Below are 52,791 nucleotides of genomic sequence, written 5' to 3'. Positions count from 1 at the left end.
GTCCAGCGCCTGGATGACGTCCTTATCCTGAACACCGGCGGCGGCTTTTAACAGAATGCGAGCTCGCGTTTGGCTGCGAGCGGCGCTTTTACCTTGATGAACAAAGGCTTCCAACTGAAGTTTTTCTTCGTCGGTCAAATTGACTTTATATTTAATGGCTGGCATGACTAAACCTCACTACACCAAAGTCAATAGCTATATCATAAATTATCGCTTCACTTCAATATGACTGACTACTAGGCATCCTTTTAGGAAATATAAAATACATAGTACTGGGGTTGAAGGATTTTGATTTAAGTTATGCCGGAAGCTTTGCTAAAAAAAATCCCATTCATCAAGCTTTAGCCAGTCTTAACACAGGTGAAAATGTTACGCTAAATCAGTGGGACGGTAAAATTGTGGTACAGCATAACGATTTAATTATCGCTATATTATCAAAGAGTGCTCAGGAACAATGGCAGAGTATGCTCAACAAAGTACAAGCGGTTAGCGTTATCGCTATGATTACTCGCTATAAAACGGATAGTGAAGAGCAATACCAATCGCGCTGTAAAGTAGAGCAATGGGAAGTGCCTATGCTTGAAGTCATGTTAGCGATATAGTTACTAAGAATCTGTTTGGAAATTACCGCTTCAAGCCAAACGATTCACCATGATGCGAGTCATGGCGATGTAAATCCAAGCTTCATCGGTGCGAATCAGTCGTTCATAGGTTTTACTGAGACGACGCGAATGGTTTAACCAACCCAATGTTCGTTCGACGACCCGGCGCCTGGGCAGCAAAGTAAAACCGCGCGTTTCTTTTGGACGCAAGACTACCGTCAGGCAAAATTTAAAACATTCAGCGGTCCATTGAACCAAACGACCACTATAGCCGCCATCCACCCAAATCTTACGTAACTTTTTGCAACTGCCGGGTAGATGCCGTAGCAACAGGCGAGCGCCATCGCGGTCCTGCACACTGGCAACTGTCACCCATGCCACTAACAGCAGGCCCAGCGTATCGACCAATAGGTGGCGCTTGCGTCCATTGACGCTTTTCGCCGCATCGTAGCCCCGTACTCCGGGTGTTGCCGTGCCTTTAACGCTCTGGCTATCCAAGCAACCTGCGGTCGGATGTTTGTGGCGGCCCAGTTTTTGCCGCAATCTTGACCGCAGTAAGTCATGGAGACGTCTCCAGGTGCCATTACATGACCAGCGATAGAAATAATAATAGACTGCCGTCCAGTGGGGAAACTCTCGTGGTAGCTGACGCCACTGACAGCCTGTCTTCAACACATAAAGGATAGCGTTCAACACTTGGCGAAGACTCAATTGCCGTGGCCTGCCTACCAGTGACTCAGGTAAAGGCGGCTTTAAATAACGCCATGCTCCATCACTCAAATTGCTCGGATAACGTTTTTTTGGCTCATACTACGATTTCGTTGTAAAAATTTATAGCTTATGGGCGGAAAAACGAATTTCAAAACAGCTTCTAAGCCATTGCCACACTGGCCACAGGTGCAGGATTCAGGTTCGTGGCGATGGTCAATGCGTGGCAAATGATCGGGTAACGGTTGACGACCGGCGCGAGGGCGTTTGGGGCGAGCCAACGTCTCGCAAGGGCTCTTGTCTTGCAACTGTTCGACTTCGGCCTCAATGGCCAATAGATCGGTAGTCCAGGTTTCCTCAAACACATCCCGCTGCAGCGGGGTCAGGCTTTCGTTCTTGCGACTGAAGCGGATACGCTTGTAATAGGCCAGCTCAAAGGTCAGTGCCTCGATTTTGACGTCTTTGGTTTGGATGGCTTTGGCATCCTGGATCGCTTGATCGAGGAACGCCTGAAGCATCGCCGCCACTTCGGTTTTGGCAGCCGGTTCCAGGTTCAATTGCTCAAGTTTTGTCAGCGGATTCATGGCTGTTATTATACCTAAATCACCGGCTGAAAGCCTTGATATTAATGAGTTTCAGCAGGTTTTTACTGCCTCGTTTTGCCTCTCATTCAAACCCGCCATTCCGCTTGGGGCTGAGCTGATAACCGCTGCCAATTGACACCGGCAACCAACCATTGCCATTGGCTCGACGTCATCGCAAACACCGCATCGCCGACCTTGGGCCACACAAAAGTCCCTTGGTGCAAACTGCGCTGACACAACCAAACGCCATTGCCGTCCCACAACAACAACCGTAAACGGGTGCCAGTACGATTACGAAAGATAAAAGCCGATCCGGCACAGGGCGAATGCCCCAAGCTCTGCTGAACTATGGCCGACAAGCCATGCAAGCCCCGCCGCATATCCACCGGCGCCACCGCTAACCAAATCTGCGCCGGCGTGTCGATCAAGCCAGACATCGTAGCAACTCTGCCACCCAGCCAGCCGACACCGACGGCGAAAGCTCCAGCCGATGACCTTGGACATGGGTAAAGACGATGACCGCTGCCGCAGGTGTAGCCACAGAGACGGACTCAGTCGGCTCAATCTGCACCGGCACTAAAGCAATCGAATCTGCCGCAGGCAGTTTGCGATACTCGCTCAGTCTCGCTGTAAAAGTCCGGACATTGATGCGTTGCTGCACGCAATACTCGGCCTAAGATAAACCGCTGCTTTGCCACCTTTCAATGTACTGACGCCATTTCGATGTAACGGCCATAGCCACCTCCTGATCAAAAAAATCACAGGATGCCGGAGGTGAAAGCTATTTTGTAAATGGGATGGCTGGGCGCTTACGCTGCAGCAATAAATAGTGGCCTCAGTCACCCCTTCGGCATGTTTGCTCGCTACCTTTTTTATCAGGGTGAACTTGGAAAATCGATCCACTATCGTCACTAAGGCGCCTTGATGGTTCTTGCCGATCACGGTATCGATTTCCCAATCGCCGAGACGGGTCTTTTGCGCAACGATCTCAGGGCGTTCGTCGATACTGATACGGTTCCTGATCTGGCCGCGCTTATCCTTTGATCCGTATCGCTTTTTGCGTTTCTTGTTGCTGTGCCGAAGATGCTGATACAAAGTGCCGCCGCACTGCTTATCTGCCCAGATAGGCTGATAAATGCGCTCATGGCTGATTGTGATTTCCAGCTTCCCCGAGACTTGCTCCGGGCTCCAGTCCAAACGGACTTAAGCTTCAATTTCAACGATCACTTCTGCGGTCATTTTTAGTGCTTTTGCAGCTTGAGCCCGTCGCTTATCCGCTTTTATTTGCGCCTGCTGTGGGAAGTAGCCCTTTTTGCCTCGATTGCGTTTCAGCTCCCGGCACACGGTAGATCCCGATAGGCACAATAACTCTGCTATCTCTTTCTGGTTTTTCCCCTCTGTAATTAATATCTTAATCTGGTATCTTTGTGCCTGGCTTAGCTGTTTATAGTTTCTCATGCGCTTTCTCGTCTTTGGTCGGATTGAAAAAAGCGTAAAACTATATCAGCTAACCTTTTTCTTTTCCGATTAGTGCTGATTGCACTTATGAGCTGAATCTAAGTTCGATTTAACTTCCGTTGCCTCCTCCTACCCTAAAGCCAGTCGGTTTGCAGAACTCCAGGCGCTCATCATATGCAGCGGGTTTCTGTTTTTTACGATCCCGTGACGCACTCGCTGTTTTGTCATCGACGCTGATGAGTTCACCCTCAGTTTGTGTATACATACTCTTCGTCCAACTGATAAAGCAGTCTTGGAAGCCTTTGGGCGATAATCTTGAGATAACATACGCTATACAGTTATGGGATGGAACGCCATTCTTTAGCGGAATATAACGCCTGAGCCAATCTAATTGGTTGCGACCAAAATCGGCATATCTTCCCCACCTTCCGCACCACTGGTCACTGCACATATTGTAAGAATAATGATGTCCATTAACTTGCGGAGCTTATTACGCTCTATTCGGGGATCAGGTAATTTTGAAAAATGTTCTACAAAGCATGGATTCATCTGCTTTCTTTGCAAAAAAACAGCACTATAACCCTATAGCATGTTGTTTTTGAATATTTTTATATGCGTTTGCCTTGGGAGGTTTTCTACGTCAATAGACTAATCATCTTAATTTTTGATATAATTAAACAGTTTATCGGAAACCTTAAGGTTATCCGTTTTTGTAAGTTTTCATTTCATCACTCTGGAGAAAATCTATGCCAATTAAAGTTGCAATCAATGGTTATGGCCGTATTGGACGTAATATCGTTCGTGCATTATATGAAGCTGGTCGTACCAATGAAATTCAAATTGTTGCAATCAATGATTTAGGCGACGCTGCAACAAATGCACACCTGACTCAATATGATTCGGTGCATGGAAAATTTCCTTTCGAAGTAAGTGTTGATGGTGACTACATCGTTATCAACGGCGATAAGATTAAGGTTTTCTCGGAAAGAGACCCATCAAAACTGCCATGGGGAGAGTTAGGCATTGACGCCGTTCATGAATGCACCGGTTTATTTACCAGTAAAGCCAAGGCATCCGCGCATATTGCTGCTGGCGCAAAAAAAGTTATTATTTCAGCTCCCGGCGGCAACGATGTAGATGCAACTATAGTTTTCGGCGTAAATCATGATGTTCTCAAAGCATCAGATACCGTCATTTCTAATGCATCTTGTACAACCAACTGTTTATCGCCATTAGTTAAACCCCTGCTCGATACAGTTGGCGTGGTACATGGTTTAATGACTACTATTCATTCTTACACCAACGATCAGGTTCTGACTGACGTTTATCACAGTGATTTACACCGAGCTCGCTCAGCCACGCAATCGATGATTCCTACAAAAACCGGTGCAGCTGCCGCTGTTGGTTTAGTATTGCCTGAGCTGGTTGGGAAAATGGATGGTTTCGCAATGCGCGTACCAACTATTAATGTTTCTGTTGTTGATTTAACCTTTCAAGCGGCCAGAAATACCAGCAAAGAAGAAATCGACCAAATACTGAAAACAGCTTCCGAAGGCTCTTTAAAAGGCATTCTGGAATTCAACAGCTTACCACTGGTTTCAATCGACTTTAATCATAACCCGGCGTCGTCAATTTATGACTCAGCATTGACCAAAGTCATGAATGGTAACCTTGTAAAGGTTCTATCCTGGTATGACAACGAATGGGGCTTCTCAAACCGTATGCTGGATACGACAATTGCTTTAGTCAACGCAAAATAACGGATTTCCCACATAAAATGTTAAGAAGAACCAAAATTTTAGCAACACTGGGTCCTGCTACGGATAAGCCTGGTGTACTTGAAGGCATGTTTGCAGCAGGCCTTGACTTTGTTCGTATGAACTTTTCACATGGCTCTGCTCAAGACCACATCAACAGAGCCAACGCTGTTCGTGAACTTAGCTTAAAAACCGGCAGGCTGGTAGGTATTTTGGCTGATTTGCAAGGGCCTAAAATTCGCATTGCTCGCTTTAAAGATACCAAGGTGTTTTTAAATGAGGGGCAAAAATTTGCTCTGGACATCAATTTTGATCCGATGGCTGGCGACAATACTCAAGTTGGCATTACTTACGAACCATTAGCTTTAGAAGTCAAACCAGGCAGCAGACTGTTATTGGATGATGGACGTATCGTACTTGACGTGGTCAATGTTGAAAATATGCGCGTTAACTGTACCGTTATCGTTGGTGGTGACCTGTCTAATAACAAAGGTATCAACCTGTTAGGCGGTGGCCTTTCTGCGGCTGCATTAACCGACAAGGACAAGGAAGATATCAAAACAATTGCGATAATGAAATGCGATTATGTAGCCATTTCCTTTCCACGCACCGCTGAAGACCTTCATGAGGCGCGTCGTCTGTTGGTTGCTGAAGGTTGTCATGCCGGTATAGTGTCTAAAGTTGAGCGAGCAGAAGCCTTGGATGTTATTGACGAAATCATCCTGGCATCGGATGCCGTCATGGTTGCTCGTGGTGATCTTGGTGTCGAAATTGGTGACGCTAACTTGCCTGCTGTGCAGAAAATGCTGATCAAACGCACTAGAGAACTAAATCGTGTTGCAATTACCGCCACACAAATGATGGAGTCAATGATCGACAACCCGATTCCTACTCGTGCCGAAGTTTTTGATGTTGCCAATGCAGTTTATGACGGCACCGATGTCATTATGCTATCAGCAGAAACTGCGTCTGGTAAACACCCAATTAAAGCGATTGAAGCAATGCATCGCGTTTGTATTGAAGCAGAAAAGCAACCCAAGGTTCGTGTCTCCGGGCATCGTGTTGAGCTTCAATTTGAGCGTGTCGATGAAGCCATTGCAATGTCTGCCATGTATCTGGCTAACCATACCAAAATACATGGTATTGCTGCGTTAACCGAATCAGGCTCTACAACATTATGGATGTCCAGGATCAGTTCGGGTATTCCAATTTTTGCACTTAGCCCTCGACAAGAAACGCTTGGTAAAGTCACTTTGTATCGCGGCGTTTTTCCGGTACTTTTCATCCATGACCTTAGCGATCATGCTGAAGTAAACCGGGCTATCATTGCGGAACTAAAAAGACGTGGAGTTGCTGCGGATGGCGACACATTCATTATCACTCAAGGCGATCTGGAAGGGATACCGGGTGGCACCAATGCTTTAAAAGTTATCACTGTTGGACAAAACTAACTTCTTGAAACTTTAATTGATCACTTGATAGCTCTAGTCTCCAGTCCGAGAGTTATCGTGCAATAAAGATTACACCTTAATAGCCTGAAAGATTTTAATTTTTCAGGCTATTTTTGGGGAATACTTTCAACTGATATGGTTACATTGAGTCACTGTTGAATGCGGTTTATATGTAGTATGCCGGTCAACTGCATTGACTGCGGAGAGAAGAATGGTGCTGCTGGATTTGAGTCAATAACGAGAGTCAGTTACACTGCTGTTCCTCATCGCTAAAAACCGCTCACGGTGGGGCTGGGTATTTGCCAAGGTAAGTTGGAAATACGCATGGCATTCGTTCTCTGCTCAGCTTATTTCCACACTGCTATCTCATGATAGGGGCTCAGCGACTCCTAAAGAGCATTCTAAGTTAAGCCAAATGACAGTAGACGCGAGGCTGAACATAGTTTGATAATTTCTTGCTAATCGCTGATATCGCGTTGCAATTTGGCGGGAATTCAAAAAATCGTTCGACCAAATTCCGTTCTTTATAAACAATTCCGTCAAAGTTTCCCGGTATTTTTCGATTTTTTAGACGTAATCAATTTCTTATTGATTATCAGCCAAATTCGTGTCATCTGTGTGCCGCTTTTCAAGGATTCAAAGCACCGGCAGAAGGTTTGGAAGCGCTGGCTTCCTTTTCTTGAAAACCCAAAATTGTGAGTATATCAAGGCTATCTCATATGTTACCCGCTATTCCAGGCAGAAGACTTAATTCAAAAAACAAGCTGAAAGTGGCAGGTAAGATTAAATATTAAATTTATCTTCTATTTTTTGTTTGTAGTTTAAATAATGAATGGTTTGCAGTTTCTCCGGACTATCGATGCGGAATGCAGAAAGTGGCAGGTCTATGTCAGTAATATGAATCGGATAATTAATCTTACCGTTTCTAAATTGGAGTATATGTTGATAAGCGGCATAAAAGACTTGGTTGCCGTGGTCTAGCGAGGAAAATTCTTTTTCATTACAGTAGATTGAATAGACAATACCCTTGTGAGTATCTTCCCCTGTGATGCGTAAGCTTAATTCCTGGTTTGAGGATGTTGCCTTTAGCTGTACCGGATTATAAGAAAAGATACCGGTAGGGCTTTTCTTGATTTCGTAATACTCAATGGTCAAAAAAGTTTCAAAAAGATTGCGGTTGAGGAGCGATTCTAAAAAAATGGAGTATTGCTTTAGCAGGTGACCAGGGTTTGCCTTGTTGTGCTGCTGCGTATATAAGGCTCCTTTTTCATCAACAATATAGACGCTGATGTCCGCCTTGCTTTCGTAGTAAAAAAGCTGAATTACTTGCGGTCTATTCAGGGAGTAAATAAGATGGATAGGCGTGTTTTCGAGGACGGCTTGGTCAAAATGAATGGTGCTGAACTGTTCCTGAGGGCTGGCTAATTCGTTTAATAGTAGTTTTTTTGTTGTTAGTTCTTTGTAACTTAGGGTTTTATTGGCAGTCTGAAAGACATAAAACGACGTTCCTCCAGGTAAAATATAACGGGGTGAGCGATTATGGTGTTGTTTGGAAAAAAGTTTAACTAAGGTGCTAAATACCGTTTCAACGCGGAGGATAATACCTTTGGCCCGAGCCCGAGTATGGCAAATAAATTTCAGGTCGCTCAGAGACAGCGGTTTTTTGTTGTTATTAATGATGTCCGTTAAACAGTTAAATAGCCCGTCTACACCCTCATCCTGACTGGTTGTGATTTCGCCCCAGCTGGACAGTGAAATCCTGTTTATGGTTTGAATAAAGCATTGACGGCCCATCCCGTAACTTAACGCATCAGAACGCTCACTCATAACGCACAGGCCGTCGTCATCTGATATTCCCATGTTGATAATAATCAGTGAACTCAGCTGCACCTTGAGGGTTTGGTAGGTTTCCAGTGGGGGGTCGTAGTTAAAGTTCCGGGTTAAGAAAAGATTGATCTGAGTCAAGGTTGAATGCAGCTCTTCATTCGGCATTTTGAGTGAATGTGAACTGAACTGGAGCTGTAGCTGTTTGTGATAGAGGCCATTGATGATCAGCCAGCAAAGAATTTCGATTAAAGTCCGGCATTTTTGTATGGGTCCAAAATCTGCGGAGTTGGTCATCTGCACGTTTTTCAGGTACAAAGCCCAGCCATCGTCGCCACCGGGAAGGCGGTTTTCTACGATAGATAATGTATTTTCTTTTGAGTGGACTTCTGAACGCGTAGTAATGATTTCAATCTTACCCGGCTTTTTTTCCAAAAAGGAATGAAGCTTTCTGCCTATCAATCTCAGATCATTGCTGTTTTCCTGGTTTTGGGTTACATGGTCTCTGGCGAATCCCATAATCATACGGTAACAGTGGGTCAGTTGTTGCACAATAACGGCATGTTCCGATGTTGCTTTTTTTATATTCCAGAGTCGCTGATATTTAAAGTTATCAATAGTAGATATGGGCCAATTCCAGTTTGTAGCGATAGATTGCATATATTTTTCCCTGGTGGCTCTGGTCTGAGAGTCCATGGTATTGTCGGATGATCCCATCACTTTTAAATAAAAACATTGACGAGCTAGGGCTAATCTTCCATGGCTATGAGCTTTTTGCAGATATTTTTCGACTTTTTGATAAATGAGCAAATACGGGTCGAGATCGATCGTCATATAGTTGCCCTGATAAACGGATTTTTTTATGTCCTGACACAGCCATTCAGTCTGAGGGTATTCGCTGGCATAGCATTCCATTAATAGCAGTTTCAATAGTGATTTGTGCGGTGAATGCAGGGCTTTATAAAGATGCCAAAGGGTGGCGCTGGTAAACTCTTCAGCCGGAACCGCGTCGAAGCCGCCAAAGTCGATAAGCTCATGCTCGGGAATGAACAGGTTATCTATTAAATGCTTGATATAGCGTGTGTAGTTTCCCTCTTCATGAGGAGGAACCAGCCACCATGCAGGGCTTTTCCCCGCGATATAAATTGCTGTTCTGTAAAATTCTTCAAGCAGTAAATAATGCTGTGTCTGACCGCTACTTTCTGTGGAAATCGGAGTGTTTTGACCGAGCAGGAATTGTTTGCTGTCCATTAGGAAGAAATGCACTTCCAATCCTAGCGATGCAGCCCAATTCTCTATTGCAGTGGCTTTTTTTTGCAGCTCATCAATGGCGCTGGATAACAAATCGGATTGATGGCATAACCAGATATCCATATCGCTGGTTTTTGAAAAAGCGATACTGCCGACACTACCCATTAAGAACAGACCTTCAATAGGGTAAATATGCGAAGCTATACGGGTATAGTTGAAATTTTTTGCAAGTTGTTTGGCTGCATTTATAGTACGGATGCCTGGATTATATTCAGGCATCCCTGCGGGTGTCGTCGAGGAAATGAATCCAGGTAACATAGGAAAATTGCAATGAAAAAGCAACGGCAATAAATCTAAGAATGCTTGTTGACGTGGTTGTAGAAACTCCTGAATACGCTGTTCACGAAGCTGATTCAAACGCTTAAAACGGTGTTTGATTGTTTGGAGGTCTTGGATACTGATTTCTTCGCCGGGCGAACCTAAATGGATGGGGCGCTCTTGGTGTGATTTGATCATAGTGGAAGCGTTTTTTATACTGAAATTATGCTTTGTCGTGCTGTCTGGATGGCGAGCTTGACCGTGTCGGGAGCTGTGCCGCCAATGTGTTTACGAGCCGCGACCGAGCCTTCCAGCGTTAAATAATCAAAAACATCATCGGTAATCAAGTTTGAAAAATGCTGTAGCTCTGGCAGGGACAGCTCGGATAAGTCGCGTTGGCTTTCTAATCCTAAGCGTACGGCTAGGCCCACGACTTCATGGGCATCACGAAAGGCCATGCCTTTGCGTACCAGATAATCGGCAAGATCGGTGGCCGTAGCAAAGCCGCGTTTGGCTGAGCTATACATATTGGCTTTTTTGGCTTCGATGTGGGGGATCATATCGGCGTAAGCCCGCAAACAATTAATTAAAGTATCTGCGGTATCGAAAAGCGGTTCTTTATCTTCCTGATTGTCTTTGTTGTAAGCCAGCGGCTGGCTTTTCATCAGCATCAGCAGTGAAACCAAGTGGCCGGTTACCCTGCCTGACTTGCCACGCACCAGTTCCGGTACGTCGGGATTTTTCTTTTGCGGCATGATTGATGAGCCGGTGCAAAAGGCATCAGGCATCTCGATAAAGTCAAACTGGGCGCTGGACCACAAGATCAGTTCTTCGGAAAAACGCGATAAATGCATCATGATCAAGCTGCCGGCCGCCGTAAACTCAATCGCAAAATCACGGTCACTGACCGAGTCCAGCGAGTTGGCCGAAGGACGGCTAAAACCGAGTAAATCGGAAGTCATCTGGCGGTCTATCGGGTAACTGGTTCCAGCCAATGCCGCAGAGCCTAAAGGCATAATATTGACGCGCTTGCAGCAATCTTGCAGCCTTTCCCTGTCGCGGCTGAGCATTTCAAACCAGGCCATCAGGTGATGGCCGAAAGTAATTGGCTGGGCGACCTGTAAATGCGTAAAGCCCGGCATGATGGTATCGGCGTGTTGCTCCGCCAAATCCAGAATGGCTGTTTGCAAGCGCGTGAGTTGGCCTAAAATCTGGGTGATTTCACTGCGCAGGTAAAGGCGAATATCCGTCGCTACCTGATCATTACGGGAACGTCCGGTATGCAGTTTTTTTCCGGCAATGCCGATTAAATCGGTCAGGCGGGCTTCAATGTTCATGTGAACATCTTCCTGCTTGATCGACCAGACAAATTCGCCATTAATTATTTCCCGGCTGATTTGGGTCAGGCCGTCAATAATAGCGTCGCGTTCTTGTTCGATCAGAATACCGCAAGAGCAAAGCATTTTGGCATGGGCGATTGAGCCCTCAATGTCTTGTTGCGCCATACGTTGGTCAAAATCGACAGAGGCGGTAAATACCTCTACAAAGGCATCGGTTGCCTGGGCAAAACGGGCGCTGGAAAGTTTGTCGGAATTAACGTTGGTCATGGCGGTTTCATTGTAAGTTGACTATTGGGTCAAATTATACAGCGAAAGCTTACACTCCTGCTAACGCTCCTTACTTACATCCTTGTAGGCAAAGCTTCCGTTCTTTACCTGCATTCGTGCGGGTAAGTAATTAAAGTTCGATTAACCGTCATCAACTTACACGGGTTACAATAACGTAATTTATTGTTGAAAATGAATGGTGTTCTTTTGACTGAAAAAATTATTCGTATTGCGACGCGCCGGAGTCCTTTGGCGTTGTGGCAGGCAGAGCACGTTGCAGAGCGTTTGGAGCGGACATTTCCAGGATGCAGGACTGAATTGGTTAAAATGACCACGCAGGGCGACAAGATTCTTGATGCGCCTTTAGCCAAGATTGGCGGCAAGGGATTGTTTGTCAAAGAGTTGGAGCAGGGCATGTTGGAAGGTTTGGCCGATATTGCCGTGCATTCCATGAAAGATGTGCCGGTGGAGTTTCCGGAAGGCCTGCACTTGGCGGCCATTTTAATCCGCGAAGACCCGACCGATGCTTTTGTCTCCAATCATTATGCGACGTTACACGATTTACCGGCTAATGCCAGAATCGGTACGTCCAGCTTGCGCAGACAATGCCAGATTAAAGAGTTTTACCCTGAAGCTGAAATATTGTCGTTAAGAGGTAACGTCAACACCCGCCTGTCCAAGCTGGATAGCGGTGAATACGATGCCATTATTCTGGCTTCGGCCGGTTTGAAAAGACTGGGCATGGCTGAACGCATTACGCAATGCCTGGATACCTCCGTCAGCCTGCCGGCAATTGGCCAGGGCGCTATAGGCATAGAATGTCGGATTGACGATCCGGAAATCAATGAGATGTTGAGTACGTTGCATGATAGCGAAACCGGGCTGTGTGTGATGGCGGAAAGAGCAATGAACGCACGTTTAAATGGCGGCTGCCAGGTACCGATTGCCGGTTTTGCGCAATTGCAGGATGGGCAACTGTTTATGCGCGGCTTGGTCGGCAGTCCTGACGGCAACCTGATTTACCGGGCTGAACGGACAGGCGGCCTGGACAGGGCTGAAGCTATCGGCAAAATGATTGCTGAGGACTTATTAGCCCAAGGTGCAGATGAAATTTTGCAAGCGCTGTTTCATTGAATCCAGGGATGTGAGTAAGGAGCGGAAGCTTTGAATAAAGTGTTGAGCGGCGTACGTGTTTTAGTGACACGACCTGAGCATCAGGCAGAAAATCTGAGCCGTTTAATTGAAGAGCGGGGCGGGATAGCCATTCGGTTTCCCACCTTGGATATCGTTTCTCGGAATGACGACGAGATAAAATATAGCCTGACGAATATGGACAGCTTCCAATGGGTTATTTTTATCAGCGTCAATGCAGTAAATTTTGCTCTAAAGGCGAATAGTGGCAAAATAGGCCGCACGGAGTCTGTACGTTTTGCCGCAGTGGGACGGTCAACGGCGCAAGCCATGAAAGTGGCCGGGTTACCCGTTGATTTAATGCCTGCAGATGGTTATAACAGCGAAGCGTTGCTGGCGATGCCTCAACTACAGCAAGTCGAGGGGCAGAATTTTTTAATCGTTCGCGGTGAAGGCGGACGTGAACAGCTGGCAACTACGTTACGCAGCAGAGGCGCAGAAGTTAATTATCTGGAAGTATATAAAAGAATAATCCCTCGTATTGATAGCTCACCTGTTATCGAGTTGCTTGTGCAGCACCGCTTGGATGTCATTACCGTAACCAGCGCTGAAGCACTGCAAAACTTAAGTTTAATGCTGGGTGAAAATAATAATAAGCTATTGTCATTAATACCCCTGGTGGTAGTTAGCGATAGAATCAGGTGTATAGCTGCCGATATGGGGTTTAAGCGAGTTACTGTGACGGATAGTCCTATCGATACAGCAATTCTTGAGACAGTAATAACGTGTGTGACAGGGGAATAGAGTGACCGAGTTGAGTGAAAAACAAGAACAGCATGTGAGCGAAAATAGCAAAGCTTCCGCTCCTGCTAACGCCCCTCGCCTAAGTCCTGTAGGCGAAGCTCACAGGTCGCGTAGCGGACTCTGGTTTGGCATCATTATGCTGCTCATCATTATCAGTGTGGCGGGTGCTGGTTTTTATCTTTTTCAGCAATTACGCTCTCAACAGGATAATTTAGGCGGGGAAGTTAATAAGGGGGATATGCAGCTAATCGAGTTGTCAAAACAGATTAGCGGTTATCAGACACAACTTGCAGCCATCCAATCCCAACTGGCAACCGTAGAAGCTGATGTTGCCGGGAAAGAAGCCCATTTTGCTAAAACCTTGGCGGATTTTTCCCAGCTTCATACCGAAAAACTGAACAGCACACGAAACGAATTAAATACCGCAATTCAACAGGTACAACGTCAATTAGGCAAAACACGCGGCGATTGGTTAATTGCCGATGCGGAATATCTGTTAAGCATAGCCAATCAGCGTCTATATTTAATGGGCGATATCAATACCACCCGCGAAGCCTTGGAGGCGGCGGATCAGCGTCTCAGAGAAAGCGGTGATGCGGGGGCGTTTAAAATACGCGAACAAATAGCCAAGGATATTGCCGCCATCCGTAATGTGGCAGTGGCCGATATTGTGGGTATGTATGCCTCAATTGAATCGTTGCAAGATCAGGTCGATACCTTAACCTTGTTTTTGCCTTATACAGGAAAAACATTGACTCAGCCCAAACCAGCACAGGAGTTGAGCGATAAGGCCGGTCAAAATTTGCTTGATTCTGCATTGGGACAATTGGAAGGGATAGTGACTCTTAAACACACCGAACATCCCATCAAGGAAATATTAACACCGGAACAAGCCCAGTTTATTCGTGAGCAGTTAAGAGTCAAGCTGGAAATGGTTAAAATCGCCCTAGTTCAGCAGAACGAGGGACTTTATCAGTCCAGTCTAGCCGATGCAAAAAAATGGATCGAACAAAACTTTGCAAAAAATCCAGAGACGAGTAATTTTATTGCCGAGCTGGACAGGTTTAATGCCATTAAAATCCGCAGCCAGTTCCCTGACATCAGCCTATCATTGAAAATGCTTAGGGATATTACCAAACTGAGGCTGGAAGTCGACAAGGCCATGCCGCCTGCTGAAAAAGTCAAATCCGAGCAGGTCGAAAAACCTGTTGAGCCAGCAGAGGCAGTCAGTCCAGCCGAAGCAATAAAGCCAGCCGAGACAGCGCCCCCCGCTGAGCCACCAAAACCGGCTGAAGCAGCACCTGCCGCACAATAATCCAGAGAGTACATAATGAAAAATATAGTGTATTTTTTGGGTTCGCTTCTTATTGCCGTTGCCGCCGCTTTTTTTGCCAATAAATGGTTGGGCGGATTTGAGAGTCCCGGTTATGTTCTGATAGGTATTGGATATTGGTCCATGGAAACATCGTTAATCGTTTTTGCGGTTAGCTTGATCATGGGTTTTTTTGTATTTTACATCTTCTTCAGGTTTTTAGGCTGGCTGCTCAGATTGCCGGGTCAAATCAAAAATCGCGGCAAAAGCATCAAATTTAACCGTTCGCAGGAAGCCTTGATTGCAGGCTTGGTCGATTCTGCGGAAGGTAACTGGGAAAAAGCCGAAAAAGTATTAATCAAACATGCCTCGCACAGTGGCGCTCCGTTAATCCATTATTTGACCGCAGCAAGAGCCGCACAATCCCGTGGCGCGCTTGATAAAAGAGATGAATATTTAAAAAAGGCTGCCGACCAAGCACCGGGTTCCGATGTGGCGATAGGCCTGACTCAGGCAGAATTGCATTTATCAGAAAAACAATTCGAACAAGCCCTGGAAACATTGACACGCTTGCATTCCATCGATCCGACTCATGCCAGCGTTTTAAAATTATTACACCAAGCCTATCAACAAGCTGGTGATTGGGAAGGCGTGCGCAAACTGATCCCGTCATTGAACAACAATAAAGTGTTGATGGAAGCTGAAATAAAACTGCTGGAAACCGAAGCATTCAGCAAATTATTAAAGCAAGCGGCCGAGCGGGGCAGCACTGATGAAATTGAATCACTGTGGTCGGAAATTCCCGATTATATAAGGAACATGAAAGGCGTTTCGGCGATTTATTTTGCCGCAATGATTGATGCCGGAGCAGGCGCAAAAGTAGAAGGCGGATTAGCCAGAGCCTTGTCGACAACTTGGGATCAAACGCTGGTCGTACTGTATGGCAATGTTCAGTCGATTGACATCGCAAGACAGCTTGAAACCGCTGAGCAATGGTTGCCGATGCACCCGCGGGATGCCGTGTTCTTGACCGTTTTGGGCAAGTTGAGCATGAAATGCGGCGACAACCAAAAAGCGACAACATACCTGACCAAAAGCCTATCAATAGAACCCACCGTTTCGGCTTATCAAATACTCGGTGATTTGTTGTTTGCCCAAGGCGATAAAGACAGAGCCAGCGAATGTTATAAGCAAGGTTTGGAGTTGGCGTCCAGCGAGATTGTCAGTCGGATTGATTCAATATCCGGTTAATTGGCTGACGGCTACCAACTTTTAAGGCTGAGCACAGACCCAAAGCTAAACCGTCCACCTTTCGACAGGCTTAGGGCGAACGGTTTAGCCTTAAACTCCGTCTTAAGAGGTTAGCCTAATTTACGAAAGTTCATTTAACCCAAGCAAAGGCAATAATCTTTGCAGAACAGCAGTGAAACAATCTTGGTCAGCGGTCATAATGAATTTAACCTTACGCTCCCGCCATGAAAGCGTTTGCACAATGGATGACGCCACGACAGAGGGTTTATCCAATCCGGATACAGAAACTTCAGAAAGGGTGCCTCTAATACTGGAGCTGAGCGGACAACAAATAACCAGCCCAGTTTGTTTTGCATAGGCTTTAGATGACAGAATTAGTGCAGGCCGGTATTTCCCTGCCTCTTTACCTTTCTGTGGTTCAAAATCCAACCAAACAATATCTCTTCTATCAGGAATATATTGCTGCTCTTTAGCCATATTCAGCTTCTGAAAGGTTGGTAACCACTAGTTCGGCATGATCCGGATTTAGCCCTTTAATGATTTCATCTTCGCTAAAGGGCATGGCTTTTCTTGGTGGTTTAACCTTCCTAACCACAAAACCCTCTTCATTGACCTCGATTTGCACTTCATCACCCGATTGAAAATGCGGTACATCCCGTAATAATCCGGAAACCCGAAGCGCCAAACCATTACCCCATTTCTGAATTTTAGTATTAACAACCATATTGCCTCCTGAAGTAGATACTATGTAGATATAAACTATAGGCTTAAAATTTAAAAAGAGCAATAAGACTCCAGCTTGTTTGTTTAATACGGATGATCATTATGCGTTGTTTTTACAGCTTGATAGCGGGCTAATTTAGGCTAGCCGCCGTGTGTTTCTGGCTTGTCGCGCATTGTTTGAATTGGGACTTTCATTAAGAACACGGCAAATGATTAGCCTTAAATCGGATGGACTCAAGCCACAATCATCTTCAGCTATGTCAATGACAAAACACCTTAGCCCGCTGGGCGCATCTTCCCTAACAGTAATGTCAACTTCTTGCACATAACCATGACGTTTAGAGAATGTTGCCACTTTCTGCTCCATAAAAATATAGCCGGGTAGTCTTTACGGTGCCCTGACGGATATCCTGTGGAATGGAATACTCAATGAAGCTGAACCGATGCCGCTCAAGCGGACATCCGATATGACAGGTTAAGTTTATGCCACAGGCGATGCTCCGGAAATGAAAGGCGATCTAAAAACAACAACGCCCTAGAAAAGCCAAGTCCACTGACAACGGTTCTCAGTTGGAAGGATTTCTGGCGGAAAAATGACCATGTTAAATCGATAATAATGGGGGTTGACTTGCTTATGACAGGGTGGGCAAGCAACTTCATCGTTTGCCTACCCTTTGTCGATTAAAGCGGTGGGCAGAAAAAGCGTTGCCCACCCTACAGACTAAAACAATGTATCCCAGATCTCATCCACTTTCTTGACTACCTCCGGTGACATCACGATAGTTCTGCCCCATTCCCGGTTAGTTTCTCCCGGCCATTTGTTGGTCGCGTCAAATCCCACCTTGGAGCCTAAGCCTGAAACCGGGGAGGCGAAATCAAGATAATCAATCGGCGTGTTTTCCAGTATGGTCAAATCTCTGGCGGGGTCCATGCGGGTGGTCATCGCCCAGATTACATCCTGCCAATTGCGGACGTCGACATCGTCATCGACGACGATTACAAACTTGGTGTACATGAACTGGCGCAGGAACGACCAAGTGCCCAACATCACGCGCTTGGCATGACCGGCATATTGTTTTTTCATGCTGATCACAGCCATGCGATAGGAGCAGCCTTCCGGGGGCAGGTAAAAATCGACGATTTCCGGGAATTGTTTTTGCAAAATAGGTATGAATACCTCGTTTAACGCAACGCCCAGGATGGCCGGTTCGTCGGGCGGTCTGCCGGTATAGGTGCTGTGATAGATCGGTGCCTGGCGCTGGGTGATTCTTTCGATGGTGAATACCGGAAAGTCGGCGACTTCATTGTAATAGCCGGTGTGGTCGCCGTAAGGGCCTTCAGCGGCGAATTCGCCGGGATAGATAAAGCCTTCCAGCACGATTTCAGCGCTGGCCGGAACCTGCAAATCGTTAATCAACGATTTGGCGACTTCGGTTTTGCTGCCGCGTAATAAACCGGCAAACGCGTATTCGGACAGCGAATCCGGAACCGGTGTGACCGCGGCAAGTATGGTTGCAGGATCAGCGCCCAAGGCTACGGAAACAGGAAAGGGCTGGCCGGGATGGGCGGCCTGGAATTCCTTGAAATCCAGTGCGCCGCCCCGATGGGCCAGCCAGCGCATGATGACTTTGTTTTTGCCGATGACCTGCATGCGGTAAATACCCAAGTTCTGCCGATCCTTATTCGGGCCTTTGGTAATCACCAGCGGCCAGGTAATCAAGGGCGCTGCGTCTTCCGGCCAGCAGGTCTGGATAGGGTAGTCGCCGAGGTCAATCTCATCACCTTCCCGAACCAATTCCTGACAAGGTGGGGAGCTGATTAATTTAGGCGCCATATTCAGCACTTGCTTGAAGACCGGGAATTTCTCCCAGGCATCCTTCATGCCTTTGGGCGGCTCGGGTTCTTTTAGGTAAGCGAGTAATTCGCCTATGCCGCGTAATTCGGTGACGGATTCAGCGCCCATGCCCATCGCAACACGGCGCGGCGTACCGAACAGGTTGGCCAGCACCGGAATATTGGCGCCTTTGGGGCTCTCAAACAGCAACGCGGGGCCACCCTGTTTCAGGGTGCGGTCGCAAATTTCGGTCATTTCCAGATAGGGATCGACTTCAACGGTAATGCGCTTTAATTCCCCTTGTTTTTCCAGCTGTTTGATAAAGTCCCGCAGATCTTTGTACTTCATGCCGCGATGCCGTTATGTCTAAGTAATGCATCAATAGTAGGTTTACGGCCGCGGAATTTGATAAATAATTCCATTGCATTTTGACTACCGCCTTTTTCAAGGATGTTGGTCAAAAAGGCTTTGCCGGTTTCCGGGTCAAAGATGCCTTTTTCTTCAAACAGCGAAAAAGCGTCGCTGGACAAGACTTCCGCCCATTTATAGCTGTAATAACCTGCGGCATAACCGCCCGCAAAAATATGCGAGAAGCTGTGTGCAAAGCGGTTGAATTTGGGCGGACGAACAACGGCAACCTGTTCCCTGACTTGTTCCAGGGTTTCATAGATATGGCCGCCTTTTTCAGGGTCGTAGTCCCGGTGTATCCTGAAATCGAACAGGCTGAATTCCAGTTGTCTGACCATGATCATGCCGGCCTGAAAGTTTTTTGCCGCGATCATTTTATCAAACAAGGCAGCCGGCAATTTCTCGTCGGTTTGGTAATGGCCCGACATCAGCGCCAGCGCTTCCTTTTCCCAACACCAGTTTTCCATGAACTGGCTGGGCAGTTCGACTGCATCCCATTCCACGCCGTTAATGCCGGAGACGCCCAGATGATCGACCTGGGTGAGCATGTGGTGCAAGCCGTGGCCGAATTCATGGAACAGCGTGGTAACTTCGTCATGAGTTAGTAGTGCCGGTGTATCGCCGGTCGGCGGGGTGAAGTTGCAGGTCAGGTAGGCAACCGGGGTTTGAACGGTATCGTCGAATTTCTTGCGGCTGACGCAATCATCCATCCAGGCGCCGCCGCGTTTTTTGGCGCGGGCATAAAGGTCAAGATAAAACTGACCGCGCAGTTGGCCGGTCTGGTCATGAATCTGGAAAAAACGCACATCGGGATGCCAGCTGTCAAAATCGCTGATCTCGGCTATTTGCAAGCCGTACAGTTTTTCTACGATCGCAAACAGACCCGGTAACACGCGAGTGATAGGAAAGTAGGTTTTAACTTCTTCTTGCGACAACTGGTAAAAATGCTGGCGCATTTTTTCCGAAAAATAGGCCATATCCCAAGATTGCAGGTCGTTAATGCCGTAGTGTTGTTTGGCGAATTCGCGCAGTTCGGCCAGATCCTTGCGCGCATGTCGCCAAGATCGGTCAGCCAAATCTTCCAGAAAATCGGTGACGTCATTCGGCTTTTCCGCCATTTTGGTCGCCAACGACAGTTCCGCGTAATTGTTGAATCCCAGCAAACGGGCTTTTTCATGGCGTAAGGCCAGGATTTTTTCCATGTTTTCGCTGTTGTCCCACTGTCCGGCATGCGGCCCCTGGTCGGAAGCGCGGGTTGCGAAGGCTTCGTAGTGTTCGCGGCGCAACTCGCGGTTATCGGCGTAAGTCATGACCGAAATATAGGACGGAAATTGCAAAGTGATCATCCAGCCACTTTCGTTATGGCTTTCTGCCGTCTGTTTGGCTTGGGCCAATGCAGATTCAGGCAACCCGGCCAGATCCTGTTCGTCCCTGATGAATTTGCTCCAGGCATTGGTCGCATCAAGCAGGTTTTCTTCATAGTTGCTGGCAAGCGCGGATAATTCCTGACTAATATCCTTGTAACGTTGCTTTTTTTCATTATCCAGGTCGATGCCGGACAATTTGAAATCTCTTAGGGCGTTGCGGATGATTTTTTGCTGGGCGGTGTCGAGCGTCGCAAATTCATCGCTGTCGGCAATAAATCGATAGGCTTTAAACAAGGCTTCGTTTTGCCCCATTTCAGTCGAGTAGGCGCTGAGCTTGGGCAGGCAAGCGTTGTAGGCGTCTCGTAGCTCATCGCTGTTGACTACCGAATTCATGTGGCTGACCGGAGACCAGGCTTTACTAAGCTTATCGTCCACATCTTCCAATGGCTCGATCAGGTTTTTCCACGTGTAATGTTGTGTGGCTTGAAGATGCTGTTCTACCGAGGAGCGGGCTTCGGCCAGTAATTGGTCAATTGCCGGTACGACATGTTCCGGTTTTATTTGGGAAAACATCGGTAGTGTGGAGTTGGTTAATAATGGATTATTCATAATGGTATCAGGAAAGAAAGTTCATGGCTGCGTTGATGCGATGCTTGGCTTTGTTCAGTATATCCAAAGAAAAGTCGGGGGTTAGTTTGCTGTTTTTAAGTTTAGTGTAGGCGGGTATCGAATTCATATACGGTATTTCCTTGGCTCTGTGGGTGCCGAAATAACTGTGTAATTTGGCTAGTATGACTATATCGACCAGATTTAACTTATCGCCGTCGCTTTCATAGAACCAGTCTTCCGCGTACCTGGGGATGCTGGCTAATTCGGGAGTAAAGCCCAAGGTGTGCAGTACCAGAGAACCGACCGGCGGGCTTAAAAACGGAATGGCCGACTCCAATACGTCCAGATTCGGGTATTCATTCGGATTCTGCTCGGCAAAATGCAGTACCGGTATGGTGCCGATGTCACAGACCAGTCCGGCTAATAAAGCATCTTCAGGATTAACGGTGCCGTTTTCCTGTGCAAGTACGAAACTCAAGCTGGAAACATAAAGGCTGTTTTTCCACAAGGTTTGCATTTTTTCCATCAGCTGTTGGTTTTGGCACCGGAATAATTGCTTTAGACTGATGCCCATGACCAGTTTGCGCGTTTGATCCAGACCCAGTCGGGTAACAGCCGCATGGCAGTTTGTAATCGGTGATATGGGTGAGTATAAGGGGCTGTTGGCCAGTTGGATCAGTTTGGCTACGATGGACGCATCTACCCCGATAATTCTTACAGCCTCGGTGATGCCTAAATCTTTCTCCATCGCTTCTTTCAGTTTTAAGGCGACATTAGGTAATGAGGGCAGGCTTAACCTGTTTTCCCGGTAGGCTTCCGAAAAGCTAGTAAAAAAACGGTTGTTGGCAATTTGCTCAGGTAGTTCAATGTCGATAAGCTCAACAGAAACAGGCTGTTGTAGGCTTTTATCCGACCATCGACAGATAAATTCTCCTGAAATCGCCAAGACAGTAATGTCTGTTTTAGCGAATGCCGTTGCTCCGCACAATTTACCGCTATTGAGCGGTAAGTTGGCCAGTGACGATTCTGCCGACAGGGTATAGCAGTTATCGCTATTCGGTTGAAGGTCAACGCTTCCTTCAAGCAGATAAAAAACTGAATTGGTTTTTTGGCCCAACCTGAAAATTACAGAGCCCTGAGTATAGCTTAATGTAGTGTGAGCCAGTTGCTCAACATAGGCATCATCCATGTCTCGAAGTGGAGCCAGTTTTTTTAGGGCTGTCAGTGATAGTTTTTTATATTCGGTGGAAATAGGTTCCGAACAGGTAAGCGTATTATTTGAACTAGTGAGGGGGGAGATGTCTGGTTTTTTTTCCGGGGTGGAGGTTTTGGGGTTCTGGGGGAACAGTTTGGTAAACCAATTCATGATCACATTACGTATTATTATTTGGGGGCTTTATGGCTTGGAGTTTTGTAATGATGTGTATCGTGAGTATCAAAAAAAAGGGCTGTTTGGGATAGATGATCGTGCCAGCTGCGTTGATTTTTATCAATAAGAATCCACAAGAAGCCCAATCCGAAAAAACTCCAGGATATGATGGCTGCCATGAAACGGAACAAAGCCTGTTTCCAGCTAATGGGTTTCATATCCAACGTAAGTACTTTTATTTTCCAAGCTCGCAGGCCCAATGTTTGTCCGCCATGAGTCCAAAACCAGGCATAAAAGAAGAAACTGACCAGCAGCAGATAAATGGGAAAAAAGAATTGTTGGGCAGTGAAAGCTTCGCCTGCATTTAAAGGGAGCAATACTGCAGTTGCGACAAATAAAATAGCGATCAGCAATAGGAGGTCATAAAGTATTACTGTCAGGCGACGCAAAAAACCAGGCTTTGATAGGGGATCATTACCTGGTTTTTGCTGTATATTCTTTGTTGACCCGACCAATTAAATTTTAAATAAAGCTAGTTTTTGACCAAAATACATGCACATCGCCATTAGCGCTCCCAGCATTACGAGAGAAAACAAGAATGGCGGTCTGTGAAACAGAAGAATGAAGAAATCTGTTGCAAAAAGGCTGGTTAACAAAGGTTGGTCAATTAAGCTATTAAGAATCTTTTTGAACATAACAATTCCAGTCAAGCACGCTAATGTTTGTGCGAATGTTTAAAAAATGGTTGTCTGATCTTTTATCTGGTGTGTGCAACGTGATGTAATTAGAATTGCTTGAAAAAATCAGAATGGTGATTCTACTCCATTCAAAAGGGGAATGTAAAAGAAACTTGCGGATTGGGTTAGAATTCATTAGCTAATGATATAATCAAAATAATTAGAAAAATAAACAAGGTGTGAAGACTATTTTAAACTTCTTTAAAAAAATTATTAAATCAGCCAGAAATGAAGCTGAACCGGTCGCGGTCGACGCACGAGTCAAAATATATTCACGTGCGGAGCATAATATTTCACGGTCCCAGATCAGTGAGCATGCACTGAAGGTTTTGTATCGTTTGCAAAAAGAGGGCTTCGATGCTTACCTTGTGGGCGGCTGTGTACGTGATTTATTGTTGGGACGGGAGCCCAAGGATTTTGACGTCGTCACCAATGCCGACCCTGATCAGGTTAGAAAAGTATTCCGTAATTGCCGGTTAATCGGGCGCAGGTTTCGTCTGGCGCATGTGCACTTTGGCCGGGAAATTATTGAAGTCGCGACTTTTAGAGGCGCGGGAGAGGAGCAAAACGACAAGCAGGTGCTCAACAAGGAAGGGCGATTGTTGCGGGACAATGTCTACGGTACGATTGAAGAAGATGTTTGGCGCAGGGATTTTACCGTTAATGCACTCTATTACAATATCAAGGATTTTTCGGTAGTGGATTATGTCGGCGGCATGGCTGACCATAAAACCGGCACACTCAAGCTTATCGGCGATCCTGAAATGCGTTTTCGTGAAGACCCCGTGCGCATGTTAAGGGCGGTGCGTTTTGCCGTTAAACTTGGTTTCAAGCTGGATCGCGCTTGCGAGAAAGCAATACACAACGACGTTCAATTACTGGCCAGCATACCTTCCGCCAGGCTTTATGATGAAGCGTTAAAATTGTTTTTATCCGGTTATGCGCTGCAAACTTTTGAAATGCTCAGGCATTATGGGCTTTTTCAAGTGCTGTTTCCTTCCACTGAGAACAGTTTGGCGGTTGAAGAAAACGGTTTCCCCCGGTTATTGTTGATTAAAGCGTTGGAAAATTCGGATAAGAGGATAGCCGAGGGTAAAACGGTTACAGCTTATTTCTTGTTGGCGGCTTTTTTGTGGGAGCCGGTGCGGATATTGGCTAAAGAAAAAATGGCACAAGGTGAGGTTGAATTTGTTGCCTATCAGGATGCGGCCAGTGAGGTTATTGCCAGGCAGATCAGAAGTACGGCTCTCCCTCGTCATATTAGTATGGCGATGCGTGAGGTTTGGAACATGCAGCCCAAGTTTAATGCGCGTATCGGTTCCAAACCCAGCCGCTTGATCGGTCATCCTCGCTTTAGAGCAGGTTATGATTTTTTGGTATTGCGTGCCGAGACCGGAGGAGCCGATCCCGAATTGGCCGAGTGGTGGACCAAGTATCAGAATGCAAGTGAAAATGAGCAAAGAAAAATGACTCAGCCTCCGCGCAATGCCCAAAATAACAAGTCAGGCCGCAAAAGAAGCTACCCCCGAAAAGGTAAAGATGGTTCTCCAAAAACAGAATCTTAAAGTATTCGATAGCTATGGAAAATTCAAAAGCTGACTTGATAACTGCTTATATAGGCTTGGGCAGTAACCTTGCAAATCCCGCTGAACAAATAAAATCAGCGCGCACTGCAATATCGCAAATAGCCGGAGTACAGGAACTGGCATTTTCCAGTTTGTATCATAGTTCGCCCATGGGGCCGCAGGACCAGCCTGATTACGTTAATGCGGTGATGTGTATCGCAACAGCCTTGCCACCGATAGATTTGTTGCGTTGCCTGCAACGCATCGAAAACGGCCACGGGCGGGTCAGAAAGGCCGAGCGCTGGGGAGCAAGAACGCTGGATTTGGATATGTTGATCTATGGAGACCAGCTCATTGAACAGCCTGATTTAATCGTGCCGCATCCGGGCTTGGCTGAACGGGCTTTTGTCCTGTATCCCTTGCATGAGATCGCGCCGCAGTTGACGGTGCCCGGAAAAGGCAATATTGTCGATCTACTTGCCCGGTGTCCAATGGATGAACTGAAGCGGCTGGATTGATTCTTGCATCAATAAATTCGATATTTCTCTGAATAAAATGAATCAATATTCTTCCACAGCTACGATAAAGCCATTGTCAATTACCGATCTGGCCGTTATGAAGCAACGCGGCGAGAAAATCTCTTGTTTAACTGCCTATGATGCCGGATTTAGCGCATTAATCGACAAGGTGGGTGTCGATATGATGTTGGTGGGGGATTCCCTGGGGATGGTTATCCAGGGACATGATACAACGCTTCCTGTCACCATAAGGGACATGGTTTATCATACCCGGTGCGTCAGCAAGGCCAGACAGCGGGCGTTTATTATCGCTGATTTGCCGTTTATGACTTATACCACGCCGGTTATTGCGGCCAAAAATGCTGCCAAATTAATGCAGCTTGGCGGCGCGCAAATGGTTAAACTGGAAGGCCCGAGACTTGATTGCGTCAGCTTTCTTGTTGATCAGGGCATTCCGGTTTGCGGACATTTGGGCTTGTTGCCGCAATCCATTAATCAATTGGGCCGTTATAAGGTTCAGGGTAAGGAACAGGCGGCTGCCGAAAAAATGCTTGCCGATGCCGATCAATTACAACAGGCGGGCGCCGGTCTGCTGGTATTGGAGTGTGTTCCTGCAACCTTGGCTAAAGAGATCAGCTTGCAGTTAACGATCCCCGTTATAGGCATTGGTGCAGGAGTAGAATGCGATGGACAAGTGTTGGTGCTTTACGACATGCTTAATATCGGTACGATTAAACGCCCGCGTTTTTCCAGAAATTTCATGAGTGACGCAGCGAATATCGAGGAAGCTATCAATGCTTATCATCAAGCGGTTAAGCAGTCCCTGTTTCCAGCAGCTGAACATAGTTTTTAAGGCTTATGCAGATAGTTAACACGGTATCGGAATTACGCAATGCCGTTAGAGCATGGCGTTCGGCGGGGCAGAGCGTTGCATTGGTGCCTACGATGGGCAATTTACACGCGGGACATTTAGCGCTGGTGAATGAAGCTAAAGAAAAAGCAGAGCGGGTGGTAGTCAGTATTTTTGTAAACCCTACCCAGTTTGGTGTTGGCGAAGATTTTGAGACCTATCCCCGTACCGAGCGTGAAGATCATGAAAAGCTCAATGCCTTCGGTACGGATTTGTTGTTTCAACCAGCCGTTTCAGAGGTTTATGCATCGGATGCTAAAACGCTTGTATCGGTAACCGGTCTGTCTGAATGGTATTGTGGAGCGTCCAGGCCGGGGCATTTCGGTGGTGTTGCGACAGTTGTTTGTAAGTTATTCAATATGGTGCAACCGGATGTCGCCTTATTTGGTTTAAAAGATTTTCAGCAACTGACGGTGATACGGACAATGGTCAGGGATCTGAATATTCCTGTTGAAATAGTCGGCGTAGAAACGGTTCGGGAGGCAAGCGGATTGGCGATGAGTTCCAGGAACAGTTACTTAACCGCAGAGGAAAAAGCCGTTGCCGAAAAACTGTATCAATGCTTATGTGTAGCGCGCGATGCTGTTTTGGCGGGGCAGCAATCTTATGAGGAAATAGAGCGCAGGGCGTTGCTGTTTTTGCAGGACTCAGGTTTTCAGCCGGATTATTTTAGTGTGTGCAGGATGAGTGACTTAAAAAAAGCAGGGGCGGATGATGTGGCGCTGGTTTTGCTGACGGCGGCAAGGCTCGGCAAAACTCGGTTAATCGATAATGTTTGCTTTTCCAGATAGGCAATAGCAGAATTTGTACGGTTTGGAAAATGCTAAAAGTTGATGCATTGTTGCTAATAATGGATAATGCGCGGTTCTCAAGGGTATTTATAGTGTTTTATTATGCAAATCACGATGCTTAAAGCGAAATTACATAGGGCCATGGTGACTCATTCAGAATTGGGTTATGAGGGGTCTTGTGCGATTGACAGCAATATTCTCGACTTGTCTGGTATCAGGGAATACGAGCAGATACAGATTTACAATATCAACAATGGTGCGCGTTTTACAACCTATGCCATTCGTGCCGAAGCAGGATCGGGGTTATTTTCAGTTAATGGCGCAGCTGCCCGTCTGGCGTGTCCCGGTGACTTGATTATTGTGTGCGCATTTGCAATATTGGATCAAAAAGAAGCGGAAAATCATAAGCCCACCCTGATTTATTTTAATGAAAAGAACCAGGTTCAGCGTTCGGCCAGCTCCATTCCTGTTCAAGCAGTCTCTGCTTGATGATTGGCTTGTTGCATTATTACCGCCGCTAAAACGCGGCGGTAATAATGCAACTGCATGTTAAGGGAAGCTCTTAATTTATTTTGAAAAATAGGTCTTTATCGATTTCAATAGCTTGCATTCGCTAATATTATGCAGAAAGCTGGTATTAGAGATTTCATTAGTTTCACTACTAATGTCGTCAGCCAGCGTTATGTTTTGGTCTACTTGAATAAGCACTTTTTGCAAGCCTATTCTCTTTGCGCTATTAATCACCAGCGGGGATTTAATGGAGCCTTTAATGGTAGATTGATCGGACGTGTCTTTATGCAGAAGTATCAGAATAAGTGTGTCGGCGACATCTTCAATCCCTAGCGTGGCTTCTTCTGTATCGTTTAGCTCAAAGTTGTAATCGATATTGAAAATAGACGGTTGTGCAACTGAAAAGGCAAGGGATTCATCATCTAGCGATTGCAGCCAGAAAATGAGGGGATTTTCGCCTTCTTGATGAAATAACTTGAAACGGGTTTGATCTTCAAAGCCAGGGATTCCGTTAGGGAAGCTAATGATGGTGCTGGGGTCGATGGTTTGTTCGCCGAAAAAGCTTGATTTAATTTCCATAATGGACTCTGGTAAAGGTGAATGTAAATGCAAATATATAGTCTAAAGCCGTCAGTATAGCAAGACTGGTTTGTAATGAACTCTTTACCAGGATTTCACCCAGTCGCCAACCTTGACCCCCAGTTCTCGGGCGGAGACTTCCAAGCTGCCTATAGAGTAACGTGGAGTAATATTGTGGATGGTTAGTACACCGGCAGGTTGCTTGTCTTTACCTATAAAACTGAGGCCGCCATCAAGATTTAAGTCATTTCCACTCGTACTATAAACCACCAGTTGGTCGCCGATATTAAGTTTTTCCTGCGCACCCGCATCAATAAATACTTTATCACCCTTGATTTCAATAATACGCGATGTAAAAGGATGGCAACTTAATGTCTGGCGAATATCAGTGCTTGCCTGATCTATAATTTGGGCTATTTTTGCACCGGTCGAGGTGGAGTTAAACCGTTCGCTGCCTACCGTGTAAGTTGCGGGGATCCACACGTCGCCGATGACAGTATCAACATAACGCTGCTGGAACAGTAATGCGCCGGTAAATCCGTCATGTACATAAACATCAATTCCAATGCCGCGCCGGGCTACAACTTCGCGGGCCAGGCTTCTCGCGAATGCCAAAGGTCCCGCGCCGCTTATATATTCGGTAGATTCGATTTCCAAATCCCTAATCACGCCTGACAGCACCAATTGCACACCGTTTGACGCGGCTATTTGCATCACTTTTGAGGGACGATAAGCGGTATGGTCTTGTAATTCCGGGGCCAAGTCGGGTCTTGGATATAAATTGATATTGGTGGCGTTAGTGCCGATAAAATCGCCGGACTCGATTAAAAGGTTATTAAGCTCGCGCGGAATGCCGCTATATAAATCCTGTGTTTCGTAGCCACTTACCTGCTCTTGTTTAACTAATGGGAAGGCGGTTGCGATAATGCGTTTGCGATGGTGGGCTGTGCAGGAATTGTCGGCGGATAACTCCACCATTGCGACAACATGATAAATATTATCGGTAGTCCATTCCTTGATGATTTTAGTATTACTCACGTCAGCAGCGGTGCGCATGGAAACAGTGTCGAGTGAAACGTTATTTTGGTTGACCAACGTCTGGCTGTGAATATTAACTGACGATTGCATGGATGCCTGGCGAATGGCATCCTGCAATGCTTGTTTTTTAGCTAATAAGGGCATGCCGTTGTTAATAGCGGCCTGACCTTCAGCAGTTACCGTATTAGCACGAGGTTGAACAGTGGCGCATGATTGACTTAATAAAATTAACGATACCAATACGCATTTGAATAATATTTTTGCCATTCGTTAATCCGGTTTGTTGCGGTGCTTACAGGAGTGTAGGTAAGGAGCGCGAGTGAAAGCTTTGAAGAATTGCGACACTCCTGCATAACCGTTATTAAATGCTATTTATGATAATTTTCAAAGGTAATTGTTCGTGGTAGAAACCGCTTTGTAAGCGCGAGCAGTCATGTAAAAAGTCACCCCACAATAGTTTGGATAATTTTGGCCGGATTATTTATGATTAAACCCCTTGGTGTTAGGATAGCTGTAACCAGAATTAATACTCGATACTTTGGGTGGAGTATATTCTACGCTGGGTGCCGGACTTTCTATGTTTTGTTGAAAGCACTGGTTAATCAATTCGCTTGGACCGTTAATACATTCATAGAATCTTGGCGTCAAATCAAGCTCCACAATCGTTTCAAAAGTATCATCGCCGGCATAGATGTCGCTACCGATAGCAGAGGTTCTTTTTACCCTTGCTCCGCGTAAATAAGCATTAAGATAAACCTGATAATTGTCATGGGTGACCTCCATATCCCCGACCGTAGTCTGCCCCCGCAATTGAATGCCGTTAAGCTGCTCAGCCAAGCTTCTGTAAGCATCCATTTTAGAGGCTCGCATGGCCATTAATTTAATTTGCGCGCGCGAATACCGATCACTTTTTTCGACGGTGCCGTAGCCTGTTGCGCTTATGGTTTTCTGTGGCAGAAACGCAGTTGGCGGTGCTTTGGCAGTTGTGCAAGAGGTCATTAGTAAGCTGATGACTAATCCTGTTATCGCCAGGGATGGTGTGTATGCCGAAGGCCGGTCGGGAACCGGTACGGCGAATGCTGACTTTAAAGATTTAATGTTCACGGTAGTAACTCCTGTATCAGTTTGCCAATATAGCGGCTGATCAGTCGATTACTTAAGTTTTTAGTAAGTTATTTTTGTTGCAGGATATGACTACCATTAGAGTGCATTGCATCAGAAGCCTGTTCTCTGTATCCTGCACCGCATGCAAATAAATCTGATTTCAGTAGGAAACCGTATGCCGGGTTGGGTGCAGCAAGGCTATGATGAGTATGCCAAGCGTTTACCCCGTGAATGCGAGCTGGTCCTTAAGGAAATTGCGCCGGGCAAACGGACCAAGAACAGCGATGTCGCCCGGATTATTAAAGAGGAAGGAGAGCGGATGATCGCGGCAATCCCTCAAGGTACGCATATTGTAACTTTAGACATCCCCGGCAAATCCTGGACGACTCCCGAATTGGCGCAAGCGATGCAACGCTGGCTGGAAAGCGGGCAGCATGTCTCCTTATTAATCGGCGGGCCGGAAGGTTTGGCGGATTCTGTCAAACAACTGGCACGTGAATCATGGAGCTTGTCGAAACTGACATTCCCTCATCCGCTGGTACGTATCGTTGTGGCCGAACAGATTTATCGTGCCTGGAGTATTCTCCATAATCATCCCTATCACCGTTAATGACTGCACAGATTATTCTTGCTTCAGCCTCCCCTCGTCGCAAGGAATTGCTGGATCAGATTAAGGTTTCTTATAGCGTTCATCCGATCGATCTTGACGAGTCACCGCTGTTCAATGAAGCGCCGCTGGACTATGTCCAGCGACTGGCCGCCGAAAAATCTGCGGCCTGTATCGCGCAATTGGGCGACAGCTTACCGGTTTTGGCCGCCGATACTGCCGTGGTTTTGGGTGACTTGATTATGGGAAAGCCTAAAGACCGGGATGATGCGTTTGCCATGTTAAGGCTGTTATCCGGTAAAATGCACCGGGTTTATAGTGCCGTTTCGCTCAGGGGGCAAGAGCATGATCAGGCGGTAAGCATTACCGAGGTGACTTTCAGGTCGTTGACGGAATACGAAATAGAGGCCTACTGGCAAAGCGGCGAACCGGTCGATAAAGCCGGCAGTTATGCGATTCAAGGCTTGGGTGGCGTATTTGTGGAGTCGATTAGCGGCAGTTTTTCCGGCGTGGTCGGTTTGCCGTTATTTGAAACCGCAGAACTTTTATCCAGGCAAGGCATAGGTCTTTTCAAATGAGTGAAGAAATTTTAATCAATGTTACCCCGCCTGAGACGCGCGTTGCAGTTATTGAAAATGGCGTCTTGCAGGAATTGATCATCGAAAGGACCCGGCAGCGGGGCTTGGTCGGTAATATTTATAAAGGTGAAGTGTGCCGGGTCCTGCCCGGTATGCAGGCGGCTTTTGTCGAAATTGGCTTGCCCAGAGCGGCGTTTTTGCATCTTTCCGATTTATGCGCCAAGGATCTGGAAAAAAAAGGTTCGGAAAACATCGAGCATTATCTGCATGAAGGCCAGCATATTATCGTGCAGGTGGTCAAAGACCCTTTGGGCAGCAAAGGCGCACGGTTAACCACAGAAATATCGATTCCGTCGCGGTTTCAGGTCTATATGCCTTATGCGCACAGCTCCGGCGTGTCTCAGCGTATTGAATGCGAGACCGAGCGAATCCGGTTAAGATCCTGTCTTGACGCTTTCAGGTTGGAGCATAAATGCGGCGGTTTTATCGCAAGAACAGCGGCAGAATGTGTTGATGAGACAGTATTGATTGCCGATATGACATTTTTGCTGAAATTGTGGGAGTCAATAGCCGCCAAGATTGCCAGCGCCAAGCCCAAGCAGTTTATCCATAAGGATTTACCGCTGAGCATCAGAACCTTAAGGGATTTATATAGAGAGGGTATTGAAAGAGTTCGGGTGGATTCAAGAGAAACTTATCATCGTTTGGTCGAATTTGCGGAGATTTTTGTGCCGGAAATTGTGCCGGTTATTGAACATTACACGGGTGAGTGCCCAGTATTTGATATTTACAGCGTCGAAGATGAAATTCAAAAAGCGCTGGAGCGTAAAGTCAACCTGAAATCAGGCGGGCATCTGGTGTTCGATCAGACCGAATCGATGACCACTGTCGATGTGAATACCGGCGGCTATGTCGGCGGCCGTAACCTTGAAGAGACTATTTTTAAAACCAATCTTGAAGCGGCGCAGACGATTTCCAGGCAGTTAAGACTCCGAAACCTCGGCGGCATCATTATTATCGATTTTATCGATATGCAAAGTGAGGATCACAAAAAGCAGGTTTTGCAGGCGTTCGAGCGGCACCTTGAAAAGGATCATGCGAAAACCAACATTACTGAAGTTTCGGTATTGGGGTTGGTGGAAATGACTCGCAAAAGAACCCGGGAAAGTCTGGAGCATATACTTTGTGAACCCTGTAGCGCCTGTGGCGGGCGGGGTGTTTTGAAGACTGCGGAATCCATGTGCCTGGAAATATTCCGGGAAATTATTCGCGAAGTCAGGCAGTATAAGGTTCAGAAAATATTGGTTCTGGCATCCAATGAAGTTGTGGAAATGCTGCTTGATGAAGAAGCGGATATGCTGGCTGAATTGGAGGTTTTTTTGAGCGTACGCATCAAGTTCAGGGCCGAGGCTGAATACAATCAGGAGCAGTATGATGTGGTGTTGCTTTAAAGCGAAAGGCTAAATATACATGCAGCAAGACTTTTCTTCACTGGAGCAACGTTTTCAAATTATTAAATGCCTTTTTGTATTCTTCGTCTATGCGGTTTTGTTTTATGTCAAAGATGAAATACCTCTACCATTCTTTAAACATTGAATTTTTAGCCTTGATTCATGAGTCTTTTGCCCTTCATCTTTAGCCTTCCTCAGTGATCCATCATATTAAGCGTGCAACGCGGCATCTCATTTTCTGGTCTTTGGTTGCGACAGCTATCGGCTTGACTGGTGTACGCCTGCTACTGTTGGGGATTGAACACTATAAGTCCGATTTGGCGGCCAATATCAGCGCACTTGTCGGCACACCGGTAACAATAGGTCGCTTGGGCGCAAAAATGCGCGGATTTAATCCTGAACTGGTGTTAAAAGATATCGCTATTTCATCCCGGCCTGTTCCTGCCCATCCCCCTTCGAGCGCTGCAGGCGCAAATCCGCTCCAGGCGGATTTGTCATCCCCTGCCTCAACAGGGAACGAAAAACCCGCTATCCAGTTCAATGAAGTACGCTTGGGTATCGATTTACTGGATATGCTGGTCAACAGGGATTTCTTGTCATCGTCCTGGGTCACGTTAGTGGGCGCCAAGCTTTCCATTAAACGACAACAGGATGGCAGTATTGTTATTGTCGGTTTAAAAGCCAGCAATGGACAACCGCAGTGGCTATTGCAGGGCGGGAAATACGAGGTTTTGCACAGCGAAATTACCTGGCAGGATGAAACGGGCAATGCACGGCCGCTGCTGTTTAATGAAGTAGATCTGGCAATCAGCAATAAGGATGGGCGTCACCGGCTCAATATGTTGATGAAGTTGCCGAAAAAAGTTGGTAATACATTAAGAATATCTATGGATTTTAAAGGCAACGTTTTTGAGCCTTCAACTACTCAGGGGCGCGTTTATATAAATGGACAAGCCGTTTTGTTGCCTGAATTGGGGGTGCTCGGTCAAGCCTTGGTAGGGGATCGAATACATATCAATACCGGTACCGGCGACTTTAAAATCTGGGGCGATTGGCGGCAATCGCAGCTGATGTCGATGGATGTCGACGCACAAATTCAACAGATGGCACTGGTTCGGCAGGATAAACAGGAGTTTTCGGTTAAACAGCTGAAAACCCGCTTTCACTGGAGACTAAATGACGCAAGCAAGCAATGGCAAGTCGATGTAAACGATTTTTCACTGACAACCCAGGATAATCCCAAAGGCGTCGTTAAAAAATGGCCTGCCGCAGTCTTCAGCGTTTCCGGGCAGCGTACTGACGATGCTGCTTTACATAAGCTAGCGCTGTATGTTGAACGAGTGGACTTGCGGGAAGCATCCGAGCTGGCGCAGTTCTTCGCTCCCTTGCCGAATGAACAGGTTAGCACGCTGGCACAAGCCGGATTACAAGGAACCCTGGAGGATTTTTCCCTGTTCGCTGATCCGGATGCAAAGGAGGTTGCCCTGAACGGCAGGTTTGCCAAAATCGGTGTTGGGTCGTTGTCGTCAGTTCCCGGCATAGAAAATTTGACCGGCCAAATAAAGGGTAATGAAAAACAGGGCGTTATTGCGCTTGCGACTAAAGATGCCCGGCTGATAGCGCCGGACCTGTTTCGCGAAGTGTTGCCTGTCAAGCGCCTTCAAGGCAGACTCGACTGGCAGCAGGCGGAAAATGCCTGGTCTGTATCCAGTCCGATGGTTGAGCTGGATTCCTTGAGTTTTCAGAGCAAAACCCGGTTTCGGATAGATATTCCCAAAACAGAGAAACCCGTTTTTATGGATCTGCAAAGCGCATTTGCCGGCGAAGACGCGAGCGAGGTTAAACATTATTTGCCGGTGGGCATTATGGATGAAGAAGTCGTTGCCTGGCTGGATCGTGCCTTTGTTGGCGGCAGCATGACCAACGGCGGCTTGTTGGTCTACGGTAACCTGAATGATTTTCCGTTTAACAGTGCGCCGGGTGTTTTTGAAGCTGTATTTGATGGAGAGCAGTTTGATTTGTCATACGCTCCGGAATGGCCTCATATAACCGGTATGAATGCTGAGGTCCTGTTTTCGCAGGACAATCTTAAGGTGAATGTCCGGCAAGGGAAGTCCGGTAACGTAATCATTAAACAAGCCGAAGTTACTATTCCAAAGTTGAATAAAAGCAAGCATTTGCTGATTCAGGGCGAGGCTGAAAGCGGGATTGATCAGGTTTTAGCCTTTATGCAGCAGACTCCGTTGAGTTCGCCGGTGGATTCGTTGCTGGAAGCCATTAGCCCGCAGGGAAATACTCAGGTAACGCTGGATCTTAAAATCCCTTTGGTTGACGGAGCGCCAACCAAAGTCGATGGCATGGCGCAGTTGAAAGATGCACGATTGATGGTGAAGTCGCTGGATCTACCGGTCACCAAAATTAACGGCGAACTCAAATTCAATGAGCAGGGCGTTTATAGCGACACCATTCACGCGGTGGCCTTGGGTAATCCGATACAAATCAACATTACAAGTTCGGAAAGTCAAACTACCGTTAACGTGGAAGGACGCGCCGGGATTAGCGACCTGCAAGCGCAATTTGATATGCCCTGGTGGGAAATGGCTTTCGGGGCAACAGATTATCGGTTAAAGCTCGAATTGCCTTACGGAGACGCTGATCCGGAGCTTGTTGTGGAGTCGATGCTGTCCGGCGTGTCACTGGATTTGCCGGAGTCATTGGCTAAGACTCGGGAACAAAAAATACCTTTGTCGTTGACATTTAACTTAGGCGATAAACCGTTATTACCGGTGCTGCTAAATTACGACAATAAACTGAAAGCGGCGGTTCAGTTGGACACCAAACAAAAGACCATTTATTCGGGGCATGTCCTGGTGGGGGCTGGTGAGGTCGCCCAGACTCAGGATGCGGGATTAAAGCTGGAAATCAACCGTGGCCGGTTGGCATTGCAAGACTGGTTGGGTTTGGCCGCTGCCCAAGGCGCGGGTGACGGTGTCAGGGAACTGAAGATTCATAGCGACCATGCGTTGTGGAATAAAACCGATATAGGCGCTTTCGACCTGGCTTTGAAGCGTAATGGCAACTTTTGGGCAGGGGCTATAGCCAGCTCGTTCGCAAAGGGGAGCGTCCAAATTCCTGCCGACTTTAAGAGCACTGACAGAATTAGCCTGAACATGGAGTTACTGGATCTTTCTGCATTAAAACAAATAGAATCGAAAGACTCTTCGCGGACTGTTTCTGTTACTCCCCTTTCGGGCGTTTCGGGTGCAAATCCGCTACAGACATTATCGCCGGAACTTGTGCCTTTATTGACGGTCACCAGTCAAAAAACGCTATGGCGATCGATTGATCTGGGGCGGCTATCATTGGAAACCGAACGCATACCGGGCGGCATGGGTTTTAAAGACGTAGAGCTGGCCGGAGAAAATCAGAAGCTGGTCTTGCGGGGTGACTGGCAAGCAAGCGGAGGACAATCGGTAACACATACCCGAGGCCATTTGGAAGTGCCTCGCGCCGGGCAACTGCTTGCGCAGCTGGGCATTACCAAAGATTTGACCGAAACCAGTGCAGTCGTAGATTTCGCGATTGAGTGGGGCGCAGCGCCTTATCAATTCTCGTTGGGGGATTTGGACGGTCAGATGGACATTGATCTCAAAAATGGACGGATTTTAAGTATAGAGCCCGGATTCGGCAGACTATTGGGAATGCTGGCACTGGCACAGTGGATAAAGCGGGCGCAGCTTGATTTTAGTGATATTTATGAGGAAGGTTTGACGTTTAACAGTATTAAAGGGCATTTTGATTTGGCAGGCGGAATCGCATCAACTCATAATTTAGTCGTCGATGCGGTTCCTGCAAAAATCGCCATCAGCGGCGATACCGATCTGGTTAGTCAAACTGTTGATCATATTATCAATGTCACTCCTAAAAGTGCCGATGCCGTGCCTATTGCTGGTACAATTATGGGTAAAGTAGCGGCCTTGGTTGGACGGTCTTTGACGGGCAAGGATCAGGAAGGTTTTTTCTTTGGTTCCCAATATCTGGTAAAAGGTGCCTGGGGGAAAGCAGAAATCATTCCGATGCATAAGAACGATGGATTATTGCAGAAAACCTGGAATGGCATTACCGACTTTCCATGGTTAAGAGAGCAAGAAGAATAAAGGTAAAACTACAGCAGTTAGAAAATATAGAACACAGCTGACGTGGCGGCGCCAGTCAAATTTTTTCGTGTTCTATATAATGTTTGCATCTGCTGAGTAGTCATAAATTAAAGAGAGATAAATATGAATAGATGTGCGGCCATACAAATGGCATCAAGTCCCAATATCAGCGCTAATTTACTGGAAGCCGACAAGCTTATAGCGGAGGCGGTCAAAGCGGGTGCAAAATTGGTGGCTTTGCCGGAAAATTTTGCCCTGATGGGCGATCATGAACTGGACAAAATCAAGGCAAAAGAAGTCGATGGCTCAGGACCTATCCAAAATTTTTTGGCCTCGGTCGCTAAAAAACACGCCATTTGGGTGGTTGGCGGTACCATTCCGATAGTGGGTAACGACGGCAATAAAGTGCGGGCGGCCTGTTTGGTTTATAACGATCAGGGCGAACGGGTTGCACGCTACGATAAAGTACACTTGTTTGATGTCAGCGTTCCTGGCAGCGATGACGTTTACCGCGAATCCGATTCCATTGAACCGGGTACTGAATCTCTGGTGATTGACACGCCTTTTGGCAGACTGGGCATCGCTGTCTGTTACGATCTGCGCTTTCCCGAGTTTTTCCGTAAAATGGGCATGGAAATACTGATTATTCCATCTGCATTTACTGCAGAAACAGGGGCCGCTCACTGGGAGTTGCTGTTGCGTGCGCGAGCCGTGGAAAATCTGTGTTATGTGATTGCGCCGAATCAGGGCGGTTTTCATCTGAATGGGCGTAAAACTTTCGGGCATAGCATGATTATTGACCCGTGGGGTGTGGTGCTGGATTGCTACAAGACGGGCGGTGGCTTCGTCTCTGCGGAAATAGATATCGAACGCCTGGAAAAAGTGCGAGGTGCATTTCCGGCGCTGAACCACCGTCGTTTTTTTTGTGAATAATATGCAAGCAATAGTTAAAAGTTTATTACTGGCCGGTTTTCTGGCTTCCTGCGGAACCACTACCGAAGAAAGTCGGTATCGCGACACTGAAGCCCTTGAACGTCCGCCAATTGTGACTAGCGGCCCGACCAAGGAGCAGCGTATTGTCGACACCAGTTCGATACCGAAGAAAAAAGACCGCACAGGCTTAGGCTCGGATGTCTATCTGAGCACGCCAACGCAATTGACAATCAAGCAGCCTTTTGACGATGCCTGGAATACTTTAGGCCGGGCATTAAAGCAAAGCGGCATTAAAATAACCGATCATGAACGTGATAAAGGCCTATATTACGTTACTCGGGAAACAGCGGATACAAGCGGTTTTTTTGCAAAAGCGAGCTCTTTTTTTAGCGATGATGTAGCCATTTATCTGTTAACCATAAAGCCGGAGAGCGAAGAAACAACGGTGACCGCGACCCTGGCCAATGCATCCGAACAAAGCAGTGCGGCTAAAGACGGTACGCCGCAGCCTTCTGCCGAAGGCCCGGAAGACCTGTTGCAGCTATTGTTTAATATGCTGCGCGACAAGTTGGAAGAAGACTGACGAAGAAGATGAAAGGCGAAAAGCGAAAAGAACATCGTTGTGTATCTTTGTCCCTGTGCCTTTTACCCTAAACCCTTATTATTGATTTATTGATGGAAATACTAAACCTTGCAAGACAAGCTATCTTGATGCCTGCCGGTATTCAGGATGGCGATATTGAAAAGATTATGAACCGGTTGCTCAGCTCACCGGTTGATGCGGCGGATATTTACTTTCAATCCAGCCATTTCGAATCTTGGGTCATGGAAGGCGGCATCATTAAAGAAGGCAGCCATAATATCGAGCAGGGCGCCGGGGTGCGTGCGGTATTCGGCGAAAAAACCGGTTTTGCCTACAGCGACCGGATTGAACTGCCGGTGCTGCTGGAAGCGGCTAATAATGTTAAAGCTATCGTTCGGCAAGGACAGGAGGCAGACCCCTTGCATTGCAAGGTCTCTATAAAAGCAGCCGACTGGTCAAAGCATTACGCGACGCAAAATCCATTAAAATCATTGCCGGATCAGCAGAAAATCGATTTATTGCGCAGGGTTGACAGCGAAACGCGCAAACTGGACAGTCGGATTGAAGAAGTTATTGTCAGTCTGGTCGGCGTACATGAGCACATTCTGGTGGCCAGGCAAGACGGATCTCTGGTTGCCGATGTGCGGCCTTTGGTGCGGATGAACGTAACCGTCATCGTGGAGCAGGACGGTCAGCGCGAGCAGGGCAGCATGGGCGGCGGCGGGCGTAGCGATTACAATTATTTTATCGACCGGGATATCGCGCTGGAATATGGCCGCGAGGCCGTAAGACAGGCTTTAGTTAATCTGGAAGCTGTCGATGCGCCGGCCGGTAACATGACTGTCGTGCTGGGTCCGGGTTGGCCGGGTATTTTGCTGCATGAGGCTATTGGTCACGGCCTGGAAGGCGACTTTAACCGCAAAGGTACCTCGGCATTCAGCGGTCGCGTTGGAGAACGAGTGGCATCGGATTTATGTACGGTAGTCGATGACGGCACCTTACAAGGACGGCGTGGCTCGTTAACTATCGATGATGAAGGAACGCCGACGGAAAAAACCGTATTGATCGAAAACGGCATACTTAAAGGTTATATGCAGGATCAGCTCAATGCCCGGTTAATGAGCGTTAATCCCACGGGTAATGGACGGCGCGAATCCTATGCACATTTGCCGATGCCGCGTATGACCAATACCTACATGCTGCCGGGTCAGCATGATCCCGAAGAAATTATAAAATCGGTAAAAAAAGGCCTGTATGCCAAAAACTTTGGCGGTGGGCAGGTAGATATTACTTCGGGCAAGTTTGTGTTTTCTGCCAGCGAGGCCTACCTGATCGAAAACGGCAAAATAACCCGTGCCGTTAAAGGCGCAACCTTGATCGGCAATGGGCCTGAGGTGTTAACCAAAGTATCCATGGTTGGAACCGACCTGGAGCTGGATAGTGGTGTCGGTAGTTGCGGCAAAGACGGGCAAAGCGTGCCGGTCGGTGTCGGGCAGCCTACATTGAAGATTGACGGGTTGACGGTTGGCGGGACCAGCGTTTAAAAGATTGTAGGTTGGGTTACGGGGTTACGACTGCATGGATGCAGGCGGTAGGGTAATGCAGGGAGCAATTGCCGAGCGTGGCGTAATCCAACAATCGAAGCTTATGCCGGGTTAAGTCACGCTAACTCGACCTACACAGAATTAGAGAAAACAGTGCAAAATCAGGAACAAATTAATCATTTAAAAACTATCGTTCAGAACATTCTGGACGAAGCCGCAAAGCAGGGCGCCAGCGCCGCTGAAGCAGGCTTGAGCCAGGAAAACGGTTTATCCGTATCAGTGCGTCTTGGGGATGTCGAAACCATAGAGCATCACTGCGATCAGGGACTAGGCGTGACCGTCTATTTTGGACAGCGCAAAGGCTCTGCCAGTACTACGGATTTGTCGGCTGCGTCGATCAAGGAAACGGTCAGCGCGGCGTGCAGTATCGCCCGCTACACCAGTGAAGACGAGTATTCAGGATTGCCGGAGCCAGAGCTGTTGGCTACCGAGTTTCCTGACCTTGACCTCAACCACCCGTGGGATATCGGTGTCGATGGAGCCATTACCTTGGCTGTTGAATGCGAAGATGCCGCGCGATCTTATCATGCAGAAATCAGCAATTCCGAAGGTGCTTCGGTTGATACGCATCAGGGCATCCGGGTGATGGGCAATAGCCTTGGGTTTCTTCAGGGCTATGCCTCAACCCGTCACTCTTTGAGCTGTTCGGTATTGGCGCAGCGCGGCGATAGCATGCAGCGCGACTACTGGTACACCGTGGCAAGAAATGCGCGCGATTTGCAATCCGCTGTTGATGTGGGTAACAAAGCGGCCGAACGCACACTTCGGCGCTTGCAGGCTCGCAGCTTAAGCACGCGACAATGTCCGGTGCTGTATTGCGCAGAAACCGCTTCCGGCTTGCTAAGCTCGTTTATCGGCGCAATCAGCGGCGGTAATTTGTACCGAAAATCATCATTTTTGCTGGACGCGTTGGATACCCGGGTCTTTCCCGAATTTGTCCGCATCCATGAGCAGCCCTATTTAAAAGGCGCTTTGGGCAGTGGCGCGTATGACGGTGAAGGCGTTGCGACCCAGGCACGGGATATCGTCAGCGAAGGTATTTTGCGCGGTTATGTGTTGAGCACCTATTCCGCCCGCAAGCTGGGTCTGCACAGCACAGGCAATGCCGGTGGCGTGCATAATTTAACGATTGATCCCGGTAAGTTCGATTATCAGGGAATGTTAAAAGAACTGAATACCGGTTTGCTGGTCACCGAGCTGATGGGGCAGGGAGTCAATATGGTAACCGGCGATTATTCGCGCGGTGCCGCCGGGTTCTGGGTCGAGAACGGCGAGATCCAATATCCGGTTGAGGAAATCACTATTGCCGGTAATCTGAAAGACATGCTTAAAAATATTGTTGCCGTGGGTAATGATGTCGATTATCGCGGCAATATCCGTACCGGTTCGATACTGGTTGAACGGATGTCGATTGCCGGGGAATAACCGGATAAAAAAGCTGGATTGATAAATTCACCACAAAGACATGAAGTTTTTTCTTGGTTTTCTTCGTGAACTTCGTGGTGATAGGTTTTATATCATAAGCTCTTAACAATATCTTCTATCAGCTGCGGACCCCGATAAATAAGCCCGCTGTAAATCTGCACCAGACTCGCTCCCGCTGCTAATTTTTCCTGCGCATCGTCCGCACTCAAAATCCCGCCTGCCGCAATAATCGGAATCTTGCCATTCAGTTCCGCCGCCAATCCCCGCACGACAAACGTAGACTTGTCCTTAACCGGTGCGCCGCTTAAACCGCCTGCTTCATTGGCAAGGGGGTGGTCGGCAATCATGTCGCGGGCAATGGTGGTGTTAGTTGCAATCACGCCGTCAATTTCAAATTCCAACAATAGCTTGGCAATATGGGTTATTTCATCGGCTGTCAGATCGGGAGCAATTTTCAGGGCTAAAGGTACGTAGTTGCCGTGTTCCTGTTGCAGTTTCAGTTGCTCTTCTTTTAAAGCGAAAATCAGGCTTTTGATTTCATCGCCCTGTTGTAACTGGCGTAGGTTCTTGGTGTTCGGCGAAGATATGTTAATGGTGATATAGCTGGCAGCGGTATAGGCCTTGCGTAAACCGATCAAATAATCGTCAGCTGCATTTTCGATCGGCGTGTCGAAATTCTTGCCGATATTAATGCCCAAAATGCCGGAATAACGGCTTTGTTTTGCTTGGGTGAGCAGGTGGTCTATGCCCAAGTTGTTAAAACCCATACGGTTGATGATCGCCTGATGCTCAGGCAGCCTAAACAAGCGCGGTTTCGGGTTGCCCAGTTGCGGCCGCGGTGTGACCGTGCCTATTTCCACAAAGCCGAAGCCCAATGCGGCCAGCGCATTAATATAATCACCGTTTTTATCCAGTCCGGCGGCAAGGCCGACCGGGTTTTTAAAGTCCAGTCCCATGACCTTGACGGATTTGTTATCAATTTCCGGATAGATGAGTTTTGATAGGCCCGAAATATAGGCCGCATTTAACAGTTTAAGCGTCACTTCGTGAGCAGTTTCCGGGTCCAGGGAAAATAACAAAGGGCGTAGCAATGGATAAAGATTCATCTGTGTGACCGTGTTGTTAGGCAAGGTGGCATGGAAAGAACGGCCGACCGACTGGCCGTCCATTAAAAATCAGTGTTCGCTGGTTAGCTTATAAGGCTCCGGAGCTATCGCAGTAGGCCGATCCAAAACAAGATCGACCATCAGCTGCGCCGATGCAGGTCCCATCGCCAAACCGTTTCTAAAATGACCGGCATTAATGTATAAATTTCTGATCTCGCGATGTTTGTCGATATACGGGATACCGTGCTCAGTGCCCGGCCTTAATCCGGCCCAGTGCTTAATCAGTGGGGCATTTTTAAGCGATGGCAACAAATTTAATGCAAATGCATTCAACTGGTCTCGGGCTTGTGTCGTAGTTGTTTTATTAAAATCATCCTGTTCTACCGTACTGCCTGCCAGAATCTTGCCGTCGCGTCGCGGAATAAGATATTGATCGTTATCCAATACCATATAACTCAGCGTTTCCGGCTGGGCATCAAATAACAGCATTTGTCCTTTAACGGGAGCTATTTTCGGGGCATCGTCGATGGCGGCGGGAAAGAACTGCCGGAATAATTGACCTGTCCAGGCGCCCGCAGTAACAATCAATTGATTGACAGCGAACTGACCGGATGAGGTATAGAGAGAGGTAATGCGATTTTTAGTGAGGTTAATGGACATTAACTCACAATGTTCTACTAGCGTAACACCCTTGTTAAGCAGGTCTTGTTTTAACGATTTAACCAGTCTTGGATTGCGCGCCTGGGCAATCTCGGGTAGCCAAAGCGGCTGGTCGGGGACTGTATTAAGCATGTTAAAAAAATCCGCACCCGCGGGTCGGTATGAAATGTCGTTAGCATCGCACCAGTTAACAGCCGCAGTAACATCAGGATTTTTAACAATCAGTAAACCGCAGGGATTCCATTCCGGGTCTATCAGGGTTTCGTCAGTCAGTTGCGAGGCCAAGGCCGGATACAGTTTTAGGCTTTGTAACACCAGACGGGTGATCGCATCCGATTGTCGCCACGGATAAAGCGGCAGCAAAATGCCGCCACCTGCCCAAGATGACTCCTGACCCAGTTCATTTTTTTCAATAATCGTGACGGTAGCGCCAGTCTTAATAAATTCGCGGGCAGTTAGCAAGCCGATAATGCCGCCGCCAATGATGGTAATATCCGGGATTTTGGTCATGTGTATTGGTAAAAATTAATGCAAAAATAAATATTCTTGTTGGTGGGTAGATCTAAAATGTTAATTATAACTAATCGCGGCTATGGCCAACTTTCTATTAGCAAGCTATTTGCCCGGATTCAAATAAATTATTGAAGCCAATATATATGGTTTTGACTTAGTGCGTGAGCTGCGATTAAAAATTGATTGAATCAATAGCTAAGTCGTAATTATTTTGATGTGACCGAATTTTGTCATATTGCTCGGCAATAAATTCATTTTATTTAGCGCAAAGAAGTGCGAAGAATCTTTAACTGTGGTTTGGAGGCATAAGTTGAATAATTTGTTGTTTTTTGCATACAGAAAAATATTTAAGGTTAAAATATCCTTTATACTCATTGAAAAATAAGGATTAATTAATATTAAAAAAATGTCGTTAAAACTTGTAGGGATTTGGTTTAGCTGCTACTATTATCTCCGGAAGATGAGATTTGTTGTATTAAAGCAAATTTATTATAAAATAATAACCTCATGAGGGGGATAAATGATCAATAAAACTAAATTAGCGCTGGGCATTGCGGCGGCAACATTAACAATGACCGGTGCATTGGTTTCTCCGCAAGCTGTTGCGGGCTCAAAGGCGCAGCATCACGCTGACGTAGCGGGTATGAACAATAAAGTTGACGCATTGGAAGCACAACTGCAAGCCATGCAAGCCGAAATAAGCCGCTTAAGAGCGGAAACAAGCCGTCCTCGTTCTAGTGCAGAAGCCGGTAAAGTTCAAGAGCTGGATCAGTGGATGACGTCCGTTAAATCTGCGCCTGCACCGGTAGCAGCAAAAGACCATACGTTCTCTGTTCGTGGCGGCTGGATGCATTTTAATGATAACCGCGGCTCGACTACTGGTGTCGCTGGCTCAGGGCTAGGTACTGATCTTTTAACCAGTGAAACTGATAAGGATGCGTTTTATTACGGTGGTGCTATCGATTTCAATATGAACAATAACTTGTTTGGCTTGATGGATCATACCTCTTTCGGTATCGAACTGGGTCTTGAATATGCGGAAATAACAGACAATAAAGTGAATGGTTTGGGAACAGCCCTTACAGCTCTTCATGGAACCCCATCATTGCAACGCGTGACTGTTAACCAATTAAGAATCAGTGCATCACCAAAAATCAAATTCATGCACGGCAGCAAATTCAGACCTTGGTTGATCCCAGTTGGTTTGGATATGAATATCATCAGTCCTCCATCTGATGCGATCACTGTACTGAACACCGGCATGCAGTTCGGTACTGGTGCAGAATATGAATTATTTAAAGGTATTGTCATTGGTGCGGATGGTCGTTACCATCATTCTTTTGATGATGTTGACGGCGTTGATACCGATGGCTTTACATTGGGCGGTTCTGTAGGTTTCAAATTCTAAGCTTAAATACTTAGCGAAACCCGAAAAGGGCATAAAGGGAGGGTTTCAAACCCCTCCCTTTTTTTATGCTTGGTGAATTAAAAAGAGGTGCAAGGTAAAGGCTCAAGGTAAAATAGCATCATTTCCGGTTCTTGCCGGAAAATCAATCAAATTTGACGCTACAAGACATGAAAATCCTTTATCCTGAGATTGCACCTTATCAAACGTTTTTCCTTGAAACCGGCAGTAAACATGCTGTGTATGTAGAGCAAAGCGGTAATCCTGACGGCATTCCTGTTATTTTTCTGCACGGTGGGCCGTGTTCCGGGACCAAGCCCGATCACCGGCGTTTTTTTAATCCCAAACTTTATCGCATTATTCTGTTCGATCAGCGCGGCTGCGGTTTGTCGTTGCCTTTTGGCGAGCTGGAAAACAATACTACCCAGGATTTAATCGATGATATGGAGCGTATTCGTAATCAGCTGGTTATTGATCAATGGCTGGTGTTTGGCGGTTCGTGGGGCGGAGCGCTGGCTTTACTGTATGCCCAGCAACATAAAACTAAAGTAATGGGTTTAATTATCCGTGCGGTATTTCTGGCGCGGCAGCAGGATTTGGACTGGTTTGCCAAAGATGGCGCAGGTAAAATTTATCCCGAGCAATGGCAGCGGTTGATTGAAAGTATCCCGGAACAAAGTCGGGGCAGTAATCTGGTGCAAGGGCTATGCGATGTATTATGGGGAGAAGACGAGCTGGCGCAAAGGCGAGCTGCCAAGGAATGGATGGCTTGGGGCGCGCAGGTATCATTAGGTAATGATTATCAGCCGGGTCCGAGAGGCGAACATGCAACGGAGGAAATGGTTAAGCAGGTACGAATGGAATTACATTATGCCAATCATCATTATTTTATTGGTGACTGCATGGATACAGGAAGTAGGGCAATGCATGGAGCAGTTGCCGAAGAAAACCGGATTCTGGAAAATTGCGCCTGCTTGGATAAAATTCCAACGGTTATCATTCATGGACGCCATGATTTTGTTTGTCCGGTTGAAGCCGGCTACAGCCTGCATAAAGTATTGCCGAATGCCGAATATGTGGTATTGCCCAATGCCGGGCATATTGCCCAAGGTAAGGAAATGATCAATGCATTAGTTGCTGCAACCGACAGGTTTGCAGGGCACGATGACGATAGTCAGAATTCGCTTTAATTTACATTCAACTGTCCCATAAAGCAGTAAATGCTTTATCATTATGCAGTTATAAGCCTTCTAGGGTAAGCTCGTTTGAAACGCTGAACTTGAGCGGATTAAACATACTTTTATACAGATAAATGAAATTACATGATGAAAAGCTCCGTAAATTGGGCTTAGCTGTTATTCAAGTGGAAACACAGGCGATTGCCGCATTAGCCGATCAAATTAATGATGATTTTGTGGTTGCCTGCAAGTTGATGTTCAATTGCAAGGGTCGTGTTGTGGTTACTGGTATGGGTAAATCAGGACATATTGCCGGTAAAATTGCCGCGACCTTAGCTAGTACTGGAACGCCTGCTTTTTTTGTGCATTCGGGCGAAGCCAGTCACGGTGATTTGGGCATGATTACCCGGCAGGATGTCGTGTTGGCGTTATCAAATTCCGGGGAGACCGAGGAAGTTTTAACGATATTGCCGATTATTAAACGGCTGGGCGTACCGTTAATAGCGATGACCGGAAACCCGACCTCAACGCTGGCCAAATTTGCCTCCACTCATATCAACGTGGCTGTTGAGCAAGAAGCTTGTCCGCTGGGACTCGCGCCTACCTCCAGCACCACCGCGGCATTGGTGATGGGCGATGCATTGGCGGTTTCTTTGCTCGAAGCGCGGGGCTTTACCCGCGATGATTTTGCCTTGTCTCATCCCGGCGGCAGTTTAGGGAAACGACTGTTGTTGATGGTAGGCGATATTATGCATGCCGATGAAAAAGTGCCTATCATTCCGGAGTCTGCGCTTATCAGTCATGCATTGCTGGAAATGACCGAAAAAAAACTGGGCATGACGGCGATTGTCGATGCGGATAATCGCGTTACCGGCATTTTTACCGATGGCGATTTGCGGCGCATGCTGGGCAGAAATCTTGATGTGCATAAGACAGCTATCACCGAGGTTATGACTCCGAATTGTGCGGTTATTTCGGCGGATATTCTGGCGGCTGAAGCCATGCAAATTATGGAGCGGAAAAAGATTAATGCATTAATTGTTGTTGATGGGCAGCAAAGAGCAATAGGCGCTTTGAATATGCATGACCTGATTCGCGCAGGAATCGTGTGATGACCGACATAGGCCACGGCTTGGTCGTTTTGGAAAAAGCCAGGAAACTCAAATTGCTGATTCTCGATGTGGATGGGGTATTGACTGATGGCAGGTTGTTTTTCGATAGTGAGGGCAACGAATACAAGTCGTTTCACGCGAGGGATGGTCACGGTATCAAGTTGTTGCGGCAGACCGGCGTTGAGGTTGCGGTTATTTCCGGGAGAAAATCAAGCTCGGTTGCGCTACGAATGAAAAATCTGGGTATTGAACATGTATATCAGGGCCATGAAAATAAAATCGCTGCGTTTAATGAGATTATTGAGCTTATGGGCATAACGCACGAACAGGCGGCACATGTCGGCGATGATTTGTTGGATTTGCCGATAATGACTAGAGTGGGGCTGTCGATTGCGGTTAATGATGCCAACTTTGCCGTTAAGCAACGCGCCGATTGGTGTACGACATTGCCTGGAGGGCAGGGTGCAGTGAGGGAAGTCTGTGATTTTATTATGCAGGCGCAAGGGAGTTTTGATGAAGTCTTGAACGCATACCTGATATGACTAGACTAAATGGAAACTATAGTTATTTATACCTGATCATTATCGCGGTAATGAGCTGGTGGCTGATTAAATTGACCGGTTCGGATGAGCTTGGTCGTATAGCGGTTCCAGTCCATAGTCCTGATTATTTCAGTAAGGGCTATACGAAATGGGAAATGAGTGAGCTTGGCAGGCCGAAAAGTAAACTGATTGCTGATGAAATGATTCATTACAGCGATGACGGCACTACGCATATGGTAAACCCATTAATGTCTTTTTATAACGAAGAAACACCGCCGTGGATAATTAAGTCAGAAACCGGAGTTTTGTCTGCTGATGGCAAGGATTTGTTGTTAAACGGTAAGGTCTATGTTGACCGGCCTGCTGCTGAGGGTGTCAGGGCGCTTAAAATCCATACTTTTAACTTAAAAGTAAAGCCGGAAATCAGTTATGCGGAAACGGATGCGTGGGCAGAATTGATCAGCTTGCCAAATTGGACTACAGGCGTCGGTATGAAGCTGACTTTTGCGAAACCGATTCATCTGGAATTGCTCTCTAATGTAAAGGGTAACTATGAAACAAAATAAAAACCTTCGCTGCCGCATGTTACGTGGGAGCGGCTACTGTTTACTGTTATTGGCGCTTTATAGTGCGGGTGCTTACGCTTTGGAAAGCGACGGCGATCAGCCGATAATCATCGATTCAAATACGGCGACTTATGATGATGTAAAAGCCACCAGTACTTATACGGGTAATGTGATATCAATTCAGGGCAGTATTCGGGTGAACTCAGATAAGCTGGTGGTTTATTTTGTAGACGGCGAAGCTGATAAAATGGTGTTTACAGGTAATCTTGCAAAATTTAAACAAACGCCTAACGAGGGCGATCAGGATATAACCGGTGAGGCGTTAACAGGCGAATATTACCCTAAAAAGAATTTGTTGATTTTGATCGGCAAAGCTACCGTGTGGCAAGGCAGCGGAGCTTATTCCAGCGACTTTATTGAATACGATTTGAAAACTTCACTGGTTAAAGCAGGAGAAAAAGAATCAGCCAGCAAACGCGTCCATGTTGTATTGCAGCCGAAATCTAAGGAACAATCGCCAGCAGAGGAAAAACCGGCCGCGAAGGACAATGGCAAATGATGGTGCGCAGGGTTGATGGTATGAAGTGCGGGGCGCAACATGCTAAACGATGTTCTTTTTATTTTTCACCTTTTACTCTTTAAACATGACCAGACTAGCCGCAAAACAGCTGATTAAGAGCTACAATAAACGCAATGTGGTTAACGGTGTTTCATTGCATGTTGATACCGGTGAAGTTGTTGGTCTACTGGGACCTAACGGTGCAGGAAAAACCACCAGTTTTTATATGATGGTAGGCCTGATTAAGGCGGATGAGGGTGAAATTACACTGGATTCACAAGTCATTACCCATCATCCGATGCATTTGAGGGCGCAATTAGGGATAGGTTATTTGCCTCAGGAGCCCTCGGTTTTTCGAAAGTTGAGTGTGGCTGATAACTTGCGCGCAGTTTTACAAATCCGTTCTGATTTAACTCAAGGGCAGGCTGAATTGGTGATTGAGGAATTGTTGCAGGAATTTCATATTCTTCATCTACGCGACCAAATTGCCTTGGGCTTGTCGGGCGGTGAACGGCGGCGTGTCGAAATTGCCAGGGCATTGGCGACTAATCCTCAGTTTATATTACTGGATGAGCCTTTTGCAGGTGTTGATCCAATATCGGTAGATGATATAAAAAAAATCATTGAGCATTTGAAATATCGGGGCATTGGCGTATTAATTACCGAACATAATGTCAGGGAAACGCTAGGCATTTGTGATCGGGCGTATATACTTAACGATGGCAGGGTGATTGCCGAAGGCGGCGCGGAGGCTATCGTTGCCAATGAGGAAGTGCGTAAAGTTTATTTAGGCAATAACTTTAGTCTTTAATGTAATTAAGGCGCAAGGTAAAAGGTGCAAGGTAAAAGGTTGAGAAAAAGCTTTTTTAACCTTACGCCTTTAGCCTTGTGCCTTTAACCTTTAACCTTTAATCTTAAATGAAACAATCCTTACATCTTCGACTGGGTCAACAACTGGCTATGACGCCGCAATTGCAGCAGGCGATCAAGTTGTTGCAGATGTCGACATTAGAGTTGCAGCAGGAAATTCAACAGGCTCTTGAGTCTAATATGATGCTGGAAGTTAATGAGGAAGAAAGTACCGTTCAGGAAGCCGAAATAACGCCAGAGAAAAAAGTTGATAATGCGGACTTATTGACCAGTCAAGGTTCACAAACAGATATGCCGGATGAGTTGCCCATTGATTCTTCCTGGGATGATGTTTATGAATACGCGATGGAGTCGGGTGGCAATTCTGCTGAAACGATTGAATTTGAAACGCAGCGTAGTAAATCCTCAACCTTGCTGGATCATTTGTTATGGCAAGTGGAATTGACTTCGTTTTCAGAGCGGGATCATGCCATTGCCATGGCTATTATTGACTCTATCAATGAGGACGGCTATCTCATGAGTAGCCCCGAAGAAATTTTTCAGGGCTTGCAGAGCCAGTTAGACGATCTGGATTTTGATGAGGTGAACGCGGTACTGCACCGGGTGCAAAATTTTGACCCGGCCGGCGTCGCAGCCATTGATTTAAAAGATTGTTTGAGATTGCAGATACAGCAGTTGCCGGAGGGTACGCCTTATAAAGAGGAGGCGCTGACTCTTGTTACCCGATATTTGGATTTGTTAGCTACGCATGAGCAGTCAAAACTGATGCGTAAACTGGGCGTGACGGAGCGGCAACTGGATGAGGTGGTGGCGTTAATCAGAACTCTGGATCCGAAGCCGGGCGCGCAGATACAGGATTCGGATTCCGAATATGTTATTCCCGATGTCTACGTGGTTAAACGAAACGATAAATGGCAAGTTAACCTGAATCCGGATATAGCGCCTAGATTGCGTATCAATCCTTTTTATTCAAGCATGATAAAAAGAGCGGATAACAGCAAGGACAATACCTGTATGAAAGATCACTTGCAGGAAGCAAGATGGTTTATTAAAAGTCTCCAGAGTCGTAACGATACCTTATTGCGTGTTGCCCGGTGTATCGTGGAAAAGCAAACCGGGTTTCTTGAACACGGTTCTATTGCCATGAAGTCCATGGTGTTGAGGGATATTGCTGAAGAGCTGGAATTGCATGAGTCAACCATATCCAGAGTGACCACGCAAAAATTTATGCATACCCCCAACGGAATCGTCGAGTTTAAATATTTTTTTTCCAGTCACGTTTCAACAGAAGGGGGGGGGGAGTGTTCATCTACGGCCATAAGGGCGTTTATTAAAGAGCTAATTAGCAATGAAAATCTGGCAAAACCGTTAAGTGATAGTAAAATAGCCGAGCTATTAAAAGAAAAGGGCATTAATGTTGCTAGAAGGACAATTGCCAAGTATCGTGAAGCGATGCTCATTTCATCATCAAGTCAGCGTAAACGCATTTTATAATGCTTCTGGCGCCCATAAAAAACCAATCATTCACCATTAAAGGAGTTTATCTCATGCAAGTCATCGTAACAGGCCATCATCTTGAAGTAACCGACGCATTAAAAGCGCACATCGATTCAAAATTTGAAAAATTAGCACGTCATTTTGATAATGTTACCGATGTACACGTCATTTTAAGTGTGGAAAAGTTAATTCAAAAGGCTGAAGCAACGCTGCAATTGAGTGGCGCTAAATTGTTTGCCGAAGATCATCAGGAAGATATGTATGCAGCTATTGATGCTATGGTGGATAAGTTAGATCGTCAAATTATCAAGCATAAAGAAAAAACCGGACAGCATAGATAAGATAGGCAAAAGACGAAAGGCGAAGGGCTGAAAAAGCTTTCTTCGCCTTTCGCCCTTGGCCCTTCGCCTGATTTCTTATGAAACTATTAATCGTCAGCGGTCTTTCCGGTTCGGGTAAAAGTATCGCCCTGGATACGTTGGAAGATTGCGGCTATTACTGTATCGATAATCTCCCCGTGACCTTGCTGGAAGATTTTATTAACCATGTCATGTTGGTGGATAAGCTTACCTATGCAAAAACGGCCATAGGAATAGATGCCAGAAACCAGAGCGAAAGCTTGGCCAATTTTTCCGAAAGCCTGGAGCTAATACGCAATAAACAGATTGATTGCGAAATTATCTTCATGCAGGCTGAAGAGTCTACCTTGTTGAAGCGTTATAGTGAAACCCGACGACGACATCCATTGACGGATTCCAACGTGCCGTTAAGAGAAGCGTTAAAAATTGAAAAGGAAATGTTGACACAGGTTGCCAGGCACGCCAGCGTAGTCATTGATACCAGTCGAACGCATTATCATGAGTTGCGTGAACTTATCCGGGGTCAGGTCGGCGAAAGGGATGTCAGGCATATTTCCTTGCAATTTCAATCATTTGGTTTTAAGCATGGCGTTCCGTTGGATGCCGATTTCGTATTTGATGCCCGCAGTCTGCCAAATCCTTATTGGATTCCGGAATTGCGCGGATTAACAGGAAAAGACAAGCCGGTAATCGAATTTCTTGCAGAACAAGAGCTGGTTGTCGAGTTTTTTAAAGATATTACGAGTTTTCTTGAGCGCTGGATTCCCCGATTTGAGGCTGAAGGACGCAGCTATTTGACTGTGGCTATAGGATGTACAGGTGGACAGCATCGTTCGGTCTATCTGGTGGATGCGTTTGCCAAGCAGTTCAAAGGCCCTTTCTTGAATGTAATTGTCCGTCACCGGGAATTACAATAAATTTCTTTTTGGACGTTGTTTGTCAGTTCAAAATTAAGTTTGCAAGCCT

General features: G+C 46.6%; 49 protein-coding genes and 1 pseudogene. 30 read left to right on the top strand and 20 right to left on the bottom strand.

Annotated elements, in window-relative coordinates; all coding sequences use genetic code 11:
• The first annotated feature begins 278 nt into the window (after nt 1-278).
• Nucleotides 279-602 (top strand): hypothetical protein, encoded by a 324-nt coding sequence (locus tag Q8L79_RS01355; RefSeq protein WP_305267321.1) that lies wholly within the window; start codon nt 279-281, stop codon nt 600-602.
• A gap of 30 nt (nt 603-632) precedes the next feature.
• Here the strand turns inward: Q8L79_RS01355 and Q8L79_RS01350 are convergent, their stop codons facing one another.
• The 6 genes and pseudogenes from Q8L79_RS01350 to Q8L79_RS01325 all read right to left on the bottom strand — a co-directional run bounded on the left by Q8L79_RS01350 (nt 633) and on the right by Q8L79_RS01325 (nt 3,826).
• The gene (locus tag Q8L79_RS01350; RefSeq protein ID WP_305267319.1) at nt 633-1,382 is read right to left on the bottom strand and encodes an IS5 family transposase; all 750 of its coding nucleotides are present in this window, start codon (nt 1,380-1,382) and stop codon (nt 633-635) included.
• Nucleotides 1,379-1,894 (bottom strand): hypothetical protein, encoded by a 516-nt coding sequence (locus tag Q8L79_RS01345; RefSeq protein ID WP_305267318.1) that lies wholly within the window; start codon nt 1,892-1,894, stop codon nt 1,379-1,381. The genes Q8L79_RS01350 and Q8L79_RS01345 overlap by 4 nt, the downstream gene beginning before the upstream one ends.
• Nucleotides 1,895-1,980: 86 nt before the next feature.
• Nucleotides 1,981-2,331, bottom strand: a complete 351-nt coding sequence (gene tnpB / locus Q8L79_RS01340) for an IS66 family insertion sequence element accessory protein TnpB (RefSeq protein ID WP_305267316.1) — start codon at nt 2,329-2,331, stop codon at nt 1,981-1,983.
• A 181-nt stretch (nt 2,332-2,512) separates the two neighbouring features.
• Nucleotides 2,513-3,091: an IS30 family transposase gene (locus tag Q8L79_RS01335; RefSeq protein WP_305267314.1), complete on the bottom strand. Its 579-nt coding sequence runs from the start codon at nt 3,089-3,091 to the stop codon at nt 2,513-2,515.
• A 6-nt stretch (nt 3,092-3,097) separates the two neighbouring features.
• Entirely contained in the window at nt 3,098-3,352 is a 255-nt protein-coding gene (locus Q8L79_RS01330; RefSeq protein ID WP_305267311.1) for a helix-turn-helix domain-containing protein, read from the bottom strand.
• 109 nt (nt 3,353-3,461) lie between these two features.
• Nucleotides 3,462-3,826, bottom strand: a pseudogene (locus Q8L79_RS01325) (ISAs1 family transposase).
• A 272-nt stretch (nt 3,827-4,098) separates the two neighbouring features.
• Here Q8L79_RS01325 and gap point away from each other — a divergent pair.
• Nucleotides 4,099-5,112 carry a type I glyceraldehyde-3-phosphate dehydrogenase gene (gene gap / locus Q8L79_RS01320; protein WP_305267309.1) on the top strand — a complete coding sequence of 338 codons (1,014 nt, stop codon included), beginning with the start codon at nt 4,099-4,101 and terminating at the stop codon, nt 5,110-5,112.
• Between the two features lie 17 nt (nt 5,113-5,129).
• Nucleotides 5,130-6,560, top strand: coding sequence for a pyruvate kinase (pyk, locus tag Q8L79_RS01315; protein WP_305267308.1), 1,431 nt, complete (start codon nt 5,130-5,132; stop codon nt 6,558-6,560).
• 783 nt (nt 6,561-7,343) lie between these two features.
• Here the strand turns inward: pyk and Q8L79_RS01310 are convergent.
• Together Q8L79_RS01310 and argH are read right to left on the bottom strand one after the other, a co-directional pair.
• The gene (locus tag Q8L79_RS01310; RefSeq protein ID WP_305267307.1) at nt 7,344-10,151 is read right to left on the bottom strand and encodes a class I adenylate cyclase; all 2,808 of its coding nucleotides are present in this window, start codon (nt 10,149-10,151) and stop codon (nt 7,344-7,346) included.
• A gap of 14 nt (nt 10,152-10,165) precedes the next feature.
• A complete protein-coding gene (argH, locus tag Q8L79_RS01305) occupies nt 10,166-11,560 on the bottom strand; it encodes an argininosuccinate lyase (protein ID WP_305267306.1) in 1,395 nt (464 codons plus the stop codon).
• A gap of 192 nt (nt 11,561-11,752) precedes the next feature.
• On the opposite strand from argH, the gene hemC reads away from it, so the two are divergent.
• Genes hemC through Q8L79_RS01285 form a run of 4 tightly spaced genes read left to right on the top strand, consistent with a single transcriptional unit; the run spans nt 11,753 to nt 16,058 of the window.
• Nucleotides 11,753-12,694, top strand: coding sequence for a hydroxymethylbilane synthase (gene hemC / locus Q8L79_RS01300; RefSeq protein ID WP_370869848.1), 942 nt, complete (start codon nt 11,753-11,755; stop codon nt 12,692-12,694).
• A gap of 39 nt (nt 12,695-12,733) precedes the next feature.
• Nucleotides 12,734-13,495: a uroporphyrinogen-III synthase gene (locus Q8L79_RS01295; RefSeq protein ID WP_370869853.1), complete on the top strand. Its 762-nt coding sequence runs from the start codon at nt 12,734-12,736 to the stop codon at nt 13,493-13,495.
• Nucleotide 13,496: 1 nt separating this feature from the next.
• Nucleotides 13,497-14,810: a uroporphyrinogen-III C-methyltransferase gene (locus Q8L79_RS01290; RefSeq protein WP_305267301.1), complete on the top strand. Its 1,314-nt coding sequence runs from the start codon at nt 13,497-13,499 to the stop codon at nt 14,808-14,810.
• A 15-nt stretch (nt 14,811-14,825) separates the two neighbouring features.
• A complete protein-coding gene (locus Q8L79_RS01285; protein WP_305267300.1) occupies nt 14,826-16,058 on the top strand; it encodes a heme biosynthesis HemY N-terminal domain-containing protein in 1,233 nt (410 codons plus the stop codon).
• 120 nt (nt 16,059-16,178) lie between these two features.
• On the opposite strand, the gene Q8L79_RS01280 is transcribed toward Q8L79_RS01285, so the two are convergent.
• From Q8L79_RS01280 to Q8L79_RS01250, 7 genes are all read right to left on the bottom strand, one after another.
• Nucleotides 16,179-16,535 carry a type II toxin-antitoxin system PemK/MazF family toxin gene (locus Q8L79_RS01280; protein WP_305267298.1) on the bottom strand — a complete coding sequence of 119 codons (357 nt, stop codon included), beginning with the start codon at nt 16,533-16,535 and terminating at the stop codon, nt 16,179-16,181.
• A complete protein-coding gene (locus Q8L79_RS01275) occupies nt 16,528-16,782 on the bottom strand; it encodes a hypothetical protein (protein ID WP_305267296.1) in 255 nt (84 codons plus the stop codon). The genes Q8L79_RS01280 and Q8L79_RS01275 overlap by 8 nt, the downstream gene beginning before the upstream one ends.
• A gap of 720 nt (nt 16,783-17,502) precedes the next feature.
• Nucleotides 17,503-18,963: a 4-hydroxy-3-polyprenylbenzoate decarboxylase gene (ubiD, locus tag Q8L79_RS01270; RefSeq protein WP_305267295.1), complete on the bottom strand. Its 1,461-nt coding sequence runs from the start codon at nt 18,961-18,963 to the stop codon at nt 17,503-17,505.
• On the bottom strand, nt 18,960-20,999 hold the full coding sequence (prlC, locus tag Q8L79_RS01265) for an oligopeptidase A (RefSeq protein ID WP_305267293.1): 2,040 nt from the start codon (nt 20,997-20,999) through the stop codon (nt 18,960-18,962). Before prlC ends, ubiD begins: the two co-directional genes overlap by 4 nt.
• Nucleotides 21,000-21,006: 7 nt before the next feature.
• A complete protein-coding gene (locus tag Q8L79_RS01260; RefSeq protein ID WP_305267291.1) occupies nt 21,007-22,365 on the bottom strand; it encodes an HDOD domain-containing protein in 1,359 nt (452 codons plus the stop codon).
• 17 nt (nt 22,366-22,382) lie between these two features.
• On the bottom strand, nt 22,383-22,817 hold the full coding sequence (locus Q8L79_RS01255) for an RDD family protein (RefSeq protein WP_370869852.1): 435 nt from the start codon (nt 22,815-22,817) through the stop codon (nt 22,383-22,385).
• Nucleotides 22,818-22,883: 66 nt separating this feature from the next.
• Nucleotides 22,884-23,063 carry a hypothetical protein gene (locus tag Q8L79_RS01250; protein ID WP_006891830.1) on the bottom strand — a complete coding sequence of 60 codons (180 nt, stop codon included), beginning with the start codon at nt 23,061-23,063 and terminating at the stop codon, nt 22,884-22,886.
• A 221-nt stretch (nt 23,064-23,284) separates the two neighbouring features.
• On the opposite strand from Q8L79_RS01250, the gene pcnB reads away from it, so the two are divergent.
• From pcnB to panD, 5 genes are all read left to right on the top strand, one after another.
• A complete protein-coding gene (gene pcnB / locus Q8L79_RS01245) occupies nt 23,285-24,670 on the top strand; it encodes a polynucleotide adenylyltransferase PcnB (protein ID WP_305267286.1) in 1,386 nt (461 codons plus the stop codon).
• 14 nt (nt 24,671-24,684) lie between these two features.
• Entirely contained in the window at nt 24,685-25,188 is a 504-nt protein-coding gene (gene folK / locus Q8L79_RS01240) for a 2-amino-4-hydroxy-6-hydroxymethyldihydropteridine diphosphokinase (RefSeq protein ID WP_305267285.1), read from the top strand.
• Nucleotides 25,189-25,225: 37 nt separating this feature from the next.
• Nucleotides 25,226-26,041, top strand: coding sequence for a 3-methyl-2-oxobutanoate hydroxymethyltransferase (gene panB, locus Q8L79_RS01235; protein ID WP_305267283.1), 816 nt, complete (start codon nt 25,226-25,228; stop codon nt 26,039-26,041).
• A 5-nt stretch (nt 26,042-26,046) separates the two neighbouring features.
• Nucleotides 26,047-26,889 (top strand): pantoate--beta-alanine ligase, encoded by an 843-nt coding sequence (panC, locus tag Q8L79_RS01230; protein WP_305267281.1) that lies wholly within the window; start codon nt 26,047-26,049, stop codon nt 26,887-26,889.
• Nucleotides 26,890-26,991: 102 nt separating this feature from the next.
• Entirely contained in the window at nt 26,992-27,378 is a 387-nt protein-coding gene (gene panD, locus Q8L79_RS01225) for an aspartate 1-decarboxylase (RefSeq protein ID WP_305267278.1), read from the top strand.
• A gap of 78 nt (nt 27,379-27,456) precedes the next feature.
• Here panD and fliW read toward each other — a convergent pair whose 3' ends face one another.
• The 3 genes from fliW to Q8L79_RS01210 form a co-directional block, all read right to left on the bottom strand.
• Nucleotides 27,457-27,978: a flagellar assembly protein FliW gene (gene fliW / locus Q8L79_RS01220; protein WP_305267276.1), complete on the bottom strand. Its 522-nt coding sequence runs from the start codon at nt 27,976-27,978 to the stop codon at nt 27,457-27,459.
• Nucleotides 27,979-28,062: 84 nt separating this feature from the next.
• The gene (locus Q8L79_RS01215) at nt 28,063-29,283 is read right to left on the bottom strand and encodes a flagellar assembly protein T N-terminal domain-containing protein (RefSeq protein WP_305267274.1); all 1,221 of its coding nucleotides are present in this window, start codon (nt 29,281-29,283) and stop codon (nt 28,063-28,065) included.
• A 210-nt stretch (nt 29,284-29,493) separates the two neighbouring features.
• Nucleotides 29,494-30,120, bottom strand: a complete 627-nt coding sequence (locus tag Q8L79_RS01210) for an LPP20 family lipoprotein (protein WP_305267272.1) — start codon at nt 30,118-30,120, stop codon at nt 29,494-29,496.
• Nucleotides 30,121-30,262: 142 nt separating this feature from the next.
• Between Q8L79_RS01210 and rlmH the strand changes: the two genes are divergently transcribed.
• The 8 genes from rlmH to pmbA all read left to right on the top strand — a co-directional run bounded on the left by rlmH (nt 30,263) and on the right by pmbA (nt 41,458).
• On the top strand, nt 30,263-30,730 hold the full coding sequence (gene rlmH, locus Q8L79_RS01205) for a 23S rRNA (pseudouridine(1915)-N(3))-methyltransferase RlmH (protein WP_305267270.1): 468 nt from the start codon (nt 30,263-30,265) through the stop codon (nt 30,728-30,730).
• Complete coding sequence (locus Q8L79_RS01200) at nt 30,730-31,305, top strand: nucleoside triphosphate pyrophosphatase (RefSeq protein ID WP_305267268.1); 576 nt, start codon at nt 30,730-30,732, stop codon at nt 31,303-31,305. The genes rlmH and Q8L79_RS01200 overlap by 1 nt, the downstream gene beginning before the upstream one ends.
• The gene (gene rng / locus Q8L79_RS01195; RefSeq protein ID WP_305267266.1) at nt 31,302-32,756 is read left to right on the top strand and encodes a ribonuclease G; all 1,455 of its coding nucleotides are present in this window, start codon (nt 31,302-31,304) and stop codon (nt 32,754-32,756) included. The genes Q8L79_RS01200 and rng overlap by 4 nt, the downstream gene beginning before the upstream one ends.
• A 197-nt stretch (nt 32,757-32,953) precedes the next feature.
• A complete protein-coding gene (locus Q8L79_RS01190) occupies nt 32,954-36,913 on the top strand; it encodes a YhdP family protein (RefSeq protein ID WP_305267264.1) in 3,960 nt (1,319 codons plus the stop codon).
• A gap of 123 nt (nt 36,914-37,036) precedes the next feature.
• On the top strand, nt 37,037-37,846 hold the full coding sequence (locus tag Q8L79_RS01185) for a carbon-nitrogen hydrolase family protein (protein WP_305267263.1): 810 nt from the start codon (nt 37,037-37,039) through the stop codon (nt 37,844-37,846).
• 1 nt (nt 37,847) lies between these two features.
• Entirely contained in the window at nt 37,848-38,429 is a 582-nt protein-coding gene (gene bamC / locus Q8L79_RS01180) for an outer membrane protein assembly factor BamC (RefSeq protein ID WP_305267261.1), read from the top strand.
• Between the two features lie 92 nt (nt 38,430-38,521).
• Nucleotides 38,522-39,973, top strand: coding sequence for a metalloprotease TldD (tldD, locus tag Q8L79_RS01175; RefSeq protein ID WP_305267260.1), 1,452 nt, complete (start codon nt 38,522-38,524; stop codon nt 39,971-39,973).
• Between the two features lie 153 nt (nt 39,974-40,126).
• Nucleotides 40,127-41,458: a metalloprotease PmbA gene (pmbA, locus tag Q8L79_RS01170; protein WP_305267259.1), complete on the top strand. Its 1,332-nt coding sequence runs from the start codon at nt 40,127-40,129 to the stop codon at nt 41,456-41,458.
• A gap of 92 nt (nt 41,459-41,550) precedes the next feature.
• Here pmbA and Q8L79_RS01165 read toward each other — a convergent pair whose 3' ends face one another.
• Together Q8L79_RS01165 and thiO are read right to left on the bottom strand one after the other, a co-directional pair.
• Complete coding sequence (locus tag Q8L79_RS01165) at nt 41,551-42,564, bottom strand: quinone-dependent dihydroorotate dehydrogenase (RefSeq protein WP_305267330.1); 1,014 nt, start codon at nt 42,562-42,564, stop codon at nt 41,551-41,553.
• A gap of 69 nt (nt 42,565-42,633) precedes the next feature.
• Complete coding sequence (gene thiO / locus Q8L79_RS01160; RefSeq protein WP_305267258.1) at nt 42,634-43,734, bottom strand: glycine oxidase ThiO; 1,101 nt, start codon at nt 43,732-43,734, stop codon at nt 42,634-42,636.
• 523 nt (nt 43,735-44,257) lie between these two features.
• On the opposite strand from thiO, the gene Q8L79_RS01155 reads away from it, so the two are divergent.
• From Q8L79_RS01155 to rapZ, 10 genes are all read left to right on the top strand, one after another.
• Complete coding sequence (locus tag Q8L79_RS01155; RefSeq protein WP_305267256.1) at nt 44,258-45,145, top strand: hypothetical protein; 888 nt, start codon at nt 44,258-44,260, stop codon at nt 45,143-45,145.
• Between the two features lie 167 nt (nt 45,146-45,312).
• Nucleotides 45,313-46,332 (top strand): prolyl aminopeptidase, encoded by a 1,020-nt coding sequence (gene pip / locus Q8L79_RS01150; RefSeq protein ID WP_305267254.1) that lies wholly within the window; start codon nt 45,313-45,315, stop codon nt 46,330-46,332.
• Between the two features lie 122 nt (nt 46,333-46,454).
• Nucleotides 46,455-47,432, top strand: coding sequence for a KpsF/GutQ family sugar-phosphate isomerase (locus Q8L79_RS01145; protein WP_305267252.1), 978 nt, complete (start codon nt 46,455-46,457; stop codon nt 47,430-47,432).
• Nucleotides 47,432-47,974, top strand: coding sequence for a 3-deoxy-manno-octulosonate-8-phosphatase KdsC (kdsC, locus tag Q8L79_RS01140; protein ID WP_305267250.1), 543 nt, complete (start codon nt 47,432-47,434; stop codon nt 47,972-47,974). Before Q8L79_RS01145 ends, kdsC begins: the two co-directional genes overlap by 1 nt.
• A complete protein-coding gene (gene lptC / locus Q8L79_RS01135) occupies nt 47,971-48,540 on the top strand; it encodes an LPS export ABC transporter periplasmic protein LptC (protein WP_305267249.1) in 570 nt (189 codons plus the stop codon). Before kdsC ends, lptC begins: the two co-directional genes overlap by 4 nt.
• On the top strand, nt 48,527-49,099 hold the full coding sequence (gene lptA / locus Q8L79_RS01130; RefSeq protein ID WP_305267248.1) for a lipopolysaccharide transport periplasmic protein LptA: 573 nt from the start codon (nt 48,527-48,529) through the stop codon (nt 49,097-49,099). The genes lptC and lptA overlap by 14 nt, the downstream gene beginning before the upstream one ends.
• Nucleotides 49,100-49,184: 85 nt before the next feature.
• Nucleotides 49,185-49,910 (top strand): LPS export ABC transporter ATP-binding protein, encoded by a 726-nt coding sequence (lptB, locus tag Q8L79_RS01125; RefSeq protein ID WP_305267247.1) that lies wholly within the window; start codon nt 49,185-49,187, stop codon nt 49,908-49,910.
• Between the two features lie 107 nt (nt 49,911-50,017).
• Complete coding sequence (locus Q8L79_RS01120) at nt 50,018-51,463, top strand: RNA polymerase factor sigma-54 (protein WP_305267245.1); 1,446 nt, start codon at nt 50,018-50,020, stop codon at nt 51,461-51,463.
• 53 nt (nt 51,464-51,516) lie between these two features.
• Nucleotides 51,517-51,807 (top strand): ribosome hibernation-promoting factor, HPF/YfiA family, encoded by a 291-nt coding sequence (hpf, locus tag Q8L79_RS01115; protein WP_006891871.1) that lies wholly within the window; start codon nt 51,517-51,519, stop codon nt 51,805-51,807.
• A 77-nt stretch (nt 51,808-51,884) separates the two neighbouring features.
• Nucleotides 51,885-52,742 (top strand): RNase adapter RapZ, encoded by an 858-nt coding sequence (gene rapZ / locus Q8L79_RS01110; protein WP_305267243.1) that lies wholly within the window; start codon nt 51,885-51,887, stop codon nt 52,740-52,742.
• Nucleotides 52,743-52,791: the final 49 nt, after the last annotated feature.

The sequence above is a fragment of the Methylobacter sp. genome (genome assembly GCF_030680395.1).
Taxonomy (GTDB): Bacteria; Pseudomonadota; Gammaproteobacteria; order Methylococcales; family Methylomonadaceae; genus Methylobacter_A.
The sequence above is the reverse complement of the archived record's forward strand: the minus strand, read 5'-3'. Positions and strand labels throughout refer to the sequence as shown.

Coding starts and splice junctions, on each gene's coding strand:
- Q8L79_RS01345 (WP_305267318.1), bottom strand. CDS start 1,894: ATGAATCCGCTGACAAAACTTGAGCAATTGAACCTGGAACCGGCTGCC.
- Q8L79_RS01260 (WP_305267291.1), bottom strand. CDS start 22,365: ATGAATTGGTTTACCAAACTGTTCCCCCAGAACCCCAAAACCTCCACC.
- Q8L79_RS01185 (WP_305267263.1), top strand. CDS start 37,037: ATGAATAGATGTGCGGCCATACAAATGGCATCAAGTCCCAATATCAGC.
- lptC (WP_305267249.1), top strand. CDS start 47,971: ATGACTAGACTAAATGGAAACTATAGTTATTTATACCTGATCATTATC.
- Q8L79_RS01120 (WP_305267245.1), top strand. CDS start 50,018: ATGAAACAATCCTTACATCTTCGACTGGGTCAACAACTGGCTATGACG.
- Q8L79_RS01155 (WP_305267256.1), top strand. CDS start 44,258: ATGATCAATAAAACTAAATTAGCGCTGGGCATTGCGGCGGCAACATTA.
- Q8L79_RS01145 (WP_305267252.1), top strand. CDS start 46,455: ATGAAATTACATGATGAAAAGCTCCGTAAATTGGGCTTAGCTGTTATT.
- hpf (WP_006891871.1), top strand. CDS start 51,517: ATGCAAGTCATCGTAACAGGCCATCATCTTGAAGTAACCGACGCATTA.
- prlC (WP_305267293.1), bottom strand. CDS start 20,999: ATGAATAATCCATTATTAACCAACTCCACACTACCGATGTTTTCCCAA.
- fliW (WP_305267276.1), bottom strand. CDS start 27,978: ATGGAAATTAAATCAAGCTTTTTCGGCGAACAAACCATCGACCCCAGC.
- tnpB (WP_305267316.1), bottom strand. CDS start 2,331: ATGTCTGGCTTGATCGACACGCCGGCGCAGATTTGGTTAGCGGTGGCG.
- kdsC (WP_305267250.1), top strand. CDS start 47,432: ATGACCGACATAGGCCACGGCTTGGTCGTTTTGGAAAAAGCCAGGAAA.
- Q8L79_RS01310 (WP_305267307.1), bottom strand. CDS start 10,151: ATGATCAAATCACACCAAGAGCGCCCCATCCATTTAGGTTCGCCCGGC.
- panB (WP_305267283.1), top strand. CDS start 25,226: ATGAATCAATATTCTTCCACAGCTACGATAAAGCCATTGTCAATTACC.
- pip (WP_305267254.1), top strand. CDS start 45,313: ATGAAAATCCTTTATCCTGAGATTGCACCTTATCAAACGTTTTTCCTT.
- argH (WP_305267306.1), bottom strand. CDS start 11,560: ATGACCAACGTTAATTCCGACAAACTTTCCAGCGCCCGTTTTGCCCAG.
- Q8L79_RS01215 (WP_305267274.1), bottom strand. CDS start 29,283: ATGGCAAAAATATTATTCAAATGCGTATTGGTATCGTTAATTTTATTA.
- ubiD (WP_305267295.1), bottom strand. CDS start 18,963: ATGAAGTACAAAGATCTGCGGGACTTTATCAAACAGCTGGAAAAACAA.
- folK (WP_305267285.1), top strand. CDS start 24,685: ATGGAAAATTCAAAAGCTGACTTGATAACTGCTTATATAGGCTTGGGC.
- panD (WP_305267278.1), top strand. CDS start 26,992: ATGCAAATCACGATGCTTAAAGCGAAATTACATAGGGCCATGGTGACT.
- rapZ (WP_305267243.1), top strand. CDS start 51,885: ATGAAACTATTAATCGTCAGCGGTCTTTCCGGTTCGGGTAAAAGTATC.
- gap (WP_305267309.1), top strand. CDS start 4,099: ATGCCAATTAAAGTTGCAATCAATGGTTATGGCCGTATTGGACGTAAT.
- Q8L79_RS01280 (WP_305267298.1), bottom strand. CDS start 16,535: ATGGCTAAAGAGCAGCAATATATTCCTGATAGAAGAGATATTGTTTGG.
- Q8L79_RS01285 (WP_305267300.1), top strand. CDS start 14,826: ATGAAAAATATAGTGTATTTTTTGGGTTCGCTTCTTATTGCCGTTGCC.
- Q8L79_RS01330 (WP_305267311.1), bottom strand. CDS start 3,352: ATGAGAAACTATAAACAGCTAAGCCAGGCACAAAGATACCAGATTAAG.
- Q8L79_RS01165 (WP_305267330.1), bottom strand. CDS start 42,564: ATGAATCTTTATCCATTGCTACGCCCTTTGTTATTTTCCCTGGACCCG.
- hemC (WP_370869848.1), top strand. CDS start 11,753: ATGAATGGTGTTCTTTTGACTGAAAAAATTATTCGTATTGCGACGCGC.
- rng (WP_305267266.1), top strand. CDS start 31,302: ATGAGTGAAGAAATTTTAATCAATGTTACCCCGCCTGAGACGCGCGTT.
- Q8L79_RS01200 (WP_305267268.1), top strand. CDS start 30,730: ATGACTGCACAGATTATTCTTGCTTCAGCCTCCCCTCGTCGCAAGGAA.
- lptB (WP_305267247.1), top strand. CDS start 49,185: ATGACCAGACTAGCCGCAAAACAGCTGATTAAGAGCTACAATAAACGC.
- thiO (WP_305267258.1), bottom strand. CDS start 43,734: ATGACCAAAATCCCGGATATTACCATCATTGGCGGCGGCATTATCGGC.
- lptA (WP_305267248.1), top strand. CDS start 48,527: ATGAAACAAAATAAAAACCTTCGCTGCCGCATGTTACGTGGGAGCGGC.
- tldD (WP_305267260.1), top strand. CDS start 38,522: ATGGAAATACTAAACCTTGCAAGACAAGCTATCTTGATGCCTGCCGGT.
- Q8L79_RS01275 (WP_305267296.1), bottom strand. CDS start 16,782: ATGGTTGTTAATACTAAAATTCAGAAATGGGGTAATGGTTTGGCGCTT.
- Q8L79_RS01250 (WP_006891830.1), bottom strand. CDS start 23,063: ATGTTCAAAAAGATTCTTAATAGCTTAATTGACCAACCTTTGTTAACC.
- bamC (WP_305267261.1), top strand. CDS start 37,848: ATGCAAGCAATAGTTAAAAGTTTATTACTGGCCGGTTTTCTGGCTTCC.
- panC (WP_305267281.1), top strand. CDS start 26,047: ATGCAGATAGTTAACACGGTATCGGAATTACGCAATGCCGTTAGAGCA.
- pyk (WP_305267308.1), top strand. CDS start 5,130: ATGTTAAGAAGAACCAAAATTTTAGCAACACTGGGTCCTGCTACGGAT.
- rlmH (WP_305267270.1), top strand. CDS start 30,263: ATGCAAATAAATCTGATTTCAGTAGGAAACCGTATGCCGGGTTGGGTG.